The organism is Ruegeria sp. YTSC106 (assembly GCF_059609765.1).
Genome location: NZ_JBXWMI010000003.1, coordinates 1 through 57,272 on the forward strand (window position 1 = coordinate 1; position 57,272 = coordinate 57,272).

Consider the following 57,272-nt stretch of genomic DNA (forward strand, 5'->3'; position numbering starts at 1 on the left):
CCAAAGGTATTCCTCTCGGCCATCGCTCTCGCTGCTACAGTCCTATTCTGGCTGTAATTCAATGAGTCTGGAGCCTAAAGATGTCTCCGGAAGAATGGGCGGGAAGCGGTCGTTCGCTGCAGATGCGAGGTGTGTCGCGAACAAACTGAATGCAGACATGGAAGAACACTATCTGCAAGGGTCCCGACGTAACGGCCCCGCTAGACAGCGCTCGAAGTGGGAAGGTTGGGCACACAAAATACCCACAGATAGTTGTGGCAAGGCACACGCATGCGGTGTGTGGTATTGCACCACTCTCTCCACATCTGGTACGTTTATCCAGATGTTCCCCATCACTCGGTAATTTAAGTAAACTTCCAGCGTTGCGCACCGCAAGTTGGCACAACCCCAGAGGCGCATTTCTAGATTGTTGATTAGACCAAGACTTACCGACTATCATGGCATACATGCGGCTCAGGTCGATCTTGACTTCGCCATTCCATTTCTTGACGAAGACATTCCACTCTATCTTGACCCATTCATGCTTTGGCGATCTCCGTCGCAGCAAGATCAGGCAATGCACACCGGTCTCGTAAACGCATTCAATCATTTGGGCCTTCTTGCTTCGCAAGGCAGAGAAGACGAAGCCATTGCAACGCTTATCATTGCGTCTGAATGCGATGAGGTTGGCCTTGGCACATCGCTTACCAGAAAAGGCAAAAGGATTGGATCGGAAAAGGCCAAGGAAATTATCGCTCTGTTTAAGGCGATACCTCAATACCAGCAAAACGGCTTCCGTCATTTTGAAGAAATTCAGTTCTTTGTTGAGGGTATTTCGAAAGACAGAATCTCAGACATAAGCTGCAACTTCTTGAAGTCTTTCCTCATAGATTTCACTATTGATCAATGTGACAAACTTGGCGTCCCTACGCAGCCATGTACCGTTGAGAATGTTTACGACTATCGCGCGAATAGGTTTGTTCGAGAAGACGGTGTTGCGTTGCCTGTGAACCCGGAGAATGGCGCACCGATCATTCTTGTTCCCAAAAGATGGATGCGATTTGCGCCGTGGATCAACTACGACGACTACTATGAGAAGCACTGCCCTCAAGATGAGATTTCGCATAAGGCGGAAGACCTTACGCGGGTTAAAGTCCTGAGCTATAATCGCCACAACTACGGGGTGATAGAGAAATACATTCAAGCGAAGGAGCGGAGTTTCGAGGATTGTGAGAATGACCCGCTGTTTTCGCAGATTCCAGTAACCTCAGCTAAACGCGTTTTTGCCCAAATCAAAAAATTGCCAACGGGAAAGACAGACGGGGCGGACACCAAATATGAGAATCTAGTTGGGAGATTGCTGCCATCGCTGTTGTACCCAAAACTCGATTTTGCCCAAGAACAAGCACGCACCGATGATGGCGTTTCCATACGCGACCTTATTTTTTACAACACGCGCTCCACCCCGCTTCTGCGAGAACTGATGGACGACTACGCGTCGCGCCAAATTACGTTCGAGATGAAGAACGTCGCGGAAATTGGGCGCATCCATTTCGACCAGATAAACCGCTACCTAACCGATGATCTTGGTAAGTTCGGGGTTTTCGTGACCCGCAATCCGCTAAAGAGAGCTGAAACAGCACGTGCAGTAAATCTCTGGGCGGGACAACGGAAGGCAGTCATCACTTTGACGGACACTGACTTGGAACAAATGGTCGAAGTGTTTGATAGCAAGCAGCGAGACGCAATTGATATTTTGAACAAGAAATACGTCGAGTTCCGACGTGAATGCCCATAGGAGACGGATGTGGAAACGAATGAAGATGTTGAACAACTTGAGAAGCTGATTGGTCAGTTACAAGGAATGTACGCCGAGATTGGCGCCCTGGCAAAGAAAAGCCCAAGCGACTCGGTTAACGGATTCAAACTCAAGCTGATAAACAAGGTTCTTGAGGCTGGTAATTCCGTGCTGGGGGCCGGGTATAAGCCTTTTGATGAGTTTGATGTTTTCGATAGCGACGACGCGCCGACAACCAGCGATGTTACCATGGTTATCGCTCAATACATTGAGGAAGCTGAGAGGTTTCGATCAGACAATGTTAGGCAAGATAATCTTGGCCGATGGTATTATACCGTCGGCGGAGACATCGGAACTATTCAATCTAGCCCTCCAACGAGAATTGGCCGCAAGAGATGAGTTTTGAAGACGAGTATGATCTTGAATTTGTGACGACCGATGCTCTGGTCGAAGAGTATGAGGCGAGCAACGATGTTTTTACCGCTTTGCTAAACGAAGTTAAGGAGTTGTCGAAGAAGAAGCCCGACGCGACTATGAATGCGGGTAAGGTCAAAATCGTGAACCGCGTTCTTCAAAACTTGTTGATAGTATTGGAGGGGCAACCTCAAACCAAATATCTTGAACTTCTTGACGATGAAGCTTTGCCACAGGTGAGTGACGCGGTCTTAATCATGGTCCAGTTTAAAACTGCGCTGAAAGCATTTAAGGAACGGTACACCCGGTATATTCTGCGCCAAAGCAGGTGGGTAACAGAAGAACTAGTTGCTGTATTAAAGGAAGAATATGATTTTGAAGATCCTCAGGACGGGTGATGGAGCGGTGGTTTGGTCAGTAAATGCTAGTACTTCCCGAACAGTTTGCTGACCCGGAGGTTTTGCGGCACGAGATACTGCGAGGCGAACGCCGCGTTATTCAGCGCGAACCAGTGTCACCATGACAAGAAGCGTTGCGCGATGAACTGGTTTCGCACACGCGGCGAACGGCAGGTTCGAAGAGCCGCGCCACAGCATTGCAGGTCAGGGTTGGATGTCTTCTTTGGGCCGTCCGTTAAGACGGCCCAAATTGCTAGATTTCAATGGCCTCTGCAATCGCAAGGGCATCTTCCAGTTCAACGCCGAGATACCGGACCGTGCTGTCCATTTTAGTGTGCCCAAGTAGCAGCTGGACCGCCCGCAAGTTGCCGGTCTTCTTGTAGATCTGTGTGACTTTTATCCTCCGCATCGAATGCGTTCCGTATGCGCTGGCCTCCAGACCGATCGACGTGACCCAATCCCGCACGATCCGGGCGTACTGGCGTGTCGAGATGTGCAGACGTTCATGGAACCGCCCCGGCCATAGGTATTCCGAGCCGACCATGAGCTCATCTTCCATCCACTTTTCCACCGAGGCGCGTGTGCCCTCGGATATCTCAAAACGCACAGGTTTCTGTGTCTTGCTTTGCAGCACCGATGCCCGTTCCTTAATCTGACCAGACGCCATGACGTCGACGACTTTCATCTTCACAAGGTCGCAGCCGCGGAGCTTGCTGTCGATGGCCATATTGAACAGCGCTAGGTCTCGATGGTTCTCGGCCAGTTCAAGTCGAACACGGATTGCCCAGACGTGTTTTGGTTTCAATGGCCGTTTCTGCCCGACGATGCGGCCCTTGTTCCAAGCAGGGCGAAGCGCGCGAATGGCTGGTAAGTTTGGTGTTTCCATGACTGATCCTCCGATCCGCCATGCCCTCCCACAACGACAACCCGACGTTGACTACGGCAACATATCACATAATGCTGCTTTGCCTCCGAGGTCGGCTGTGAGCCCAACCTGTGAATTGGTTTTTTGTGCTGCGTGCGTTTGCAGCGGAAAAACTGCCGCGCATGCATAGGTCAGAGTGCTGCTGCACGACGAGAAGAGCCGCCATTCGTTCGGAGCGCAGCGGGTTTTCCCTATTCTATACTCGGGCGGCGGGATTTTTTCGTAATTTGGCACGCCAACGCGAACGGTTGGTGCCAAGTAATTCGCGGGATTTGTCAGTCGAAGGGTTTGTTGCGGGTCCAGTCGAAGGTCCCAGTGTCCCGTTCCTGCACTGCCTGTTTCCAGCCGACTTGCTCCACGCGGGCTTTGAAGTTCATGCCCTCGGGTGAATGGCGAGTGATGCCGTCGAACACGGTGGAAAGGCGCTGTGTTTGGTTGATCTTTTCCTCTACTGTGGAGTTGATCACCATCTTCTGCATGGACAGCTGGTTGATTGGCACGGATGCTATACGGGCGGCCAGCGCCTCGACCTCGGCATCGAGCTGATCGTCAGGCACGGATTTTAGCACCAACCCCATCTCGGCAGCCTCAACCCCGCTGATCTTGTCACCCGTGAACATCATGCGCTTGGCCTTTTCCGGTCCAAGCCGGTGCACCCACATTGCAGTTGTCGGACAGCCCCAAACGCGGGTGGGCATGTAGCCAATTTGCGCGGTGTCCCCCATAATCGTGAGATCGGCACAGAGCGCGATGTCCGAGCCGCCCGCGACAGCAAAGCCATGCACCTTGCAGATCACCGGCTTCATCGCCCGGAACAGCGACATGAAGGCCTGTGTGTTCGCCCACATGAACTGGAAATCCTGCATCGGGTCCCAGGGCATGTCCTGCACTACCTTGTTGGGGCCGTTATCCTCGGCGTAGTGGGCCAGGTCGTAACCTGCGCAAAAGGCCTTCCCTGCGCCAGACAGTACCATCACGTGGATGTCTCGGTCATGGTCGGCCTCTGCCACCGCCGCCGCCAATTCGCGCGGAAGATCATCGTCGATGGCATTCATCACTTCAGGTCGGTTCAGAGTGATCCGCCCGATCCGGCCATCTTTTTCATAGAGAACTTTTGCCATGCCTACTCCCAATCGCTGACGGCTTTAACCTCCAGGAACTCCTCAAGACCCCAGACACCGCCTTCACGACCATTGCCCGACTGCTTCATGCCGCCGAAAGGCGACCCGGACCCGCCGAACTTACCGTTCATCTCGACCATACCAGACCGCAGCTGACGCGCGACCCGGCGTGCGCGGGACTTGTCCGTAGTCTGGACGTAGTTCGTCAGGCCATAGGGCGTATCATTCGCCAAGGCGATGGCCTCTTCCTCAGTGTCGAAGGGTGTGATGCAAAGAACAGGCCCAAAGATTTCTTCTTTCCAGATCGCCATATCAGGCGTGACATCGGCAAAGATCGTGGGGCGCACGAAATGACCCCGGTTCAGCCCGTCGGGGCGACCAAGGCCACCCGCGATCAACCTGGCGTGTTCATCCATGCCACGCTTGATCAGGTATTGGATCTTGTTGAATTGAGTTTCAGACACGACCGGGCCGATCTGGCGGCCGTCAATATCCGCCGGTCCGACCTCTGTTTTTTCGGCCACTGTGCGGGCGGTTTCAACGGCCTGGTCGTATATCGAGCGCTCCACGAGCATCCGGGTCGGCGCGTTGCAGGACTGGCCCGAATTGTTGAAGCAGTGCCGCAGGCCGCGTGTGACGGCCTTTTCATCTGCATCGGCGAAGATGATGTTGGCCCCCTTGCCCCCCAATTCGAGGCTGACGCGTTTCACGGTGTCTGCCGCGGCCTTGCTGATCGCGACCCCAGCTCGGGTTGACCCGGTGAAGCTGACCATGTCCACGTCCGGGTGCGCGGTGAGATGCGCGCCAACACCGGCACCATCACCGTTCACAAGATTGAACACGCCGGGCGGGAAGCCCGCTGCATCGATCATCTCGGCCAGCAGAATGGCGCTGAGCGGCGACAGTTCCGACGGTTTCAAGACCACCGTGCAGCCCGCCGCCAGCGCCGGGGCGACCTTGAGCATCACCTGGTTCATCGGCCAGTTCCATGGGGTGATCAGGGCGCAGACACCAACCGGCTCGTATAGGATCATGTCGCCAGGCGCGTGATCCCCCAAGGGGCGCTCAAAGGCAAAAGCCCTGGCCGCCCGAATGGTGTTCTTGAGATGCCCAGCTCCGGCACCGACCTGTGCTGTCTTTGCAAGTGCGATGGGTGCACCCATTTCGATGCTGATGGTCTGCGCCATGTCTTCGGCCCGCGACTTGTAGACCTCCATCAACCGTTCCAGTGCGGCGATCCGTTCCGAGGGGTCTGTTGCCGCCCAGGCCGGGAAGGCTGCCTTGGTCGCGGCGACGGCCGCGTCGGCATCAGCGACGCCGCCCAAAGTGATCGTGGCGATCTTCTCCTCAGTCGACGGGTTCTCAACCGCCATTTCGCGCCCGTCGATCGAAGCTATCCATTGGCCGTTGATATAGTGTCTGGTTGCGTCTTGCATGGCGGTTCCTGTCAGTCAGAGTTCAGCATATTCCCCGGCGACGAAACGATCGCGGAGAACGAATTTCTGGATTTTGCCCGAGCCGGTCAGGGGAAAGCCTTCGACCTGCACCCAGACATTCGGGGTTTTCTGCGGCGACATATTTGCGCGGCAATGGGCATGCAGCGCGGCTTTGTCGAGTGGTCCTGTGCCGCGGATGAACGCGCCGATGACCTCGCCCCATTTCGGGTCGGGCAGGCCGACCACGGCGACCTCGGCCACGCTCGCGTGCTCCAGCAGGCAGTTCTCGATTTCGGCTGGGAAATGGTTCTCGCCACCCCGGATGATCATTTCCTTGACCCGGCCCGTGACGGAAACGTAGCCGCGGGCATCCATCCGGCCCAGATCGCCCGTATGCAGCCAGCGATCTGCGTCGACAGTCTCGGACGTGGCCTTGGGGTTGTCGTTGTATTCCAGCATGACACATGGGCCGCGCGCGCAAATCTCTCCGACCGCGCCAATGGCAACGGCGAGGTTGTCATCAACGCTGCGGATCGAAACTTCGGTCTGAGCCACCGGCTGGCCAGCCGTGTTGCAGATGTCGTCAATACTGTCTGACGAGTGGTGTTGGGTGATCACCGGACAATACTCGGTCTGGCCATAGAGCGTCGAAAATCCGGCCCCCATCAGGTTCTGCACCCGGCGCACCAATTCGGGCGCCACCATCGAGCCGCCGCAGCTGACAAGCTTCAGGGCCGACAGGTCGCGCGGGCGTTTTTCCTGCGCGTCAAGCAGCGCGACCACCATGGTCGGCACGCCAAGGATGATGTCAGCGCCGCTCGCTTCCAACTGATCCAGCACGATGTTCGGGTCAAAAAGGCTGACCAGCACCATTCGGCACCCCGCCTGAAGGCACCCAAGAGTGACCATCCCGCAGCCCGAGGTGTGAAACATCGGCATGATGTTAACCCAGGTGGTCGCCTTGGTTGCGCCGCAGCGAGAAGCGTAGAACCGTGCATTGTTGACCAATCCGCGATGGCTGAGAACAGCGCCCTTGGGAAAACCTGTTGTGCCGGACGTATATTGGATCATCGCAGCGTCGCCCGGGGCAACTTCGGGCAAGGCAGGCGGGCGGGTGCCCTGTGCAAAGAACGCGTCACTTTCCATATCTGTGACTTCGCGGATGGCAGCGATGTCGGTCACGACCTCAGCTCCAATCCGGCCCATTGGGTTGCCGCGGAATTCCTCGACAAGGAACAGGGCAACCGCGCCGGATTGTTCCAGCACATAGGCCAGTTCGCGCGCCTGAAAGGCTGGGTTCGCGGTGACCAGAACCAGCCCTGACAGCGCACAGGCATATTCCATCAACACCCATTCTGGGCTGTTGGGTGACCAGATCACCACCCGTTCACCGGGCGCAAAACGACTGGACAGCGCCAGCGCAAGTCGCTCGGCCTCGGCCAGCAGTTCGGCATAGGTCCAGCGCTGCCCTTCTGATCCGTCCTGCCTGACTTCGACCAAGGCCTCGGCATCCGGGCGCGCCGCAGCAACCTCGCGCAGCAATGCACCGATGGTGATCTCGCGCGTCTCCATGTCGGACTGGGCAGGAGCACGGGAGGTGGTGAGGGTCAAATCATACATCGCTGAAATCACCGCCACGGCCCTTGCCGCTGGCAAACCGGGTGGCGCCTTGGACACCTTTGGTGACCTCGGCCTTGCTGCCCTTCCATTCCTGTCGAAGAGCGTCACGTTCAGTTAACCCGTGCTGGGCCCGCACAGACCGGCGATCTGCGCGCATGCAGCTTTGGGGGAAACGGGCGATGTCATGGGCCAGCGCTTCGGCCTTGGTTCGCGCGTCGCCTTCAGGCACGACGTATTCGCACAGCCCAATTCGCAGCGCCTCTTCCGCATCGACGCGGCGACCGGTCAGGATCAGGTCCATCGCGCGGCCTTCACCCACCAGACGCGGCAGGCGCACCGTGCCACCGTCGATCAATGGAATACCCCAACGGCGGCAGTAGACCCCCATGAAGGCGGTTTCTTCCATCACCCGGATATCGCACCAAAGCGCCAGTTCCATGCCACCCGCCACGGCAGGCCCGGCCACAGCGGCGATCACCGGTTTGCTGAGCTCCAACCGGCTGGGTCCCATGGCAGCCATCGGCGGCTCACCCTCATCGGGAAAGTCGAACGGATCAAGCGCCTCGGCCCCGGCAAGGGAGGCTGCATGCTTCAAATCCCACCCGGCGCAAAAGGCACCGCCTTCGCCCCAGAACACGGCAACGCTGGCGGTGACGTCCGCGTCAAACGACTGGAACGCCTCAAAAAGTGCAGTGGCACTTTCCGGATCCATGGCATTGCGAGCCTCAGGGCGGGAGTGGATGATGGTCCAGACCGGACCATCCTTTTCGACGCGAACGCTCATTGCAGAACCTCTCCGTAGTTACCTGCGAGGAACTTCTCACGAATGGCGAATTTCTGCACCTTGCCAGAGCCTGTCAGCGGGAAGTCCGGCACACGCACCCAGACCGATGGCGTTTTCTGCGCGGACAGATGCGCCCGGCAGTGGGTGCGCAAATCAGCCACGTCGAGGGGTTGGTCGGACAGGATGAATGCCGCGATCACTTCCCCCCATTTCTCGTCCGGCAGGCCGACTACGGCCACCTGAGCGACTTGCGGATGGGTCACAAGCACCGCTTCGATCTCGGCCGGGAAATGGTTTTCACCGCCGCGTATGATCATGTCCTTCACACGGCCAGTCACCCTCACGAACCCCTGGGCATCCATCGTGCCCAGATCGCCGGTATGCAGCCAGCCTTCGCCATCGATGGCGGCGGCGGTAGCCTCCGGGTTGTCGTTATAGCCGATCATCACCGCGTAGGATCGCGCGCAAATCTCGCCCACTTCGCCTATTGGGAGCACACGATTATCTTCAGGCGAACGGATCGAGACCTCGGTCTGTGGCAGCGGCTGGCCAGCCGTTTCCACGATCTGTTCCAGTGTTGCCTCGACAGGGTTCAGGCAGATCATGGGACTGTGCTCTGTTTGCCCGAAAGCGCTGAGCAAGTGACAGCCCAAACGGTCCCGCACCCGTCGGACCAGATCGGGTGGCACCGGCGCGCCGCCCGTCGTAATGACCTCAAGCGAGGCCATATCGCGTGGAGTTCTATCAAGCGATTCCAGCAGATTGAACAGCATGGTGGGAACGGCGAAACAGGTTGTTACGCCCTGTTCCTCTATCAATCGCGCAAAGACATCCGCGTCGAACCGCTTGATCAACAGCATCTTGGCCGCGGCCTGAAGGCACCCAAGCGCGCCCGTGGCACAGCCCGCCGTGTGAAACAGCGGCATAAAATTGGCCCAGACCGAGTGCGGCCCAACCTGCTTGCGCGCGCAGAAAAGCCGCGCGTTGTTCACAAGGTTTTTGTGGCTGAGCACCGCGCCCTTGGGAAATCCGGTTGTTCCCGAGGTGTACTGGATCTGCGCGGCATCATCCGGCTGGACGTCCGGCAGCACGGCGGGCCGTTCTCCATAGGCGTAGAGCGCGTCCTCGTCTTCCAGATTGACGACCTCGCGCAGGCGCGTGTTGCCTTTCGTCGCCTCGCGCGCAATCTCAGCCATCGGATTGCCTCGGAACCCGTCCACCATGAACAGTCCGATGGCACCGGATTGCTCCAGCACATATTTGAGCTCGGAGGCCTGAAAGGACGGATTGGCTGTAACCAGAACCAGCCCCGCCAGACCGCAGGCATACTCCATGAAGATCCACTGGGGGATATTGGGTGCCCAGACGACGACCCTGTCACCCGCTTCGAACCGGGTGGCGAGGGCCCTGGCAAGGCTCTCGGCCTGCGCCAGCATCTCCGCATAGGTCCATGACTGGCCACAGTCACCACTGTCCGCGACATCCACCATCGCCACGGCATCCAGGTGGCTGGCTGACACCTCTCGCAGCAACCCACCAACCGTGACGTCGCGGATATCCGCATCATTCTGCGCCGGGAAGTGCGAGGTGGTGAGCGTTAGGTCATACATGGTTATTCCGCCGCTATTGGGCTTGTGGGGATGTCGACAAGCTTGCCGCGCGGAATGAGCCGGTCCGCGTCATACATCGGCAGGGTGCAAAGCTCGCCTCTTTGAGTGGAACCATCGGCGCAGAGCACATCGACCTGCGTGCCGGGCCCCTGCGCAGGGTCATCCATGCGCACGATGCAAACACCACAGCCCTGATACGGCGAATAGCCCGAGGAACAGACACGGCCGACATCTTTGCCATCAATGGTCATGACGCGTCCAAGCTGCGCCACGCCGCCGGACACGCGCATGCCCCAGGTGCGGCAGGATTCATCGGCGGCCTCCAGTGCTTTGCGGCCAACAAAGTCACGGTCGTCAAATTCGACAAAACCGCCAAGCCCTGCGTCGAACGGCGTCGTCTCGGCTCCGAAATCCGACCCAGCGTTGAGCAACCCGGCCTCAATCCGCCGCGCGCGGAACACTGGCGTTCCGGTCAGCAGGATGCCGAATGCCGCACCGACCTCCATGATACTGTCGCCGATGGCTGGGATGTTGGTGTCGGGCAACATATAGACCTCCCAGCCAAGCTCATTGGTGAAGCCTGACCGGCTGATCCAGCAGGTCTGGCCCGCGATGGAGACCTCAGCGCAATCGAAATAGCGGAAAGGATCGGGCATAGGTCCGTCCAGTACCGCAGCCAGCAATTCCAGCGAACGCGGCCCCTGGATCTGGCTGACCCAGACGTTGGGGTCGTGGATTTTCACGTCCAGCCCCTCGGCGTGGGCCTTGTACCAGCTGAACAGGTCGCCGTCGGCCTGCGCCATCCAGAACCTATCCTGCGACAACCGTAGCAGCACCCCATCGGTGATCATGCCGCCATCGTGGTAGCACGCAAATTGATAGGAGCAGCGACCCGGCTTCACCTTGCTGACGCTCCGTGTGAACACTTTGTTCAACAGGGTTTCCGCATCCGGCCCGCTGATCTCGATCGGCAACTCGCCGGTGTGGCGGAAGATGACATTGGTGCGCACTGCCCAATACATCTCGTCATCTGTGGCCGTGTCGAGTTTCTCCGGCGTCAGGCGCGAGTTGTAGAGCGTGTATTCGGGATCGAAGGGCAGTTCCATGTAGCTCAGCGGATGCGCGGGCATGGTGCGGGCAAGCTCGCGCGGGCGCGCGCCCTTGTTCAGCAAAGCCTTGGCAACGAAACGATAGTGAGAGAGGTCGGCTGTCATGTAATTCACCGTTCAGAGTTGTTAGACGCCTGCGGGTGATCTTCGACAAGGACAGATGGATGCCACGCATTAAGTTTTGGATATTCTGTGATGCGGCCTTGGCGCAAATCTAATGATTTGCACAAGTCGTTCGAAAAAATTAGACAATATTCATGCGCTTTCGTTCTTATGATGCCCTCAAGACCTTTGATGCCGTTGCCCGCAATCTGTCGATGACCAAGGCGGCGGACGAGGTGCATCAGTCGAAAGGGTCGATCAGTTACCAAGTGGGCAAGCTTGAAGCCGAGCTCGGCTTTCGCCTGTTCGAGCGTGCGCACGCCAAACTGGAACTGACGGAGGAAGGGCGCAGGTTGTGGCATGTGTCCCAAACGGCCCTAAGCCAGATCGACCGTGAAATCGAAGACCTGCGTGGCACCGCATCAGGCGCCGTGACCGTTGGCGCGCTGACCTATTTCTCGTCGCGGTGGTTATCGCCAAGGCTCACACGGTTCTTCGAGGCCAATCCCGGTATCAGCCTGCGGATCGAACCGATCAACTCCGTGGAAATGTTGAGATCTGTCAAAGTCGACATTGCTATCCTCTGGGGAATTGGCGGCTGGGAGGGTCACAAAAGCGAACTTCTTCTGTCCCTGCCTGCCGTTCCAACCGCAAACCGCGCAGTCGCAGAGCAGGTAAAGCGGCTTGGACTGGCCGAGGCGGTCAGGCAGCTTCCGCTCTTGGGGGACAGCTCCGGCGATACGGGTTGGCGGGCCTGGCACAATGCCGCGGGGCTACCTTACGCGCCCAGCCGGTCCAGCTTGACCATCCCGGACTCAAACAGCCGCGTTCAGGCGGTGGTAGATGGCCAGGGGATCGCCCTTTGGGATGATCTGGTCGCGCCTGAACTTGGCGATGGAACGCTTGTCAGATTGTCCGATGTCAGAGTTGAAAACGCGGGTTACTTTGTCGTTTTCACAGATCGGCAGGTGTCTCAGGGTGCGGAGGCATTCTTGGACTGGTTGCGGGCTGAGAACGATCGCAGCGATGGGCCGGTTTAGGATCCCCCGGGTTCGCAGCGCTTGAACGGCGGGTTTGGCGAATCCTGCCGCGACGCCGAATTTTCCCCTCGCATGAGCGACAGCTTTCTGCGTCAGCAATAGCCGCGTTTGCACAAGTCCGGTCTGTCCCGCAGACTGTGAGTTCGCTTGTGCTGAGGCTTTGGAGTCGCAGCGAATGACTGGTTCGACGGGCCGCACTGCAGCATCCAGACCGGTACGTGAACGGCAGGAATGGGCCGTCGTTAACCATCCTGGTCGAGCAAACTTGCCAGATGCTGGGCCGCTTCCGTCGTCCGCGGTGATCCACCGCAATCGCTTAATCAGGTCATCGTTCTCAAAAGATCGCAACAAAACCGAAAAACTTACAACGTATCGAGAGAGACTTTGACACGGTCCATAACAATTGAGGACGTGAACTTGCTTACGTTTGACTCGTCAAAGAAGAACTCTTGTGTGAAGGCCTCATAGGCTTTGACGTCCTCGACGATCACGACCAGGATAAAATCAGCCTCGCCGGTTGTGTAGTAGCATTGCTGCACGCCCGGAGCGACCTTCATTCTTCGCTTGAAAGAATCCAGGTGCAATCGGCTTTCCCTTTCAAGCATGACCTGCACGATAACCGTCAATTCACGGCCCACCTTAGCCGGCGACAAGACAGCGATTTCGTTCTCGATCACACCGGTTTCCCGGAGTCTTTTTAGGCGTTTCTGCACTGCAGGAGGCGACAGGCCAATCTCATGTCCAATAGTGTCGGCAGTCAACCGTGCATTCGATTGCACAAGGCGAAGTATATCGAAATCTTTGTCGTCCATAGCTTGGTGTATGATGAAGATTCAGGCTGTGACAACATATTTAGTCACGATTCTAGCAAATTTGACGAAAAACATCACATTTGACCGATACACTGATGTGCATATTGAGGGCTTAACAAAAAATCGATGGCGCTCGGATAGCGAGGACGGACCCTCAAGGCCGCGCAATGTGGCGTGGGTAAGTCCATCATCGGCATGGAGGTGAATATGCCAACGAAGTTTACAACAACGTTGATTGGAGCAAGCATCGCGCTTGTAAGCACAACAGTCGCTGCTTTTGCGGGTCCACTTCAGGACCGCATCGATGCGGGTGAAACGATCCGCATTGGCTTTGCGAATATCCCACTTTGGGGTTATCCGGATGAAGCTGGAAAAGCAGATGGCTTTACCAATGACATCGCAATCGAAACGCTGGCGAAGATGGGTTTAACAAACGTCGAGCCGGTTGTGACCGACTGGGGTGGGTTGATCCCCGGTCTGAAGGCCGAGCGTTTCGACCTGATCACCGGCGGCATGTATATCCTCAATTCACGATGCGAGAACGTATCCTTTTCTGAACCAGTTGCGAAATCGGGCGACGGGGTTCTGGTTGCTACCGGAAACCCAAAGAACATTCACAACTACGCTGACATTCTGGACGGCGGTCACATCATGGTGACCGGTGCAGGTTACAACACTGTTGAAGCAGCCAAGAAAGTCGGCATAGATGATGCCCACCTGATGCAGGTACCAGGCCCCACCGAAATGGTCGCGGCATTGAAAGCTGGTCGCGCAGATGCGGCGATTCTGACCTACTTCGAAGCATCCCACCTTGCCGATGATCACGAAGAGATCGAGCTTGGTGATGCCTCAAAGATGCCAGATTGGAGCATGAATTTTGCTGCGATCGGGTTCCGTCATGAAGATCAGGATTTCCTTGCCAAGTTCAATGAAGCACTGGCTGGTTACATCGGGACTGACGAGATGATGGCGAAGGTGGCCGATCATGAATACACCGAGAACCATCTGCCAGGCGACACTACCGCCGAATGGACCTGCGCAAACCGCTGAAGTCTCGGAACCAATCCATTGATTGCTGTGGCAGGCTGATCGGCCTGCCACACTCTTTGTACACCAGACAACTCGGGTGGCTTCATGGGCTTTTTTGAATTTGTCAGCGTTTATTGGCCGCGTTTGTTGACAGGAACCGGTATCACAGTTGCGCAATTTTTCCTGTCCGCCATTTTTGCAGTTCTCCTCTCTTTGGCGTTTGGCTTGATGAAGATGTCGAGCAACCGCGCTGTAAAGGGCTTTGCAGTCACCTACATTGAAATCTTCCGGGGTACTTCGCTTTTGGTCCAGCTGTACTGGATCTTCTTTGTCTTGCCTCTTTTTGGTGTGACCCTTGAGAAGTTCACCGCTGGATATGTAGCGATTGCCATGAACACCGGTGCATACGGCGCCGAATTGGTGAGGGGCGGCATCTTAGCAGTGCCAAAGGGCCAGTGGGAGGCGGCAACCGCGATAAACATGAGCCCGGCCAAACGCATGTGGAGGATCATTCTACCGCAGGCCTTGGTGAACATGTTGCCACCCTGGGGGAATTTGATGATCGAGGTTCTGAAAGGCACAGCTCTTGTGTCTCTGATCTCGGTCGCTGACCTGATGTTCCAGGCCAAGCAGATCAACGCAAGCACTTACCTCTCCGCTCAGATATTCGGCACTGCATTGATCATCTATTACATCCTCGCCCGGTTCCTGCTGACCCCTTTCATGCGCTGGTTGGAAGCGTTCATGTCGCGCAAAATGGGGAGGGCATGACCCATGTTTGAGTGGCTTTTTACTGATGATTGGTTTCCGAAATTCGACTGGCGATGGGATTTTGCCTGGGAAATCCTGCCCCGGCTTCTTGAGGCTACGCTGAACACTCTGATTGCAGCGGCGGCCGGTTATCTGATCGCTCTGGTCGTTGGTCTGTTCCTGGCGCTCGCGCAGCGTACCGGATACCGCACGGTGACGTTTGTGGTACGCGAATTTGTCGAATTCGTGCGGTCGACACCTCTGCTGCTTCAGATCTTCTTCATTTTTTACGTCGGACCACAGTTTGGCGTCACGCTCAGCCCTTGGGTGTCTGGAATGATCGCCATCGGGCTGCACTATTCGTGCTATCTTTCCGAAGTCTATCGCGGAGGCATTGAAAGCGTACCGAAAGGGCAATGGGAAGCTGCGACTGCACTGAATATGTCGACCCTGCAAACCTATAAACGCGTTGTGATCCCGCAAGCGATCCCTCCGGCCATTGCAGGTCTCGGCAACTATCTTGTCGGCATCTTCAAAGATACGCCGATGCTATCAGTGATCGGGGTAGCAGAACTGATCCACACCGCAAATGCCATCGGTTCCGAGACCTGGCGCTATCTGGAGGCGTATACAATGGTGGGCATCATCTTTTTGGTGCTTTCGCTGCCCGCCGCTGGTCTAATCCGCGCGCTCGAAGGTTTCGTGCGCCGCAAATTGGGAATGTAATATGGAAGAATTGTCAGCTTATCCGCTGGAAATCACTGGGGCAGATGCACCGATGGTCAGTTTCAGAAAAGTGCGAAAAGCCTATGGATCGCTGGTGGTGCTGGACAATCTGGATCTGGATGTGGCTGCCGGTGAGATGGTGACGATCATCGGACCTTCGGGATCAGGAAAAACCACCGTTCTACGCATGCTGATGACGCTTGAGCAGATCAACGGCGGCGTGATCTATGTGGACGGCCAACCGCTTACCCATATGTCCAAAGGCGGAACTCTTGTACCCGCAAACCAACGGCACCTGCGCAAACGGCGCGCCGATATCGGCATGTGCTTTCAGCACTTCAATTTGTTCCCGCATATGACGGCACTTGAAAATTGCATGGAAGGTCCTGTGCAGGTTCTAGGTCTGCCCAAGGCCGAAGCGCGCGCTCGGTCCGAAGAGCTGCTGGAACTGGTCGGCATGATCGACAAGAAAGACCAGCATCCCTCCCGCTTGTCAGGTGGTCAGCAACAGCGGGTCGCCATTGCCCGCGCGCTGGCGATGCGCCCCAAGGTGATGCTGTTTGACGAGGTCACTTCCGCGCTGGATCCAGAAGTGATCGGTGAGGTTACAAATGTCATCCGCAAGCTGGTGTCGGAACACAATCTGACCATGCTCATGGTGACCCATCAAATGGGCTTCGCCCGCGATATCTCGGATCGGGTATGTTTTTTCTATGACGGCAAGATTGAGGAACAGGGTAAGCCTGCAGACCTGTTCGGCAATCCTAAGAGGGAGCGAACCCAGCAATTCCTGAGCGCCGTCAAAGAAGCAGTATAAGGAGCGGTCTGAATGTTCAAACCCGGAGATAAAGTCAAATCGAAAGATTGGAATCCGGTTTTAGACGCCGGAAGGCACCACAGGGCCAGGCTTGGATTCATCCTGATGTCCACCGATCTGGCCGCAGAGGCCGATTTTTTCGACATGGTCCCCGAAGGGGTGGCAGTACACATCACGCGTCTCAAGACCGAAGACTATACCACCAATGAAACCCTTGCCCGCCACATTGATCACATGGCCGAGGCCGCCGCACGCATTCAACCCGACCTGAAACCCGATGTTGTCAGCTATTCCTGTACCAGCGGCTCGATTGTCATCGGTGAGAACCGGGTGATGGCCGAAATCAGCAAGGGCGCCCCCTGGGCACGGCCCATGTGCCTGGTGAAGGGTGTGCTTGACGCATTGAACGAATTGGGGGCCAAGAAATTGGTAGTCGGCACGCCTTATCTTGATGAGGTGAACACCGCAGAGGCCGAGTATCTTCTGAACAAAGGATTTGAGGTTCTGGATATTCAGGGGCTCAATCTGGCGACAGGTACCGAGATGGGACAGGTCGCGCCTGATTTTTGGAAGAGGTTTGCAATTGCCATCGACAGGCCCGACGCGGATGTGATTTTCCTGAGCTGCGGTGGCATTCGTTCGCTGGAAGTGGTGGCCGAGATTGAAGAGGCAGTCGGAAAACCGGTCATCACCTCAAATCAGGCACAATTCTGGAGTTGCCTCAGACGCGCCGGAATTACGGACGAGTTGGATGGGTTTGGTCAGATATTCTCGCGTAAAGGTATTTCGTTGTTGCCTGGCTGACAGTGCGGTGTGAGCCACGAACATTGTCCGTTTTCCGAAACGCACGCCACTCTGGCATCAGTACTCCTCAGCCTTGTGACCAAAAAACACCTTTGTCACTTCTTCATGAACATCCCAAGTCACGCGGGTACCGTCACGAACGAACAATGTATCGCCAGGGCTCAACTCGCGAGATTTGCCGTCATCGTGGCGTGTGATACGACAGTGTCCGGACAGGATGGTCATCAACTCGTCACCCTGTTCGGTACATTCCACCGCACCCGCCGTGCAGCGCCAGATACCAAACCGCGTCGTGTGACCTACCCCACCTAGATCAATCCGACCATAAGTTTTGGGTGCACCCTTCGTGATTCGATAGTCACTTTCAGGATTGTCGAAAGACCAGAATTCCAGCTCACCGACATCGTCCCCAGGTTGATATTTGAACATCGTGTATCCTTTAGATAACAGGCAGGTCAGGCGATGCACGCGTCGTTAGCAGACGTCCGCCGGTGGGTGTTACAACGATGTTCTCTTCGTGGACCATCATCAATCCATCACCATAGGACAACGACGGTTCCAGAGTCAGAACCATGTTTTCCTTCAGCTCGGTTGTATCAAATGCGGCATGTGACGGTTGCTCGGTCAATTGCATGCCAAGACCGTGTCCAAGCCGCCCGATATCGCCACCGCTATCGTCCATCTCGGCAATCACATCCGACATGGCCCGGAACAAGTCGCAGCAGGTAGAACCGGGTCGCGCCGCAGCTATTCCAGCCTCGGTTGCGCGCCACAACACATCATAGGCGCGGCGCGCGTCATCATCAGCCTGACCAATCGCCCAGTTGCGGTCAAAATCGCAGAAGTATCCGTCCCAGGTGCAACCGGTGTCGATCATCAGAATATCGCCTGCCTGCAACGGGCGCTGTGATGGTGGCGAGATCACATCGGAATATCCCCCAGGGGCCGCCCCGCCGACAACATAAGGCGCGTCGTCCGCCCCTTGCGCCAACGCTTCGCGGCGGAATTGGCGAAATACATGGTCGAGCGGCATACCCTCGGACATGATCTCGGGTACGCGGGCGAAACTGGCTGAACCGATGCCGCAGATATGGGCAAGCTTCTTTATTTCGGCCTCGGATTTAACCATGCGCAATCCCTGTACCAGCCGAGTGGCGTTGCCGATTTGTAATCCAGGCAGCCCCGCAATCAGGCGCTCCCAGTCTCCCAGTGGCATGCGCAAACCCGTCTCATGACCCTTCATCACGCCTATCTTTTCGCGACGTGACGCATAAGGATACAGCAGTCCCGTCAAAAGACTGATCCCGTCATCGTCGGGCGCAGGTGCGCTCCAGGTGCGGATGTCGTCAAGCCAGGAACGGCGCATCAACTCGGCACCGATCTCAGGAACGATGGCGATGGGCTTGCCTTCAACCGGGACAAACAGAAACCAGGGCCGTGTCGGGCTTTGCCAAAACAATGTGTGAAAGCCACTGAAATAGCGCACGTCCGGTTCGCTCATTAGCAGCAGCCCTGCCAGACCTTGTTCCGCCATCAAGATTTGCGCGCTTGTGGTACGCGCCTCAAACTCGGCATTGGGAAATCCGCGTTTCAACGTATCAGCCATTTTTCACCCTTTCATTCCCCGATGTTACCGCCTTAGACCTCTTGATTGACGAATGCCCGGGCGGAAAACTCAGCCAATTCGCCGCGCCACATCTGAAGACCGATACAAAACGGCACATCTTCGGTGTCACGGATCACTTGTTCCAGCTCAATTCCCGCATGGTTCTGGGGCAGGCCAAGCAGCTCTGATTCTTTAGCATTCATTCCGCGCATGCGGATCGTGATGTCACCGATCTGGGCACTTGTTGCGTAGTATTGTTCAAGCAATCTTGTCGTCGATTGCCGCAGATCATGGCCTAAAAGATCGGGGCAGCGGCTAGCAATGACATGTTCGGTTTCCACGAAGATCGCGTGCCCGCCCGTCCGAAACAATCGTGTGTAGCCGAACAATACCTCATCCGGCGAGATATCCAGCAACCGTGCCAATCGCGCTTCGGCCGGACATGACCAACTGGCGATCACTTCGATTTCAAGATCCGTGCCATCTGCTAGCGCATCAGCGGCAAAACTGATCTTGCGACTGATATCGTAAGTCAGCCGCGGCGGAGAAACGAAACGCCCACGCCTTTGTTCGCTATAAGCCAGCCCCTCCATTTCCAACGCCTCAAGCGCCCGTCGGGCCGTCATTCGGCTGACGCCGTGTTGTTCTGCGATCATGCGCTCGGACGGCAGGGCCGTGTGTTCCGGCAGGGTTCCGTCAACAATATGCTGGCGAAGTGCATCGACAATTTGCCTGAAACGTGGAGCAACAGGTGCGTCAGAGAGGTGTGGCTGGGTCAAGTGCAGTGCTTCTTTTGTAAGATTTTTCTTTGTGTAACACTGCCTCTGGTATATACCAAGAATAAATCTGGTATATACCAGAGTCTTGGTTGGGAGGATTTCGAAAATGACACTGACGAAGGATCAGAAAGACCAGTTCTGGCGCGATGGAGTTTTGGTGGTCGAAGATGCCGTAACCGCAGATCAGCTAGCCGACCTGCGCCACGTATTTAAGCAATGGGTGGACGAAAGCCGCGCGCATCAGGACGATTATGGCGAAACGCTGGACGGACGCCCGCGATTTGATCTGCAGCCTGGCCATACTGCTGAAGTACCGGGTCTGCGTCGGGTGCAGTCGCCCGAAGAAATCTCAGAGGTTTTTGCCGATACAATGCGCAACGCCAGAACCGTCGAACTTTGTGCCGATCTGATCGGGCCGGGAATTCGGTTCCATCATGGCAAGGTCAACTCCAAGCTTCCGGGAACAGCAACTGAGGTCAAATGGCATCAGGATTTCCCGTTCGAACCGATGACCAACCACGACATGATTACGTGTCTTCTGTTCATCGATGACGTAACCTTGGAAAACGGCCCGCTGGAGGTTATCCCGGGATCACATAAGGGGCCCATCCATTCCCATTGGCATAATGGCACCTTTACCGGTGCCGTTGCCTCGGAAGTGATGGAGGGACGCGACGACGAGATCGTCAAATGTACCGGTAGGGCAGGCTCGGTCTGCCTGATGCACGCCTGCCTATTACACGGCTCGGCACCCAATCTGTCAGATCAGCCACGTACGCTGTACATTGCTACCTACTACGCCGAAGACGCAATCGAACTCAGCCCGAACCACCTGCCCAGCACTTTGACGCATGAACTGGTCCGCGGTCAGGCCTCTGGGCGGGTGCGTTGCTCGTCTTATGAGATGGAGCTTCCTGAAGTCCCGGATGGCACATCGTTCTTCGCGCAGCAGGAAGCAACCGAGGTCGGGTAACAAACATGACAGAAGGACATGCCGCTACATACGGAACACAAGATAGAACTCGGATTGAACGCTTGTCATTTACCACCGACTCCGGTGCCGGGGATCGTGCGCGCCTGGGCCTTCTGGTCCTTGAATCTGATCAGACCATGGAGTGGGAATTTCGTAACCTGACCGACCTGCCGGGCGTTTCCGTCTATCACGCACGACTTGCGAACGAAGTGACGGTTACGCCCGACACGTTAGCACAAATGGAGCGGGAGTTGCCCGTAGCTGCCGGATTGCTGCCAAACTATCTGGGACTGAAGGCCATCGGTTATGGCTGCACCTCGGGAGCGACAATCATCGGGGAAGACCGCGTAGCTGAAATCATCGCCAAGGAACATCCAGACATTCCGTCGACCAACCCGCTGACAGCGGCCAAGGCGGCGATAGCCGCGCTCGGCGTCAAACGATTAGGCCTTCTGACACCCTATTCACCAGACGTGACTGATGCGATGCAATCCCGGTTCGACGCAGAAGGCATTTCTGTACAAGTCGTGGGCTCGTTTTACGAGGAAAGCGATCTGATCGTCGGCAGGATCGATTCAGAATCGATCCTGCAGGGTGCGATCTCGGTAGGCTCTTCAGACAATGTGGACGGGGTTTTCATTTCGTGCACAAGTTTGCGTGCCGCCACTATTATCCCAGCCGCTGAACGTGCCCTGAACAAGCCGGTCACAGCGAGTAATCATGCCCTGGCCTGGCATCTTCTGCGCCTAGCCGGCATTCCCGATACTCTGAGAGGTGCAGGCTGCCTCTTCGAAGAACAACTTTCAAGCGCTGCCTGAGCCACAATCGGAAGTCGAGAAAACCATGCAAAAACAAATCCCTGACCATGCGCAGGTTGTCATCATTGGCGGCGGTATTCACGGCTGCTCAGTCGCCTATCATCTGGCTCGCGAAGGTTGGAAGGATGTCATTCTGCTGGAACGTAAACAGTTGACGTCGGGCACCACGTGGCATGCCGCCGGGTTGGTCGGGCAGTTGCAAGGCAGCCATTCGACTACGGCTTTTGCGAAATACGGCATAGAACTGTTGCAAGATATCGAGGCTGAGACCGGTCAGAACCCTGGCTTCCGCCAGTCGGGTTCGATTTCCATCGCGGTGAATGATGAACGGATGGCGGAGTTAAAGCGCAAGGCAGACTTCGCCGCGCTCTTTGGGGTTGAGGCGCACTATGTCTCTACTCCTGAAATTGCCGAGCGCTGGCCCTTGATGAATGACGAGGGCGTGTTAGGCGGTATTTATATGCCATCCGATGGCTCGGCCAATCCAATCGATCTGACACAGGCACTGGCCAAGGGCGCACGGAAGCATGGGGCCACGATCCGAGAAAACGTGCTCGTCGAAGAAGTTCTGACAAAAGGTGGAAAAGTCACCGGGGTTCGGACTGACCAAGGCGAAATCCGGGCGGATGTGGTGGTCAACTGCGGTGGCATGTGGGCGCGTGAACTGGGGCAGCGAAGTGGCGTCGGAGTACCTCTTCACGCCTGCGAACATTACTATCTGGTGACCGAGCCAATTCCGGACCTTCCTAGCGATTTGCCTGTTCTCCGGTCCTATTGTGATGGCACCTATTGGAAAGAAGACGCGGGCAAATTGTTGTTTGGCTTTGCTCACTTCCAAGCCAAGCCCTGGGCGGTCGATGGCATCCCGAACAGCTTCGAATTCGACAGCCTGCCTTTTGTCGAAGTCGACGTGATGGAAGTGCTGGAACTGGCGATGAACCGTGTGCCGTTAGATTGTGGTATTCGTACTTTCTTCAATGGGCCTGAAAGTTATTCCTATGATGGTCGGTTCACTTTGGGCGAAGCGCCCGATCTGAAAGGATATTTTATCCTGGCCGGGGTGAACTCGACGGGGATCCAATCGGGCTCGGGGGCCGGCAAGGCGCTGGCAGACTGGATCATGAAGGGTCACCCGCCGATGGATCTGTCCGAAATGGATCCTGCGCGGTGCGAAGAATTTCAAGCGCGTGATCCCTACTTGCGCGAACGCTGCCCCGAAACGCTTGTACTAACCTACGCAATGCACTGGCCGAACCGTCAGCGGGAAACCCTTCGCAACCTGAGAAAAACGCCCTTCCACCACGCTATGAAGGCCCATGGCGCCTGTTTCGGCGAGGTTCAGGGATGGGAGCGCCCGCTGTTTTTTGCGACCGATGGGTCGACACCAAAAATCGAATACAGCTTTGGACGCCAGAACTGGTTTGACTTTGCACAGGATGAACAAAAGGCAGTTCGGAACGCGGTTGGTATGATCGACTATTCCATGTTGGGCAAGCTGATGGTCGAAGGGCGTGATGCCGAAACTTTTCTGCAACGGATGTGCACCAACGATATGGCACTGCCCGTCGGTCGCGTGGCTTATACGTTGATGCTGAACGATCGCGGCGGCATCGAAAGCGATGTGACCGTGGCGCGCCATCGCGAAGACCGTTTCATGGTGATGAGTTCGATCTCTCACACTCGGCGTGATCGCGATTATCTGCGCGATCATGTCCAGCCCGGAGAAGACGTGCGTCTGCGCGATGCCACCACATCCTATGGCGTGCTGGCAATTTGCGGGCCAATGGCGCGTGAACTACTGGCCGCTGTCAGTGACATCGACACTTCCAACGCAGCCTTCCCCTTCAACAGTCTTCAACGTTTCTACATCGGTCACGCTGAGGTCTTTGCCCAACGCCTGTCCTATACGGGTGAACTGGGGTGGGAGATTTTCGTCACTCCGGACTTGGCCGAGCATGTTTTTGACGTTCTAGCTGAGACGGGGCGCCCCCTTGGCCTAAAACTGGTTGGGGGCGAAGCATTGAATGCTTTGAGACTCGAAAAGGGGTTTGTCCATTGGGGTCACGAAATGGCCTATACCGAGGCGCCGCATCAATTGGGGCTCGACTTTGCGTGCAAGCCGAAAAAGCCGGTGCCGTTCATCGGCCGCGATGCGTATCTTGCACGCAAAGCCGAAGGTCAGGGACCATTCCTGTGTGCGATCAAACTCAGCGACCCCGGTCCACTATTGCACCATAACGAGCCAGTGCTACGCGATGGTGAGATTGCCGGATATGTGACCGGCGGCGCATATAGTGCCACGGCGGGAACCTCTGTAGGTATGTGTCTGGTCTCACCGTCCGAAGGCGAAACCACACGGGCAAGTGTTCCGGCCGGGCGCTGGACCGTAATGATCGAAGGCCATGAGGTTGCAGCCGAGGTCAGCCTGACACCATTCTTTGATCCAAAGAACACTCGCATGCTTAGTTGATCAGATTCGCCCGAGTACAGGAGTTTTTGTGATCATTTTCGTAACGATAGTCCCGGTCTTTGCGAAAGACCCTCTCCCGTCGCCGCTATCCTTTTATGGAAGAATTGACGGAGGGACCAAAAATGACGCCTGGGCTGGAAACCGCAATTGTTGATCAGGACGCCTATGACCGCAACGTTGAACGATTGCACGCGGCCGGCGTCATCCTACCGCGCATCTCGGAACTGGCAGATCCCGTTGCCGCGCTGTCGAGTAGGCTGGACAGCATCGGTAATGCCGACCCGGACGTTGCCGATCCGCGTAACCTGTTTCGCGTCCATTGGCACAACGCCCGAGACCGCAAAGGTCTTGCCGACGTTCCAGAGCACATCGTTTTGGGCGAAAACTTCACTGGTGTGAAAGCCAAAATCGTCGTCTCCCTGGGCGACCGGTTTCCGATGATCGACTGCCACAAGGTTCTTGCCGCCTATGGTTGTCTGATCCCTCGTCTCATGTCCGGTGTGTTTGATGCAACACGTCATCGCGCGGTGTGGCCGTCCACCGGCAATTATTGCCGCGGTGGTGTCGCGATCTCTAATCTGCTGGGCTGTCGCTCAGTCGCTGTCCTACCTGAAGGCATGAGCCGCGAGCGCTTCGACTGGCTGAACCGTTGGCTTTCTGATCCGAACGATATTTTTCGGACGCCGGGGACTGAAAGCAACGTCAAGGAAATCTATGATGCCTGCCATCAGCTAGCCAAAAGTCCGGAAAACCTGATCCTCAACCAGTTCGCAGAATACGGCAATTACATCATCCACCGCGCTGTTACAGGTCCCGCGATGGAACGGATCTTTAATCACCTGAATGCTTCCGGCAGTCTAAAGCCGCGCGCCTTTGTTTCGGCCACTGGTTCCGCCGGCACGATTGCTGCGGGTGACCATTTGAAAGCATCTTTGGGTGCACAAATCGGCGCGATCGAAGCCCTAGAATGCCCAACGCTGTTGTACAACGGCTACGGTGAACACAATATTCAGGGCATTGGCGACAAGCATGTGCCGCTGATTCACAACGTGATGAATGCGGATTTTGTAATTGGGGTGTCCGATCAAACCTCAGACGGCATGAACCTTGTGGCCAACACCACTGTTGGGCGCGACTATCTTGCAACCCATCGTGGGCTGACACAGGAAGATATCACCAGCCTGTCGCATTTCGGACTTTCGGCACTGGCCAATATCACCGGGGCTATCAAATACGCCAAGTACATGGAACTGGGCGCAGAAGACGTCGTGATGACGGTCGCTACAGACGGCGCGGCCATGTACGAAACCGAGTTACAGATTGCCGAAAAGAAACTTGGCTCAACCGGGCTCGACAAGGTGAAGGCCGCCGAGATTTTCGGCCGATCAGTGCTGGGTACAACAACGGACAACATGATCGAATTGACACGTCCTGATCGTGAACGAATCTTCAACCTGGGCTATTATACCTGGGTCGAGCAGCAGGGGACCTCTCTGGAAGACTTTGACCGTCGCAGAGACCAGTCATTCTGGGATGGACTGCTGGAGCTGGTGCCTGTTTGGGATGGCATGATCGAACGCTTCAATGCAGCATGAGCCATGGTTGACCGCACGCATTTACCCCTGACCGCGACCCATTGGGGTGTCTACCGTGCCGAAGTGTGCGACGGGGAGCTAAAGGCGCTGTACCCGTTCGAGCATGACCCCGATCCTTCTCCCATCGGGCAAGGATATCTGGATGCAGTTGACGGGCCCTTGCGAATCAAGACACCGATGGTGCGCAAGGCATGGCTTGAAAGCCAACGTGGCGATGTCCAGAATCGCAACGGCAACGATGAGTTTGTCAGCATCACCTGGGATGAGGCCGAAAAGCTGGCGGCTGCCGAGTTGGACAGGGTTCGTCAGACCCACGGCAACCAATCAATCTACGGGGGTTCCTACGGCTGGGCCTCCGCCGGGCGGTTTCACCATGCACAAAGTCAACTCCACCGATTCCTTAATTGCATAGGCGGGTACACAAAGTCGGTTAACTCTTATTCTCTGGCCGCTGGTGAGGTGATACTAACGCATACCCTTGGCGATGCTGCGCCTTTCATTCATGCGCCGCAGCCTTGGCAAGCTATTGCGGGAAATGCCGAATTGATTGTTGCTTTTGGCGGCATCCCTGTACGCAACAGCCAGATCAGCGCCGGCGGCACCGGCTACCACCGCACAAATGAGGGGCTGAGGCAGGCCAGAGATGCCGGTGTATCCTTCGTCAACCTGTCGCCGATTCAAAGCGACATGTCGGAGGAACTGAACCCGGAGTGGTTGCCGACTCGCCCCGGCAGCGATGTGGCAATCATGTTGGGACTGGCCCACGAAATTCAACGCAACAGCTGGCAAGATAAGGAATTTCTGCAGCGCTATACCCACGGCTACGACCAGTTCGCCGCTTACCTGACCGGCGAGATGGATGGTATTGTCAAAACAGCCGACTGGGCAGCCAGTGTTTCTGGTGTCCCCAAGTACCGGATACAGGCGCTTGCCAAACAAATGGCGAAGTCACGCACGATGATTTCCGTCAGTTGGGCTTTGACACGCCAAGAGAATGGTGAACAATCGTTCTGGATGGCGACGACTCTGGCCGCTATGCTTGGCCAAATCGGATTGCCGGGACGAGGTATTGCCTACGGCTACGGCGCAGCAAATTCAGTAGGGATCGAGCGTCATCGCGTGCGCTACGCATCGCTTCCGCAGTTGAAGAACCCGGTGGACACATTCATTCCCGTCGCCCGGATTTCCGACATGTTGCTAAACCCGGGCACCGAATACCGTTTCAATGGTGAAGTGCATCAATACCCCGATATTCGCCTGGTGTATTGGGCAGGGGGTAATCCGTTTCATCACCATCAAGATCTAACACGATTGTCGGCAGCCTGGCAGAAACCAGAGACTATAATCGTCCAGGATTACTGCTGGAACGCCCTTGCCAAACGTGCCGATATCGTACTTCCCTGTACTACCCCGCTGGAACGTGACGATATCATGATCACACCACGGGATCGTTTTATCGTCGCGATGAAGGTCGTGATTCCCCCTGTTGGGCAGGCCCGCAATGACCACGACATCCTGCGTGGCATCGGCCGGGAGCTGGGCGTTGAAAGCGCATTCACAGAAAACCGAGATGCGACCAGTTGGTTGGAATGGATCTATGAGGAAAGTCGCGCCCAAGCTGCGCGTGGCGGCGTGAACTTACCGGATTATGAAAGCTTTAATTTAGCTGGTTGGCACGAGACCGAAATGCCCACAGATCCGTCGGATGCCTTCACGGATTTCCGAAACGATCCGGAGTCCAACCCCTTGCGGACACCCAGCGGCAAGATCGAGATCACATCAAAGACGATCGAATCCTTTGCGGATTCAAAGATCCGACCACATCCAGCCTGGTACGAACCGGTCGAATGGCTTGGGCAAGCAACGGACGACTTCCCGTTCCACCTGATATCCAACCAACCGGCCGACAAGCTGCATTCTCAGCTTGACCATGGTCGTGTCAGCCGTTCCGCCAAGGTTAACGGGCGAACCCCCCTTAGAATTCGTCCAGACGATGCCGCCAAAGTCGGCGTATCTTCGGGCGATTGTGCACGAGTCTACAACGCCCGCGGCGCTTGCCTGGTTACTGTAGTAGTGGAACCCGGCCTGCAGCCAGGTGTTGTTCAAATGAGTACCGGTGCATGGCTGGACGCGATCCAACAAGACAACGGTACACTTATGTGCCGCCATGGCAATCCGAACGCTGTCACACAAGATCGCGGCACTTCTGAACTGGCACAAGGGCCTGCAGCACATTCCTGCCTGGTTGCAGTCGAGCCTGCTGACACTGATGGAACGAAAGCTGCTTTCTCAGCGCCTGAGATCCGAACCCGCCAATGAACGGTACTAAATGTGTGAGCGGGAACAACAGAAAGTATCGGAATCTACGTCCCTGGCGTTCCTGAGGTTCGAGCCAAAGCAGTTAATTCTAAATAGTTGCGCTTGTTGGTGCAGCGGATGCAACGGGGAAATGGGTCCTGACTTTGCCGCACGCTTTGTTCCCCTTAACTACCCGGAAATGCTCGCCTTCTATCGAGATGTGTTGAAGCTTGAAATCACCTTTGAGCAAGGTGAGTTCGCCAATTTCGTCTCGACACCAACAAACCTTGGTTTGGTCAGCCGATCCGGCATGTTGAAAATTCTCGGAGACAGAGATTTTGACAGCACTCGAACAGGTTCTGGTGTCGGGCCAGGATTCTACTTCGATACTGACGTATAATTGGATGAAGCATATACAGCGATCGTGGATAGGGGCGCTCGGGTTGTATCAGAACCAACCAAGATGCCGTAGGGTGAGTATATCGGATTCTTTGCAGACCCGAATGGCAACGTTCATGAATTTGTCTCACGGGAAAAACAGTAACTTCACTAACGGCTTAAGCTGAATCCAATATCTAGCATGCGGTCGCTGTAGACCGTGTGCCACGATAACAAATCCACGTGACTTCCTGTATCGCGAAGGAGACGGATTCACTCTGCATTGAGAATTCTGAGGTAACTCGATCCCCCAGACTGATCATCGTTCGACCAAAATCGCCGCAAGGTGTCTAGATGACAGCAGTGACCGGCAACAGCAAGGATTGATCAACGGTAGCTATGCCCCGCACTCAAGACCTCGGCCATGGCCGAAATCGAGCAGGTGCAGCGAACGGCGGCTTTGTGGGCTGCGACTGCAGCACCAAGGCATTAGGTTGGATGTCGGCTCTGGGCCGTCCTCATCGAGGCGGTCCGGGCCTAGTTGCAAGATGCTGCGGATGCTCCGATGGCGGCTGCGAGCCTAAAGGGTCATGGGCAACGCCACAAAAGTCCGCGGAAATGTGCATTTTTGCGGTATTCCCAGAAATGTGTTGTGATGCTCTTTCCCAAAGTTGAATATGACCTCCTATTCAGAGGTGTTATACTTGGAACGCAAACTCGCCGCCAGGCGAAGGGCAGAAAAGTCCGCAACCCGGACGCCGGTCCTGATAAAACTAACGTCCGGTTCCAGCAAAAGCGGTTAGTGGGAGGTCACGCGCGCTTAAGCACCTCGCGAAGAATGAGTTTGAATGTCCGGTTCGGGCTGGCGACCGGTCTCTGATGCACGTGAAACGAACGGTTGCTGAGAGTCCAGCGAGAATCCATCAATATGCTTATTGATCCTTGTCAAGATTTGAGCGGGCAAGAAGTGGTACAGTCAATGGTAAATATGGGGGGATTCATGGAAGAGTTGATTGAAATCGGTAGGTCCTTCGTTCAGGCCATGCGTGAGCGCAGGGGCCTTGGAAGTGTTGATGAAATGTATGCCGAAAACGCACAGTCGATAGAGGCTGTCGTGCCTCCAGTTCGACAATTCCGCGTTTCAAAGGGGCGAGAAGCCATCAAGGGAAAAAGAGAGGATTGGTTGGCGTCGCATGAAATCCAAGAACTAGAAGTGGATGGCCCCTACGTCCACCCACCCAACCGCTTTGGAGTCCGCTTCAGAGCTGAAGTGATTCAGAAGGCTACGGGTGAGCGTATGACCCTGCGCGAGATCGCAGTGTATTCGGTGGCGGAAGGCAAGATTGTGCTGGAAGAGTTCTTCATGCTGCCGAACTAAGAAGAGCGAGCAACAACATTGTCTCTTCGTTGGTTAAACCCGTGCGCGCGACTCTTGGGCGAATTGAAATCCCGGAAGGAGGTCGGGAATGCAACACAGAACAGTGGCCTATTATGTAGGAGTTGATACTGACGACGCGTCGATTTTGGAATGCGCTGAAACTGCCCGTAACCAGAACAGTCACTTGAATTGCGTGTTGATCGCGGACTTGCCCAACCTGCCTTACCTAAAGTATGGATCAGACAGGTTCGTTGAGACGGGTCTTCCTTCAAACTGGTTGGATGTTCTTTACGGAAAAAATGCCGCCTTGAAGTCCCGCGCCACAGAAGTTGAAGCGCTTTTGGTCGGGCAGGGCGTATCTGCAAATGTAAATGCCTTTATGGGATCTGGAACAGAGTTACAGCATCTTGTGGCAGGCGAAGCCAATAGTTCAGATATCGCCTTTCTAGACGCTGAATTGCGAAAGGACCCCGATCTATTCCATAAGATCGCGTACGGAGTATTGTTTCATTCACCGGTCGCCCTGATGGTCAATGGAGATCCGTTTGCCCAACGCGACTGCATTTTTTTAGCATGGAATGATAGCCTGCCTGCGTCTAGGGCTGCGCATTTAGCTTTACCCATTCTTCTGGCGGCCAACGAAGTTGTGATTGGGTGTTTTGATTTGCCGACGCCTGATGACGTAGAAGGTCAAGTGCCCGGAACTGACCTAGCTGGATGGCTCAGCCATCACGGTTGCACCGTGACCGTCTCGCAGTTCCCGCGCGGCGGGAATTCAATAGAACATTGCATTCAGGAACGCGCACGAGAATTGGGGGCCGACCTCGTTATTATGGGCGCTTACGGGCATTCCCATTTGCGTCAGTCGGTATTTGGGGGAACGACGCAAGCAATGTTGGAGCAGACAAGGTTGCCAGTGCTTTTCGGACACTGATGAAGTGAACGGGCGACTGTGACTTTCTGGGAGCCATAGCTATTAGAGTTCATCGGGTAATACGGGAGCAGCCAGTTGTTTTTGGGGGCTCACTTGAGATTGATGCCGGTTTTCCCGACCGTTTCCGCTTAGGAAATCTATCACAATTGACGTCAGCTCGTCCTAGTCTGTAAGTTCCCGTGCACCATCTCGTGGGTCGAAATTTTGACCGAGCAAGACGACGTGTTTTAGAATCTCCCTCTCAAAGTATCCGTAGTTTTCGGGCCTCACCTCGCCTGCGATCAACGCTGTCGCATTTGGTTCAAAACCTGTTCGCATAAGCATTTCATTGAGATAGTCGCACGCTTCTTCTCGACCTGACGCGAAAGCAGCTTTTAGGCCGATGGAATCGATGTCCAAGAAATGGATTCTGCGATTGTCCTGACGGCTGAATTGCCTGGGCTCGAAGAGGATGATGTGGAAATTGAAATCAAGGATCGCAGGCTAATCCTGCGCGGTCAGAAGAGTATTGCGCATGATGATACGGGCGATCTGCGTGTCAGCGAAAGAAGCTATGGGAGCTCTTCCAGAGCCATGCCGCTGCCAGACGCAGTGGAAATCGATAAGATTTCAGCAACATTCGACAAAGGCGTTCTGCATATCGAAATGCCGAAGACTGAGCCACACGATCCAAGCCGAAAGATCAAGGTATCGTCGAAAAAGACGGTCTGTTGGCGCGATACGGTGCTTGAAAATGCTAAAGCAGAGGGTCGATCATGGATCGGCCTTCTTCGAGCTGCGGACTGATAGTTTTCTTTGGTTAAATCCGAGGGCAATTCTTAAGTTATTGTATATATTAGTTTTTTAACACTCGCGACAACCATGGGTTTGGTGAAGCAGCGTGGTAGAATGCTCTCACGTGTTTGGATAGGGGACCACAATGCGAAAACCAGAAGAGAGCGGCATGACACCCTCAGGGAATGGTGGTGAAGGTGAGGTACGGGCCTTTCTGGAGAGCCTGACAGGTCCATCGCGCGGAAACGTGAACTGGCTTTTCGATAAAACCCTAACTGTTTCAGTTGACGGTGGAAGGGTGCTAAGCCTTCGACCTAGGGATGACCTGCCTCCCCATGATAACGATATTGCCACCCTACATTGGGCTGACGAAGGTTACACGATAACCGCGTCAGCAGGGCGCAATGTATGGGTAAACGGGCAAAATGCCTCATCGGCGTCTCTGAGGCATGGCGACATGATCGAGTTCGGCGCAAAGGGCCCAATGTCTCGATACAGATTGTGCGACCACTCATTTCCCGCACATCACACAGTCGAAGATATCCTCAGTGACGCATATGCTTACACCCGAACGAGCCGTCGACCTTTCGCTAAAAAGATGTCTGGTGCCCTGCGCGATAGCGGGCGGCGTCTTGCGTCTCAAACCACGGTACTGTTCAGGATCACAGTTCTTGCCACGCTTTTTGTGATCGCGGGGTTTGGGTACCTGCTTTATCAAAACGACCAGCGCTTGGCGGATAGTATCGAACAGGAGTCCCGCAAGATCGAAGCGGTCGCGTTTCTGCTCGCCCAGACGAGAGAAGATGCACTTACGCCTGATGACTTGGCTTCGTTGCGTGACGCTTTTGAGAACCAGGTTTTGTCGACCGAGCAGCGTCTTGGAACCTTGGAGCAACGGGCAGGGGCACCCACGCGGGTGATCGCTGCCTCCACTCGATCCGTCGCTTTCCTTCAGGGGGCTTATGGGTTGCGCCACGTGGAAAGCGGGAAGATTTTGCGGCACGTGCTGGGGCCGAAGGAAGAAAACCTGAAAACCCCGTTTGGCCAGCCTTGGATCGAACCGGACGGGACCGGCGAACCTGCGGAATTTCAGTTCACCGGAACCGGGTTTCTGATTGAAGGGGGCTCATTGATGGTCACCAACCGTCATGTTGCGTTGCCTTGGACCTCAGGGGATCGAGAGAAGGCGTTGAACGACGCTGGTCTCGAGCCTGAAATGTTGAGGCTGCTGGCCTATTTGCCTGATCAGACCGAACCAATAGAGGCGCGTTTGGTCAGGTTCAGTGACGTGGCAGACTTGGCGATTTTGGCAGTTGAGCCAAGCCGCGTTCAGGGCCTCGGAATTCCGTTGGCGGATGCCGCATCGCGCGTCGGCGAAGAGCTTTACCTGTTGGGATATCCAACGGGTTTGAAAGCTTTGATCGCGCAGGCTGGGCCAGGCTTTTTAGAGGAATTGGAAGCAGAAGGAACGTTGAACTTCTGGTCGATAGCGTCCCGGCTTTCTACACAAAGCAAGATACACCCGTTGGCAAGCAGAGGGATCGTTGCGCGGATAAGTGGGAGCGCCATCGTTTATGATGCCGAGACCACGACCGGTGGGAGCGGGGGCCCTGCATTGAATCGGCGGGGTGAAGTCGTTGCCATCAATGCTGCGATCCTGCCCGAGTTCGGAGGCTCAAACATCGGCGTCCCGGTCTCACATCTCAGAGCTCTGCTTGGAGAGGTAGAAAGCCAGTGATCATTCGCTCGTTCGGAAGCGTGAGTTTTGAACAAAGAACACTGTGGCCAGTGGAACGATCACTGAGATTAGGGCCACGGAGATCAGCAAGTACCCAAGCTGACTGTAGTCTGCAGTCGACGTGACCTCACCGGTCTCAGGGTTGGTGACAGCGCGCGTGATTACGTACGTCTGGTTGAGGTACTTGGTGCTGAGGCTGCTGGCCGACAATGCCATGTTTGTGAACGATGCCACTACCGCAAAAAAGGTCGCTTTCAACTGAACGGGTGCATTGCGGGCGATCCAAGCCAACATGGGGACCATGGCAATCTGCCCAAGCGGCGATTCAACGGCTGTATCAAGAATGGCAATGAACCTTGCGTCGACAACTCCGCCGGTACGCGCGGCTGTCCATTCATGCACGCCGTAGTAGAGGGCAAGGTTGGGCAGGGCTAGAACGCCCGCAGCGATTGTCAGCAATACGACCACATGCGCAATCGAACGATTGGCCATAAACGGTCGGAGAACAATCAACCCCAGCAACGCCAGTAGCGAAGTCAACAAAGCCAGGATTGCCAGGAACTGTTCATCGAACCCCAATTCATCGATTTCAAACCAAGTCAGGCCTGGTCCCGGCAGAGGAACGGCACGGAATACAAAAATGATTGTCGCTGTCCCGATCAAGGCTTTGGCTTGGGCTGGTTCCAGCTCTTTCAGTAGACGCGACATTAGGTACAGGATCACAGTCAGGGAAACCGCAAAAACAATCTCTTGCGCAAATTCGAAATCTGCGGTCCCCAGCACGATGCTAAGCACAACGAATGCGAGACCGCCGAGCAATATGGACCATTTGACTTCCGTGACTTCACCCGGTGTGTGGGGCGGGTGACCTCGCTTGGCAAGTTGACGCTGGATCAAGCTGTGAAGAACGACTCCGCTGACCGACAACAAGGGTATGGCCAGTGCTATCAGGTACACTTGGCCATAAAGCGCAAGGCGTTCGGGTTTTTGCAGTTCTTCGGTTCCAGAGAATATCCAGATGTTTACAGCCGCAACCGCCGCAAACCCGGAAATGATCGAGACTCTGCCCAAGGTTTGCATTGTTGTGTGCTGTGCACGGGCTTCTTCAGGCGTAAAGGGTAGGCCGTGCTGGTCAACCTTTGGGACCGCCTCAACGGTCATGGCGTCAGCAACTACGTCCTGAATGGCATAGCCCGAAGGCGCCAACAGCAACGCGACGACATACCACTCTTCCAGTGGCATAGTGGATGCCATTTGCGCAGGCGCGGTCACAAGCCCATACATTAAGAGCAGAGACAACGTAATCAGGGATGCGCCGAACACGATCAGCAGGGACTTCCAGCGCCAGAACAGGTCCACGACATGGCCAAGCGGCATTTTGAGTATCCAAGGGATACCGGCCCAAAATGCGAGCCCTGCAACGAAAGAGGCGGATAAATCCAGATAGTCTTTTAGGAAAAAAGCGCCAACGACTGAGGTCAGCCCGGACACGCCGGCCGCAAAATAGACCATCAATGGCGGCAGATAGGACCATTGCAGCTGCTGAACCAGATCCACAAACGTTCTATGCCACCAGGCCGAAAGTTTTGATCCTATGGAAGTTTGGTCAGTCGTCATATGCCATGGCAGCTCGTTGAGGCGTTTGGGTTGTTTCGTCTAGTTAGAGAAATCCAGATCCGAAAAGCAATGCACTGGTGATCACCCCAAGGATCGGTACCACAATAGGAACGCGGAAATGCTTGGCGGCCTCGTCCGGCTGCATCTTCAGCTGGATCAGCGAAATGTTAACGAGCACAAAGACGCCCAGAACGATCTGGGATGTGCGCTCTGCCAGAGTCCCAATCGGCACAGTTTGGGTCAGCAGAACGATGATTGCCACGACCAACAAAGTAGCAACAACGGGTGTCTGCGTTGCTTTAGGCACTATCGCCAGAACCTTCGGCAAATGGTCACGGTCTGCTAGTCCGTAGATCACCCGCGAGGCCATGATCATCTGGATAAGTACTCCATTGACTGTCGCCAAAATCGCGACTGCGGAAAAGCCCTGTTTAATCACCTCGGGGGCGTTTGAAAACACAAGCGCGAGGGGTGCTGCGGACGTCGAAAGAACATCGATCGGAACAACAAGTAGAACCGTCATTGAGGTTCCAAGATACAACACGGTTGCCAGAACGAGTGTTAGCATAATCGCTTTTGGGATGGTGCGCACGGGGTCTTTAACCTCTTCCGCGACATTGGCCATGTCCTCGAAGCCAACAAATGCAAAGAAGGCGAGGAGTGATGCCGCGAAAATGCCTCTCCACGCGTCGAGTTCAAGCGGGGGAAGCATTGAACTGATCCCGTATCCCTGCGGATCTTGAATCGACATACCCCAGCCAATCACAAAGAGAAGGCCTGCGATCTCGATGATTGTAATGACAGCCGCAACGAAGACCGACTCAGTGATCCCCCAAAGCGCGATTAGACCCATAATCAAAACGACGCTGATGGTCAAAACAGGGATCGCAAATCCGGTTAAAGCGTGCAGGTATGACGCTGCGCCAATTGCAACAGCAGAGGCCGAGATAATCCCCGAAGCTGCGACCGCGAGCCCGACGAAAACCGCCATCCATCTCTTCTGAAATCCCGCCTCAACATAGGCGGCTTCACCTGCGCTGACAGGAAATTGTGTTGCGAGTTCTGCATACGAAAGCGCGGTGAGTGATACGACAAGCGCGGCTACAACGAACGAAAACGCCGCAAACGGTCCGGCAATGTCTGCTGTTGCGCCGACTAAAACGTAAATGCCCGCTCCGACCGTTACCCCAAGGCCATAAAGCGTGAGCAACGGGGTAGTAAGGGCTCGTCTGAGTTTCTGTTCGTTTGGATCAACAGAGTTCATAAGCGATTTCCACCAACTGCCCATTCAGAACGTCGTCGGTGGCGTCCTTCTCGGTTTTGTCCGCGATTGGCGGAGCGGCTCAATCCGATGGTCAAAGCTCCACCGAACGCCTTGTGTCTCAACGTCTGGGCGCATTGTGCGCCAATAAACTAACTGGGGGCTCGCCACCACTTCTGCCGAGCCCCCGGTGGGTGGAACTTCCACTCCTTAAGAATTCCGTTCACCTTTGTGTTTGCTTGGGGACAGACCGGTGAACGTAGAACACGCTAAAACATTCGTATTTCACTATGTGATTCCTGTTGGTGCTTTGATCTATGTCAATCAACTCGCGGTCGCCGGTCTGCGAGGCTGAATCCCTACCAACTGTCGTTTGCCTTCGGACTCAAAGGCAAAGCAAACATGTGAGGCGGTTTGAGATTTAGGGTAGAATGCTTTTCTGAATACTCTGGAACCTGTTACCAACCTTGGGCTCGACTGGATGCTCTCAGATGGTAGCATCGCGTGTCGCATCACCTCTGGCGAATTCGTTGGCATTTGAACGCACTGGAAGGACTGCCGCCAGGGCGCAAGGGGGGTGAGGTCAATGACGAAGTGGCGTAGTTGGAGGCCTCCTGGATTGGACTTGGCGCGCGCTCAAGCGCCATTCGACCGAAAAACCAATCTTCGTGCTGAAGCGTGCAACATGAGCAAGGTCAAAGAAGTTTCTTAAGGATGCGGTTTAAATAGATCTGCATCCGGGGCAGTAAATTGGAGGAGCATATGCAGATTGTTAGCGGGATTTTACTGGCACTGTTCGTCACGGGACCCGTTCTGGCGCAGGACGTCAGCGTCGATGAGGGACGTGATTTGTATCGGACGTATTGCTGGCAATGTCACGGTTTCGAAGCGACCGGAGACGGGCCAATGGCGGAAATGCTGGCTATTCGAACGTCCGACCTCACCAAGTTGGCGGGCCAAAACGACGGTGTGTATCCAATAGATCGCATAGCTGAACAGATTGATGGTCGTTCACAATTGCTCGCCCATGGTGGCGAAATGCCAATCTTTGGCGCGGTGTTTGAGACAGACCAACAAATCGCGGTGGCTTTGCCCAATGGGCAACGGATAATGGTAGGCCTGCCGTTGGCGAATTTGCTCGCCTTTTTGGAATCGATCCAGACTGACTAGTCACAGGCCGATTTACTAATCCGTATCAGCCGTGCGTCTGATTGACATGAGAGTCAGTGGCGGCCCCAACACTTCGAAGGCCACAGTGCTGGCTAGAGTAAAGGCCATGATGGACGCGGCCCAATTCGGAAATTGCTCTCCGGCAACGAGTGCCATTCCTACCGCGACACCAGCTTGTGGCAACAAAGCGGGACCGTACCAGTGGGTCTGACGGCGAGGCAGGCCGCCCAGTCTCGCTCCGCAATAACCCCCGACAAGGCGGGCAACGGCGCGCAAGATCAGGAAAAGAGCACCAGCCCAGCCCATCAAGCCGAAGGCTTCGATATCCAATGTGGCGCCAGCCAACAGGAAGAACAGGATCATGAATGGCCACTGAATGTGCTCGATCTCATGAAAAGCACGGTTGTGATGGCGGGCAAGATTCCCGATAACTGCGCCCGCAACCATGCCTGCTACCAAGAATGAAACCTCCAGCCAAAGCGCGAGGCCCGCTGTAAGAAAGACTATGCCCACTGCTTCTGCCTGCATTGGCTCTCCCGGGTTTAAGCGGCCGGTCAGGTAAGCGGATGGCGTGCCTAGAGCGAAACCCAACAGTATCGCCCCTCCGAAGTCCCACATCGCTGTGGTCGTGACGGTGGCCCAACCGTCCGAATGACCGGCCAGAACCAAGGCGATGCTGAAAACGATCAGACCCCAAGCGTCATCTATTGCGACTACGCCTTTTAATGTCTCAGTGAAGCTGCTGGACACCCCGGATTGTTTGATCACGTCTGTCATAGCGGCCGGAGCTGTAGCCGTGGCAATTGCCGCCAGCACCAACGCCAACCCGAACGGTACGCCAATCGCGGCCAGTCCAGCAGACACAATAACAAGGGTTGCAACCACGATTGAAATCGAAATCGTCAGAATGGCTCGACCATGCCGAACCAGGTTCTCGCGGGTCAAAGATCCTCCAAGAAGGAACGCGACCATCGTCAAGGCCACAATGGATATCTCGTCGAACCACATTGCAAAGTCGATGGGGATTAACCCCATTCCAGCGTTCCCTGCGATCAGACCGAGGAAGAGTAAGGTTGTAACACGAGGAAGATGCGTGGCCCGGCCAAGTTGGTCGGCCGCCAATCCGGCAAGGAAGAGGACACCAAGGGTAATCAGAAAGCCGGCAATGTGCATAGAAAACCAAGCGTTAAGTTCTTGTCTAAACTACTCTAACCCCAACCCTGCCTGCTAGGAACCGATGACGGAAAGAATGCGAGTGTCCCGTCGCAGCTTAGGCCAAAGATACCTAAAAAGGGATATTGATCTGTATTAAGGCGAAAGCGCGCCGCACTTGGCACAATAACTCATTCAGAAAATGAGGAAGAGCTTTCGATGCCGACAACGAAATCTAACACAAATAGCCCGACCTCACTTTTGGATGCTTTCAAGCAAATGCAGCCGCCCATGTCCGGCAATCCGGCCTTCGGTGCCCAGATCGAACAATTTTGGGATGCACAAGAAAAACTGCTCGAAGAAACAGAGGCCTTTGCGCAGCATTGGTTCGAAGGGCGTCATGAGGCAGTCCGGACGGCTCTAAAAGCTGCACGCAATGTGTCTTCCGCGAACCCGTCCGATCCATTGAAAGCCCTTCAGAGCATGGCGGAATGGCAGCGCCATTCGGCTGAGCGGTTGGTTGCTGACGCGCAGGAGTGGTTCGAAACCGTGTCCCGTTGTGCATCTTATGTCGCTGAAACCGAAGCTGAAGCTGTTAAGAAAACAGTTGATGATGTTGTAGCCGCTACAAAGAGCGCGGGGAAATCTTCAAAGTCTGAGCCTGTGTAGGTTTCCTGCTGCCGAGTAACCAAATTGAAGTCATCGGAGCAGTAGATAGGAGGTCAAATGTACAAGAATATCCTGATCCCGGTTGCTCTGGACCAAGAACACGACACACAAGCGTCGTTTGAGACGGCGCGCCAATTGGCTGATACGGACGCTGTTTTCACCGTTGTACACGTCCAAGAGCCCATTCCGGCATATGTATGGTCTCAGATTCCAAGCGAAGTGCTTGCACATACGCGGCATGAGATATTGGAAAACCTGCATCAGACTGCCTCTGAAATTCCAGGCGCGAAGGTACAGCTCATCTCCGGGCATGCGGGTAGGGCTATTGTCGACTTCGCAAATCAGATCGACGTTGATTGCATAGTCTTGGCTTCGCACAAGCCGGGATTCGAGGATATTTTTCTAGGTTCCACTGCGAACAGAGTTGTGCATCATGCCAGTTGTTCGGTTCACGTAATTCGGTGATCCAAAGATAGCGATGGTCTTGTCAGAAGAGCTTTGCTTGAGCGGGGCAGGGCGGTTGCGTAGCGTTTAGGGATGACCAAACCCGCCTCTTTCAAATACTTCAAAACCAGTCCCGAGGTCATCCGCCTTGCGGTGATGCTGTACATCCGTTTCCCGCTCTCGCTTCGGAATGTCGAAGATCTGTTGCACGAGCGAGGCATCGACGTGAGCCACGAAACTGTACGATATTGGTGAAACAGGTTTGGCCCGATGTTTCTGCTGAGATAAGGCGGAAGCGTGTTCAGCAGCTGCGCTCGTTCTCCAAATGGCAGTGGCACGTTGACGAGGTTTTCGTGAAGGTAAATGGTAAGCGGCATTATCTTTGGCGGGCTGTTGATCACGAAGGTGAGGTGCTGGAAGCCGTAGTCACCAAACGCCGAAACAATCAGACCGCGTTGAAATTCCTCAGGAAATTGATGAAACGACATGGTAAATCGGAAAACGTCGTCACGGATCGCTTCGCCTCATACAGAGCCGCGCTCAGAGAGCTGGGCGCGATCGAAATACAACAGACAGGAAGGTGGCTCAACAACCACTTCAACCAGGAAAGATCGCTGACCAGCCGAGAAACCTTCAAGTTGAAACGCAGCGCCGCTCTTGCCGAGTGGCGCGAACTTGGCGCTGGATAAAGGACAGCGTCACTGGCCTAATAGAGACTGGTTCGAATTCGTCTGACAGCACCGTCACTCATACCCATCTCACGTTTCTTCCGTTTCCTGATCCGGATTCATGACGTAATTCCAGCCGGTTACGCGGCCTATTCTCGTGCAGAGATTATTCTGATCGCGCTCAGTGAATACTGTTAAAGCCCTGGTCCATTGTGAGTGTCTGATCAATTGGGCCGCTCATTTCTGCAAGCGTTTCCCATTTTGGCCCACAGAAAGGGTGCCGCCATCCAGCACCTCAACGTAAACACCCATATCCATATGGCCCAGGTGCTTTCGAAGTATGAACGGGATTTTCAAGTCTCGTTGGGCCGTCTCAGGATTCACTTCGGTAGCGGCGCATCTCTTCGTCCGCGAAAGTATTCGCAGCCTGACATTGCCGAAAACAAAGGTGGAACCGACAGCGTCCAGCTCAGAAAACGGAGGTAATCCATCAATTTCAATATTCGCCCGAAATCTGGCCGGGTGGATGTCTGTGCCCAGCTTTCTGCTTAACGCATCAACAGAGCTTAAATTGAGAACCGATATCGCATTCATCATCTTCGGTGAAACGACTGAAACATCAGTGAAACGATGTGGGTGCGAAGACACGAATCTTGGCGGTTCAGGATCCTGTAGGCCCAGCGTATCGTAAAGGAGTCTGGCGGCGTCTGTTTCTCCCTGGGGTTCACTCATGTTGAAGTAGTGGGTGCTGCCGTCCACATCAATTTCCAACTGCCGAGTTGCGGCGTCGAAACGTGACTTGAGGCCGGCTAGTCCGGCTTCTTTCAGCAACACAACAAAGCGGTCTTTGGGAAGTGGCTTGGGGGCAGTTGGATCAAAGCCGGAATTGTAGCGAGCAAAGCCGAAAAGGCGGTCACCAGGAATACCCTCGCCAGCGCTCAGAAGTACTGTGTTCAGTGGCTCCGGACTCAGACCCTTGATGGGGTAACGACTTATTCTGACAATGGTGAGTCCGTTCATGCGTTGGTTTCCGGTCCGTCGTGAACAGTCGAATGTGGCTTGTCTTGCATCTTTTGGGCCCTCGATTTTCAGGTGCCCGGGCGGAAGCGGCAAGCCGGAAATTATGCAATGCGGGGCCTGTGAGATCTGGCGACCCAAAGCTTCCGGCAGGTCAGTTTCCAAGAATTGCTTTTAGATTACCGGTTTTTTCCGTGGATTGTCGGAAAGTGTGCAAAGGGAGATGATTATTTATAAAGTGATTAAAAACAGATAAATAATAGAATTAATTAAAGTGATTTAGGGCGGTTTGAGGTACGAACCTCAAAATTATCTAGACTTGAGGTGCGTACCTCAAATAGCCTTTGAAGTATGCCGCGATTCGCACATCCTCGATTGACGGCGTTAAAAAGGGAGGAATGGATGACTTACTCAAAACTGGCGTCTGCCAGCGCAATAGTCCTTGCCGCTACTACTCTTTCTACCAAGGCAAATGCTGAAGACCTGACACTGTGTTGGGCGGCGTGGGACCCGGCCAACGCGCTGGTTGAGCTTTCCAAGGAATTCGAGGCCGAGTCTGGCCATGCAATGAATTTCGAGTTCGTACCCTGGCCGAACTTTGCGGACCGGATGCTGAATGAGCTGAACTCCGGCGGGAAGCTTTGCGACCTGCTGATCGGCGACAGCCAATGGATCGGCGGCGGAGCTGAGAACGGTCACTATGTAATGCTGAATGACTTCTTCGATGCCGAAGGTATCAGTATGGATGATTTCGCGCCGGCAACTGTGTACGCTTATTCGACGTGGCCAAAGGGCACGCCAAATTACTATGCGCTGCCTGCCATGGGTGATGCGAACGGTTGGTTCTATCGCAAGGACTGGTTCGAAGACCCCAATATCCAAGCCGCTTACAAAGAGGCAACCGGTCAAGATTTGCGCGAACCGGAATCCCAGAACGAGCTGTTGCAGATTGCGCAGTTTTTCCAGGGGCGCGAGATCGACGGAAAAACCGTGTACGGCGCTGCGATCTTTACCGAGCGCGGCTCGGAAGGGATAACGATGGGCGTGACGAGTGCTCTTTACCCGTGGGGATTCAAGTATGAAAACACGCCAGGCTCCTATGACATGGAAGGTGCGGTAAACTCTTCTGAAGCTGTCGAAGCTCTGGAATTCTACAAAGAGTTCTACAAGACGGCGACACCTCCGGGTTATACCAACTCTTACATGGGTGAAAGCCTGGACGCCTTTAAGTCAGGTCAGGTCGCCATGGCCATGAACTGGTTTGCGTTCTTCCCGGGTCTTTATGCCGATCCGAACACCGGTGGCGACAAGATCGACTTCTTTGTGAACCCGCCGCAAAATCAGGCAGGTTCGACGCTGGGCGGGCAGGGGATCTCTGTTGTCAGTTACTCTGACAAACAGGATGCCGCGCTTGAATACATCAAGTGGTTCGCGCAACCTGAAGTTCAGGCCAAGTGGTGGGAGCTGGGCGGCTATTCAGCGCATAATTCAGTGTTGGAAGACCCCGGTTTCGTGGACAGCCAGCCCTTCGCCGGTGACTTCCTGGAAGCCATGGCAGGCGTGCAGGACTTCTGGCAGGAGCCTGCCTATGCGGAACTGCTGTTGGCAATGCAGAAACGCATCCATGACTACGTGGTCGCCGACCAGGGCACCGCGCAGGAAGCGCTTGATCTTTTGATCGAGGATTGGACCGAAGTCTTCGAAGACGAAGGCAAGCTTTAATCCGGAAACAGGGCAGGAGCGGGTTTCGGCCCGTTCCACCATGACCCGTGCGTCCGAAACCGACAAGAACTGGCAAAGAAATGTCTGACAGGACCATAGATCGCGTTGCGCAGGCAACGCCCACGCGAGTTGCGCGCAAAATCAGGGGGCTATCCGATCGAGCGATCGCCTGGATATTCATTTCACCAACGATCTTCCTGCTGCTTGCAATCAACATCTTTCCGTTGATCTGGACGATCCAGCTTAGCTTTACGAACTACAAGGCGAACCGGATCGGGCGCGAGGTCAAGGATGTCGGGTTTAGGAACTACGAGCGTATCCTGACGGATTCCGATACCTGGCTGAATATGCAGGCAACTGCGCATTTTCTGTTCTGGACGATCTTTTTCCAGGTTCTGATCGGGTTCACCTTGGCATGGTTGATCAACAAGAAGTTCAAGGGAAACGACCTGTGGACCACGATCATCGTGTTGCCGATGATGCTGTCCCCGGCTGTCGTCGGCAACTTTTGGAAATTCCTGTATCAGCCGCAAATCGGCCTGTTCAACTACATCGTGTCCTGGTTCACCGGCAAGGAACCGTCGAGCTTTGAGATGCTGGGTTCGGTGACGTTGGCACCCTGGGCCATCGTGATCGTCGACACATGGATGTGGACGCCGTTTGTGATGCTGATTTGCCTGGCCGGGCTGCGCAGCATTCCCGACTATATTTACGAGGCTGCCGAGATCGACCGGGCCAGCAAGCTGCGGCAGTTCTTTACGATTACGATCCCGATGGTGCTGCCGTTCCTGATGCTGGCGGTGCTGTTTCGGGGAATCGAGAACTTCAAAATGTTTGACCTGGTGGTTCAACTGACCGGCGGTGGGCCGGGGTCTGTTACGGAACTCACTTCGATCAATCTCAAACGGGAAGCGTTTGAGAAGTGGCGAACAGGTTATGCCTCGGCCTATGCGATCATCCTTTTCGTCACCGTGTTTGGCCTTGCGTCGATCTACGTCAAGGCCCTGAACAAGGTGAAACAGAGATGAGCAGTTTTTCCGTCACTGAACCTTCCAACCGGTCCAAGTGGATCGCCGGTTTTCTCGTCATCACTTATGCACTGATTACCATGATCCCGCTGGTGTGGATTTTGCTGACCGGTTTCAAGTCGCCCGCAGATGCCATCAGCTACCCGCCCAAGGTTGTATTCGACCCGACGCTGGAAGGATACGTCAACCTGTTCACAACGCGGACGCGGCAAACTCAGGACTTTCTGGAGGCAAACCCGCCGCAGAACTGGGCGGACGATATCGTGCGCCAGTATGACATGGTGATCGTCGGGCCTTCCAAATTTGGTGAACGCTTCATGAACTCGGTGATAATCGGGTTTGGGTCCACGTTTCTGAGCATCTTTCTTGGCACCTTGGCCGCCTATGCGTTCAGTCGGTTCAAGGTGCCGCTCAAGGATGATCTTCTGTTCTTCATTCTCAGTACGCGGATGATGCCGCCAGTTGCTGTGGCTATTCCGATCTTCCTGATGTTCCGGAATCTTGGACTTAGTGACACGCATCTGGGGATGATCCTGCTTTATACAGGTGTGAACATCTCACTGGCGGTGTGGTTGCTGAAGGGATTCATAGATGAAATCCCCAGGGAGTACGAAGAAGCAGCGCTGATCGACGGCTACACACGCTTTCAAGCGTTCTACAAAGTGGTGCTGCCGCAGGCCGCGACGGGTATCGCGTCGACAGCGATCTTCTGCCTGATTTTCGCATGGAATGAATATGCGTTCGCCGTTTTGCTTACATCGGCCAATGCGCAGACAGCGCCCCCCTTCATCCCGACCATCATCGGTATTGGCGGCCTAGATTGGCCCGCGGTCGCGGCTGGTGCCACGATCTTCCTGATACCCGTCATGATTTTCACCATCCTGATGCGCAAACACCTGCTGCGCGGGATTACATTCGGAGCTGTACGCAAATGAGCGAGTTTCTGACAGGACTGATGCGACTTCGCCGAGGTCCGTGGGAGATGGTCGCGACCATCCTGATTGCAGTTGGTGTCTTCATGCTCATGCAGCCCTTTGTCCTGTGGGCGTTCACCTATTCCTTCATCGTCACGCTGATCGGAACCGTCATGTTCATCATCGTCAGCCATTTTCCGGAGTAGAAATGGCCCAGATTATTGTCAAAAACGTAAAGAAGATGTTTGGCGAGTTCACGGCTGTCCGTGAAAGCTCTTTCACGATTGAGGACGGTGAGTTCTTCATGCTGCTTGGACCGTCGGGGTGTGGAAAGACGACAACGCTCAGGATGATTGCGGGCCTAGAACTTCCTACATCCGGCGAAATCTACCTCGATGGCGAGGAAATCAGCCAAAAGCCGCCCTCACAGCGTGACATTGCATTCGTTTTCCAGATGTTCGCGCTGTATCCGCACATGAACGTTCGCAAGAACATCAGCTATCCACTGATATCACAAGGCATGTCACGTGCCGCTGTTACTGCCAAAGTCGAAGAAGTCGCCGGAATTCTGGGGATAACTGACATTCTCGATAACCCGGTGGGTGGGCTTTCAGGTGGCGACAGGCAGCGCGTGGCACTTGGGCGTGCGATCGTACGAGAGCCCAAGGCGTTCATGATGGACGAACCTCTTGGTGCTTTGGACGCCGAGTTTCGTGAACATATGGCTGAAGAATTGCGCGCGCTGCACGATCGCATGGGAGCGACAACGGTTTACGTTACGCACGATCAGCTTGAAGCCATGCAGATGGGTGACAAGATCGTCGTCATGAACAACGCGGTGATTGAACAATTCGGAACGCCGCAAGAAATCTACGACAAACCTGCGACCATGTTTGTGGCGGATTTCATAGGATCCCCGTCGATGAACTTCCTGCCGTTTCAGGGAAAAGTGGCACCCGGTTCGGAAATGGTCAGGCTGAACGGTCATGACGAGGCGGTCCCGAAACTGATGGAGGGTGCGGAAGGGGAGCTGGTCTTTGGAGTCCGCCCGGAACATGTTTTGTTGTCCGACGACAGCGATTACCGGGCCAAGGTTCTGGCGGCAGAATACTTGGGAACAACCCAGATCGTGACATTGCAAAGCCCGAACGGCGAATTGAAGGCCCGCATTGGCGCAGGTGAAACAGTCGCGCCGGGTGAAACCGTGGGATTAGAGTTCCGTTCGACAACTGTGACCCTTTTTGAGCGGTCCACGGGCCGGGCGCTGAGATCTGCCTTGAACGATGAGGTGCTGACCGATGGCTGAAGTCGTTTTGGAGAACATCTCGAAGGCATTCGGAACTGTTCAGGCTGTCGACGATATCTCGATGACCATCCCCGATGGCGCTTTCGTCGTGCTCCTGGGTCCGACAGGTGCGGGGAAAACAACGACGCTTCGGCTGATTTCCGGCCTTGAGAAGATGGATACGGGATCAGTACGCATTGCCGGGCGAGACGTTGGACTGGAAACGCCTGCCCAACGCGATGTGGCGATGGTTTTCCAGCAATATTCGCTGTACCCGCATATGACGGTGCGCGAGAATCTGTCGTTCCCACTTCGGTCGCCGATCCTCAAGACGCCTGAGGATGAGATCACGCAGAAAGTGAACGAAGTCGCGGAAATACTGCAAATCCCGCACAAGCTGGACAACAAAGCCACTGAATTGTCCGGCGGAGAGATGCAGCGTGTTTCGATTGGACGAGCATTGGTGCGCGATCCCCAGATTTTCCTGATGGACGAGCCCCTCAGTTCCCTGGATGCAAAGTTGCGGGCGGATTTACGCGTCGAACTCAAAAGAATTCAGGCGGACCTTGGGTCCACGCTTTTGTATGTGACCCATGATCAGATTGAGGCCATGACGATGGCCACACATATAGGAGTGCTGGAAGAGGGCAAATTGGTTCAGTACGGCACGCCCAGGGACATCTACGAAAACCCGTGCAGTGTTTATGTTGCCAGTCGTTTGGGTTTGCCACGGATAAATATCCTGCCGTCAGAGTTGTTCGGTGGGGATCACAAAGGCCCGCAGATCGGTCTTCGCCCGGAAAACATCGTAAAAGGCGAAGGCAGTGAGGCGCGTGTGATACGTGCGGAACACTTGGGCGACCAGACCCGGTTGCATCTGGACTTGAATGGCCATCCGGTCGTGACGTTGATCGATGTCCATCAGGATTACCCTGCAGGTAAGACTATCAAAATCCGTCCTCAAAACCCGTTGTATTTTGACGCGTCCGGAACGCGTGTGAATTAAGGAGCAAAAGCATGGCCCAGTTCCTCAACAAAAAAGAAACCCTCGTAACCGAGGCTATAGATGGTCTTCTTGCATCATCCGGCGGGGCACTGACCAGGTTGGATGGCTACCCGCATATCAAGGTTGTCTACAGATCGGATTGGGACAAATCGAAAGTAGCCCTTGTTTCGGGCGGAGGGTCTGGCCACGAACCTGCCCATGCAGGGTTTGTGGGCGCAGGTATGTTGACCGCGGCCGTATGCGGAGAGGTTTTCGCGTCCCCCTCGGTCGAAGCTGTTCTGGCGGGCATTCTGGCAGTGACCGGTGAGGCGGGGTGTCTGCTGATCGTCAAGAATTATACTGGCGACCGGCTGAATTTTGGACTGGCGGCCGAGCGCGCCCGCGCATTGGGACGCAAAGTGGAAATGGTGGTGGTCGATGATGACATCGCCCTGCCTGATCTGCCGCAACCGCGCGGCGTGGCGGGAACCCTTTTCGTGCACAAAATTGCTGGCGCATTGGCAGAACGCGGGGCTGATCTGGATACTGTAACCAGGGCCGCAAAAAGCGTTGTCGAGAAAGTGGTCAGTATCGGCATGAGTCTGGACACATGTACCGTTCCAGGCTCTCCGAAAGAAGACAGGATTGCGCCCGGCAAAGCAGAGCTTGGGTTGGGTATTCATGGCGAGCCGGGTGTTGAGCAGGTGGAGTTCGCAAATGCCATGACCGCAATGTCCACCGTCGTGGAAAAACTGCAACAGCGAGTGGGGGCGGGTGACCGCGTGGCGCTGGTGAACAACTTGGGGTCTACGACGCCTCTTGAGATGTCTGTTCTGACGCACGCCTTGTCCGAAACCGGTATCGCGGGAAATATTGTCGGTCCGGCACCGATGATGACTTCGCTGGATATGCACGGATTTTCTGTGTCGATCCTACCGGTTGATCCGGGTGATTTGTCAGCGCTGGAAGAGCCGGTCGAACTGGTGGCTTGGCCTGGGGTCAAAGCAATAAAGCCCGTCCAAGTCGCGCCTTTGCCTGATGGATTGACCCCGATTGATCCGATTCCTTCGAACAATCCGGCGACCAAGGAAACGATCACGCGTTTGGCAGAACTGCTGATCCGCGCCGAGAAAGACCTGAACGAGTTGGACGCCAAGTCCGGTGATGGAGATACGGGCAGTACATTGGCGACAGCGGCCAGATCTCTGCAAGGCAGCCTGGATCGGATGCCGCTTGCGGACCTGACGCAGTTGTTTCCCGCGCTGGGCAATGAACTGAGCCAGACCATGGGGGGCTCGTCCGGTGTGATCCTTGCAATCTTCTTCAATGCGGCAGGCGACGCCTGTGCCAGTGGCGCGTCAATAGCAAAGTCTTTGGTTGAAGGTCTGAACAGGGTCAGCCAGGTGGGTGGTGCCAAAGTTGGTGACCGGACAATGATTGATGCTCTGGCACCTGCGCTTGCGGCGCTGCCTTCCGGGCTGGTTCAAGCCGCAAAGGCCGCACGCGAAGGTGCTGATAAAACCGCAAATATTCACCGTGCCAAGGCAGGCCGCGCAGCCTATGTTCCCGAAGAAAACCTGATCGGACATAACGACCCGGGTGCAGAAGCTGTTGCGTTGTTGTTCGAGGGCTTGGCACGGGAGATTGAGGGCTAAAAGAAACGTGGAAGACCAAAAACAAAAATTAGAATTGGTGAAAAAACCAACCGTTAATGACATCGCGCGCGTCGCAGGTGTCAGCTTGGCGACTGTTGACCGGGTCTTGAACAGGCGCCCCGGCGTGCGGGCCGTGACCGTTCAGAAGGTTCAAAAGGCAATCGATGAGCTGGGCTATGTGCGCGATACCGCTGCTGCCAACCTCGCGCGAAACCGTGTCTACAATTTCCTTTTTATTCTGCCGGATGCCGGTAATGAATTTGTCGAGGCGATATGCGATCAGATCGCTGAACAATCGCGCGATCAGTTCATCGAGCGAACACGGGTCACGATAAAAAAGGTCGCTCCGTTCGAGCCTCAGGACATCGTCAATATTCTGGATGGCGTCGACAGCCTGGACGTCGACGGTGTGGCCGTTTTCGGGCCGGAAACGCCTTCGGTCCGCGACGCTGTGAAGAGGGTCAGGGACAAAGGCGTTCCGGTGGTTGCGTTGGTGTCGGACTTGCCAAGTTCAGACAGAGATCATTTTGTCGGAATCGATAACGTTTCAGCAGGGCGAACGGCAGCTCAGCTGATGGGGCGCTTTGTGCATCGTCCGGGTAAGGTTCTGGTCCTGACAGGCTCACGTTTGGCACGTGATCATCTGGAGCGGCGTCAGGGATTCGATCTTGTTGTCGCGGACGAGTTTCCTCATATCGAAGTCGTGGCGTCCGTCGAAGGCCGGGATGACCCAGAGCTGATCTACAAGATGATGCCGGGGATTTTTGAAACCTACCCGGATCTGGTCGGCATATACTCTTCCGCTGCGGGCAACGCGGGCCTGGTTCAATTTCTGTCAGAGAGCAGGATCAGCAAGGATCTGGTCATTATCGCGCACGAACTCACGCCACTCAGTCGAGACGCGCTGAACCGTGGCACATTTGACGCGCTGATCTCGCAAGACTCCGGGCACCTTGTCCGGTCCGCTGTTCGCCTTTTGCGTGCGACCTCGGACAAAGTTCCTTTCAACAAATCTCAGGAACGAATCCGTATCGACATCTATCTGAAGGAAAATTTGCCGCCATAGAGGCACAGTTTTTTGGGGAGGAAGCTAAATGAAGACGATCAAAGGGCCAGCTTTGTTTCTTGCACAATTTGCCGGAGACGAAGCGCCGTTCAATTCATGGGACGCCATTACCAAATGGGCGGCGGATTGCGGATACAAGGGTGTGCAGGTGCCCAGTTGGGACGGGCGGTTGTTCGACCTTGAAACGGCCGCGACAAGCACAGGCTATTGCGATGAATTCAAAGGCAAGGCCCAAGAGAACGGCGTTGAAGTCACTGAATTGTCAACGCATCTGCAAGGCCAGCTTGTCGCCGTTCACCCGGCCTATGATACAGCCTTTGATGGTTTCGCAGCCGAAAGCGTCAGAGGAGATCCCAAAGCCCGACAGGAATGGGCGGTTGATCAGGTCAAGAAGGCGCTTTCAGCTTCACGAAATTTGGGTATCTCTGCTCATGCAACATTCTCTGGCGCGCTGGCCTGGCCTTACGTGTATCCGTGGCCCCAACGTCCCGCCGGGCTGATCGAAACGGCATTTGATGAGCTTGCCCGCCGGTGGGTGCCGATCTTGGACCACGCAGAAGACTGTGGCGTTGATGTCTGCTATGAAATCCACCCCGGCGAGGATCTTCATGACGGGGTGACATACGAAATGTTCCTTGAACGCACAGGCAATCATGCGCGGGCTTGCATGCTGTACGACCCGTCACATTACGTTCTGCAATGCCTCGATTATCTGGACAATATCGACATCTACAAAGACCGCATTCGGATGTTCCACGTAAAGGATGCCGAGTTCAATCCGACCGGCAGGCAGGGCGTCTATTCCGGCTATCAAGGCTGGGTCGACCGAGCCGGGCGGTTCAGGTCACTTGGCGACGGGCAGGTGGATTTCAGCGCTGTCTTTTCGAAAATGGCGGCAAATGATTTTGACGGCTGGGCCGTGGTCGAATGGGAATGCTGCCTGAAACACCCCGAGGATGGCGCGCGTGAAGGTGCTCAGTTCGTTTCCGATCACATTATTCGCGTGACCGAGAAGGCCTTTGACGACTTTGCCGACGGCGGCACCGACGAAGCGGCCAATCGAAAAATGCTGGGGATAGGCTGATGGTAACAGGACGCAGTGAGGAAAGAGCGGGGCGCATTCGCCTTGGTATGGTCGGCGGCGGAAACGATGCTTTCATCGGCGGTGTCCACCGCATAGCCGCGCGGCTGGATGACAAGTTCGATCTGGTTGCAGGCGCGTTGTCCTCGACGCCGGAAAAATCCCGGGAAAGCGGCGAGGCGCTGGGCCTTGAACGGGTTTATGATGACTTCAAGCAGATGGCGATGCGGGAAGCGCGTTTGAAATCCGGGATCGAAGCGGTTTCAATCGTGACGCCTAATCACGTTCACTATGCCGCCGCACGTGAGTTCCTGAAACGCGGTATCCACGTGATTTGCGATAAGCCGCTTACATCAACCCTGAGCGATGCAAAGAAGCTGGTCAAAGCAGCCGAAAATTCAAACGCGCTGTTCATCCTTACCCATAACTACACGGGCTATCCCATGGTTCGGCAAGCTCGTGAGATGGTTGCCAACGGGGATATCGGCAAGATCCGCGTGGTTCAGGTCGAATATCCGCAAGACTGGCTGACTGAGCCACAGGATTTCAAGCAAGCTGAGTGGAGGACTGATCCGGAACGCTCAGGTGCCGGAGGATCAACCGGTGATATTGGAACTCATGCGTATAACATTGCCTGCTTTGTAACCGGGCTTAAGGCAGAAAGCCTCGCGGCGGATTTGCAGGCTTTTGTGCCGGGTCGTCAGGTCGATGACAACGCGCATGTAATGCTGAGGTTCGAAGGTGGAGCCCGTGGCATGCTGTGGTCATCGCAGGTTGCGCCCGGCAATGAAAACGCGCTGCGATTGCGTGTGTACGGTGAAAAGGGAGGCATCGAGTGGGCTCAGGAAGACCCGAACTATCTTTGGTTTACTCCTTACGGAGAGCCCAAGCGCCTGATCACCCGAAATGGGGCCGGGGCAGGGGACGCGGCCAATCGGCTAAGCAGGGTGCCGCCGGGACACCCCGAGGGCTACCTGGAAGGGTTCGCGAATATCTATGGTGAAGCAGCGGAAGCCATTCTGGCGTTCAGAAACCAGAGTTCGCCTGACGCATCCGTCGTTTATCCGACGGTTCACGATGGGCTTGAAGGCGTCAAATTCGTGACCGCATGTGTGCAAAGCTCTTCAAGAAATTCGGCTTGGGTAAAGCTGGAGTGAGGCATTCGGCTATTAGGGTTGAGTTGCCGGTTCCGTATGAAAAACCCGAAGTGAGGCGGGCGAGCGGGCGGCACCTCAACAACTGGTGCCGGCGAACCGCACGAGCAAGATAAGGTCCGTGTCACAAGCACCGCGCCTTCAATATTTCCGCCGCTTCATCAAAGGTTTGTACACTACTCTCGGCCCGTGCAGTCAGATGAGCACCCTCCAGCAAGGCCAATGTGGCGCGTGCTTCTGCTTTCGGATCCCCAACGCCCACGATCGAAAGATCTGCTTTACCAAGTGCAAACACTTCCTCGATCCACCGGGTCATCATACGCCGGAACGCGCGAATCTTGTCGGTGGCTTCTTTAGACAAGCTTTCCCGGCTGATGATCAGCGAGACACACAAGCACAGAGTTTGTCCGTCGTTCATAGCCGCGCGATACAGCGCGATCAGCGCACGCATTCGCTTGCCGGCCGTGTCATGAGTTTCCTCAATTTCGGCGCAGCGCCCGGTAAGCTCGGTATGGTAACGGTCCATCAAAGCTGCTGACAGCGCGGCTTTGGTTGGGAAGTGATAGTGAATCGATGCCTTGCGGATGCCCACCTCTTCGGCGAGGTCGGCATAGCTGAACCCGTCGAAGCCTCTGCTGCGCACGGCAAACTCGGCAGAATTCAGCAGAGCGGTCTTTGTGTCTATTTCCATACCGCGTTCATCCTTTTTGCGCTCAACAATGCCGCGGTCGTCTCTGCTGCTTCCAATGCACCTTCAAGGTATCCCCCAAATTGTGCGGCTGTTTCAGTGCCACTGAAAATGATCCTGTCTTCCCAGATTCGCGTCATGGCCTTCGACAAGCCGTATTGCGGATGGGTATATAACGGCTGAAGGTCCAGATCGGTCGCTGTGAAGCAGTCGAACGCCCAATCTTTCAGGAAAAGCGTGCTGGGTCTGGTCGCCTTGTGCCCGAACAATCGCCCCAACTGCGCCAGAACCTGCTGCCGCAACACCCCTTCATCCCGGCGAGTTTGTGGGGGAATGCCGATGAAACCGAACAGCGCAAAGGGACCACCGCTGGCAGGTGACGCGTCGTGGATTTCCACCATGGGACCGCGTCGGCTCATGGCATCGCCAGACAGTCCGTCGTCACGCCAGAACGGAGTGTCATAGACCGCAAGCGCCTTGGCCTGACCTGCCATCCAAGTCGCGATTTCCCGCATGGCAGATAACGTGCCATCGGGCAAGGCGGGCTCAAAGATCAACTCAGCCGCGATACGTGGGGGTATGGCAAGCACAACATGCCTCGCCGAAATATGCCGACCCGATTGAGTGGTGACCCGAACCTCACCTTCAGATTGCACTAATGCGGTGATCTGCGTGGACAGTTGGATTACCCCATCCGGTAACCGTGCCGAAAGCGCGTCTGTCAAGGCAGCGAGCCCCCCCATCAGACGATAGGACCCTTCCATAGATGAAAAGCCGCGGCCGCGCTTAACACGGCCCTGTTCATCTTCGAAACTCAGCGTGCCGGAACTGAATTGGTCAAACCTGTGCAGGCCCAGTCGTTCGATCAGCGCGGCAATCCGTGGCTGGCCGGGCCAGAACCAGGCCGGACCCATGTCGAAACGGCCGTCGCCCCGAGCCTCAGTCAGAATGCGCCCGCCCAGACGGTTGCGCGCCTCAACGACCAGCACCTCCTGACCTTGATCCACAAGCTGTGTCGCAAGGCTGAGCCCTGAAAGGCCCCCGCCGATGATGAGCGTATCCGTGCGCATGGTTCAGAACCCCTCACTTGAAGGGCGCAGGTCCAGCTTTTGGATCCGGCTCGACCGGGGTTGTTGCGCCAGGGATGTTAGTTTACCCATCGGTTACGCCGCCGGCGGTCGCGCAAAAGGCAGGTGGCCTGTCTTCATCCAGATCCTGGCCCCGTCCGGCCCCGCAACTGCCGTCAGGCTTTTACCGTCAGGCAGGCGCAGCCAATCGTTTTTGACCAGTTCATCCCCGCCTTCGGTGATTGACCCGTCGATGATCAGCAGCTCGATCCCGCCAGATGCGTCCGATCTCAGGGTCGCACCCGCGTCAAGATGGCTGTAGGTCACGACCTCGCGCTCATCCATATGCAAAACTGCGGTGGCGACACCGTCTCTGGGCGCGCCCAGCTCATCCACCATGCTTTTGCGAAACTGGTTGCGATCGTCCATGTCGAACTGCCAGAGCTTGACGAAGATCGTGCAGCCCGGTTCCGAACCCGGAGTGTGTTGCGTGGTGGGCGGATTGCGGACATAAGTCCCCGCAGGATAATCGCCATGTTCATCCTGAAATACACCGTCAAGGACAATGAATTCCTCACCGCCAGTATGGGTGTGTGCAGAGAAATGACTGCCTGGCGCATAACGCACGATAGTGGTGGCCCGGGCGACCTCGCCTCCGATCCGATCCAGCATCCTGCGATCCACCCCCTTCATGGGAGAGGCCTGCCACGCAAGCTGGTCTGAGTGAACGACGACGCGGTCAGAGAAGTCCGAATTGATTTCCATTGGGTCAGTTCTCTTTGATGGTTACGACATGAAAACTATCTACTAGTAGGTAGATGAAAGCCAGCTTCAAAGTTTGGTTAGGCACCACTTTTCACAGAGAGTTGAACTGAGTCTGGTCAGAAGGACTTCGTTGAAGTGGGTGGGTGGGCAAAAAATGAGAGGAGGTTCCACGCCGCCTTTACGGAAAGAGCGCGCGCAACTCAAAGAGCCAGACGCAATCAGTGTTTGCCGAAAGGGGGCTTTGCGTACCAAAAGGGCAAGCTGCCCGACCGTGTTGAGACTGGTTGCGCTGTCTGCCCGAGCGATTTTAGCGCTCATTATACCTGTGGGCACTTCCGGTTTCGGAGATGTCGGACGCACCTCACTGAATCGCATTAAGTCGAAACTAACTTGCGATAATTCCGCATTCAAAAGGTAAAAAAACGTATCTCTTGAAGGGCAACGCATCCACATGCTTCACTTTTGGAGCCATGTAAGCCTGTGATTTTGCTGGCCCCAAAAACCCGAAAGGCACGGCCTTTCCAGACCTGAACCAGAGCGCATTACCGCCCGTATGGGCGAGAAAAACAAGCGCGGAAACTATTCAACACGGAGATATCAGATGAAAAAAACAGCAACGCTACTAGGAGGCGCGTCCTTTGCGATTGCCGGGCCGGTCATGGCCGCGGATATTGTAATCGGTGTGCCCAACTGGGCCTCGGTGAACGCGACGGCACATATTCTTGAAGTCGTGATCGAAGAAAACCTCGGCCTGGATGTGGAATTGCAAAACGGCACCAACCCGATTGTATTTGAAGCAATGGACAGCGGTTCAATGCAAGTCCACCCGGAAGTGTGGATGCCCAACCAGCAGAACCTGCATGATACCTATGTCAAGGAAAACGGCACCGTTGTCATGAACCAAAACCCGGTTCAGGCCGAGCAGGGTATGTGCGTGCCGACCTACATCGCGGAACAATATGACATCAAATCGATCGATGATCTGAGCGACCCCGACAAGGTTGCGATCTTTGATACTGATGGTAACGGAACACCTGAGGTATGGATCGGTGCGCCGGGTTGGGCTTCGACCGTTGTCGAGAAGATCCGGGCCAAGTCCTATGGCTATGACCAGATCTTCGATCTGACGGAATACGAGGAAACCATTGCCTATGCCAATTTGGCGAACGCGACAAAGGCGGGCGACCCGTGGATCGGGTTTTGTTACAGCCCCCACTATATCTTCGTGACACAGGACCTGACGGTTCTGGAAGAACCGCCCCACGATCCGGCCACTTGGACAATCGTTCAGCCCACGGATGATCCGGATTGGCTGTCCAAGTCCGAGGCGTCCTCGGCCTGGAACGGGGCAACGCTTCACTTGCACTACGCCAAGGAACTGGAAGAAACCTATCCCGAAGTGGCTGCCCTGTTCAGCAACTACCAGATGACAGGAGACGATCTGAGCGCGATGGGTAAGGCGCTGGCGGTCGATAACGTCGAAGCCGCTGAGTTCGCCAAGGAATGGGTGGCTGCGAATGAGGACACCGTCATCGGCTGGCTGACTAACTAAATCACCACTCATTGGGCCGTCGCGAAAAACCGTGGCGGCCTTTTTCTGTCGGGCAGGGCATCGCCCTGTGGGGGAAAAATGGACGAACCTGTCGTAAAACTAGAAAACGTTTGGAAGATCTTTGGCTCGCGTGCTGAAGAGGCAATGGAAGCGGTCAGAAACGAAGGCATAGGCAAGCCGGAAGTTCTGGAGCGGTTCAACTGTGTTGTCGGCGTTCAGGGCGCCACGTTCGAAGTGCCGAGGGGTGAGATTTTCTGTATCATGGGGCTGTCCGGCTCGGGCAAGTCCACATTGGTGCGACACGTGAACCGGTTGATCGAACCTACGGCAGGTCGGATCGAAATTCTGGGTCACGATGTATCGAAGCTGTCGGAATCCGAGTTGCGCCGCATTCGCGCCCAGCAAATTGGTATGGTCTTTCAGCACATGGCGCTGATGCCGCATCGTTCAGTGCGTGATAACGTGGCCTATCCTTTGGAGATCCGAAAGGTTTCCAAGTCCAAACGCTGGGCTGTCTCGGATCACGCATTGAGCCTGGTGAATCTGACAGGTTATGAGGATCGACTACCCAAGGAGCTTTCGGGCGGGATGCAGCAACGCGTGGGGATCGCGCGGGCGCTGGCTTCGGACCCGGAAATCCTTTTGATGGATGAACCTTTCTCTGCCCTTGATCCGCTGATCCGTCTGCAATTGCAGGACCAGTTCAAAGCACTTGTGGCACAGTTGAAGAAGACCACATTGTTCATCACCCACGATCTGGATGAAGCCATTCGAATTGGCCACCGGATTGCGATCATGAAGGACGGCGTTATCGTGCAGATCGGAACACCCGAAGACATCGTCATGAACCCGTCCGACGATTACGTGCGGGAATTCGTTCAGGGCATTTCAAAACTCAAATTGGTCAAAGCGCATTCCATCATGGAGCCGTTGGACAGTTATTCAGGGCCACTCGACGGTGCGCCCCGAGCGGACGAGGGCGCGGATCTGGATCAACTGATCGACCTGGCCGTGAATTCTGATTTGCCGGTCGTCATCACGGATACGGGCGTTGATGTGGGCGTCGTGACCAAGCCACGCTTGTTGCGTGGTATCCAGGGGGGCAAAAATGACTGATGCTGCAACAGAGATGAAAGTAACGGCCGCCTCTGATATCGAGGTCGATCGCGAGGCCCTGGATCTTTCCATCAAGGAGTTCGCTGGTCCGAACGGAGACTACTACGTCAACGTGTTCCACAAAATTCATGATGCGACCAGCGCAATTCCCAACACGTTCAATAAGTGGGCCGCCGTTCTG

Annotated in this window: 53 protein-coding genes and 1 pseudogene (1 of these 54 running past the window's edge); 36 read left to right on the top strand and 18 right to left on the bottom strand. The window is 55.3% G+C overall.

Annotation, left to right across the window (positions count from 1 at the left end):
- Positions 1-406: 406 nt before the first annotated feature.
- The 3 genes from AC2FEB_RS04365 to AC2FEB_RS04375 are packed head-to-tail and all read left to right on the top strand — an operon-like array spanning position 407 to position 2,589.
- On the top strand, positions 407-1,777 hold the full coding sequence (locus AC2FEB_RS04365; protein ID WP_496883857.1) for a DUF8370 family protein: 1,371 nt from the start codon (positions 407-409) through the stop codon (positions 1,775-1,777).
- Between the two features lie 9 nt (positions 1,778-1,786).
- Positions 1,787-2,176: a hypothetical protein gene (locus AC2FEB_RS04370; RefSeq protein WP_496883858.1), complete on the top strand. Its 390-nt coding sequence runs from the start codon at positions 1,787-1,789 to the stop codon at positions 2,174-2,176.
- Complete coding sequence (locus tag AC2FEB_RS04375) at positions 2,173-2,589, top strand: hypothetical protein (RefSeq protein ID WP_496883859.1); 417 nt, start codon at positions 2,173-2,175, stop codon at positions 2,587-2,589. Before AC2FEB_RS04370 ends, AC2FEB_RS04375 begins: the two co-directional genes overlap by 4 nt.
- A 253-nt stretch (positions 2,590-2,842) precedes the next feature.
- On the opposite strand, the gene AC2FEB_RS04380 is transcribed toward AC2FEB_RS04375, so the two are convergent.
- From AC2FEB_RS04380 to AC2FEB_RS04410, 7 genes are all read right to left on the bottom strand, one after another.
- The gene (locus AC2FEB_RS04380; protein WP_496883860.1) at positions 2,843-3,475 is read right to left on the bottom strand and encodes a tyrosine-type recombinase/integrase; all 633 of its coding nucleotides are present in this window, start codon (positions 3,473-3,475) and stop codon (positions 2,843-2,845) included.
- Positions 3,476-3,789: 314 nt separating this feature from the next.
- Positions 3,790-4,635, bottom strand: coding sequence for a crotonase/enoyl-CoA hydratase family protein (locus AC2FEB_RS04385; RefSeq protein ID WP_496883861.1), 846 nt, complete (start codon positions 4,633-4,635; stop codon positions 3,790-3,792).
- 2 nt (positions 4,636-4,637) lie between these two features.
- Positions 4,638-6,071: an aldehyde dehydrogenase family protein gene (locus AC2FEB_RS04390; RefSeq protein WP_496883862.1), complete on the bottom strand. Its 1,434-nt coding sequence runs from the start codon at positions 6,069-6,071 to the stop codon at positions 4,638-4,640.
- Positions 6,072-6,086: 15 nt separating this feature from the next.
- The gene (locus tag AC2FEB_RS04395) at positions 6,087-7,691 is read right to left on the bottom strand and encodes a class I adenylate-forming enzyme family protein (protein WP_496883863.1); all 1,605 of its coding nucleotides are present in this window, start codon (positions 7,689-7,691) and stop codon (positions 6,087-6,089) included.
- Positions 7,684-8,475, bottom strand: a complete 792-nt coding sequence (locus AC2FEB_RS04400) for a crotonase/enoyl-CoA hydratase family protein (protein WP_496883864.1) — start codon at positions 8,473-8,475, stop codon at positions 7,684-7,686. Before AC2FEB_RS04400 ends, AC2FEB_RS04395 begins: the two co-directional genes overlap by 8 nt.
- Complete coding sequence (locus tag AC2FEB_RS04405) at positions 8,472-10,085, bottom strand: class I adenylate-forming enzyme family protein (protein WP_496883865.1); 1,614 nt, start codon at positions 10,083-10,085, stop codon at positions 8,472-8,474. Before AC2FEB_RS04405 ends, AC2FEB_RS04400 begins: the two co-directional genes overlap by 4 nt.
- Positions 10,086-10,087: 2 nt before the next feature.
- Entirely contained in the window at positions 10,088-11,299 is a 1,212-nt protein-coding gene (locus AC2FEB_RS04410; RefSeq protein WP_496883866.1) for an aminomethyl transferase family protein, read from the bottom strand.
- A 152-nt stretch (positions 11,300-11,451) separates the two neighbouring features.
- On the opposite strand from AC2FEB_RS04410, the gene AC2FEB_RS04415 reads away from it, so the two are divergent.
- Complete coding sequence (locus tag AC2FEB_RS04415) at positions 11,452-12,336, top strand: LysR substrate-binding domain-containing protein (protein ID WP_496883867.1); 885 nt, start codon at positions 11,452-11,454, stop codon at positions 12,334-12,336.
- 362 nt (positions 12,337-12,698) lie between these two features.
- Here AC2FEB_RS04415 and AC2FEB_RS04420 read toward each other — a convergent pair whose 3' ends face one another.
- Positions 12,699-13,148 (bottom strand): Lrp/AsnC family transcriptional regulator, encoded by a 450-nt coding sequence (locus tag AC2FEB_RS04420; RefSeq protein WP_496675381.1) that lies wholly within the window; start codon positions 13,146-13,148, stop codon positions 12,699-12,701.
- A 207-nt stretch (positions 13,149-13,355) separates the two neighbouring features.
- Here AC2FEB_RS04420 and AC2FEB_RS04425 point away from each other — a divergent pair, with 207 nt between their 5' ends.
- From AC2FEB_RS04425 to AC2FEB_RS04445, 5 genes are all read left to right on the top strand, one after another.
- Entirely contained in the window at positions 13,356-14,198 is an 843-nt protein-coding gene (locus tag AC2FEB_RS04425; protein WP_496675383.1) for a transporter substrate-binding domain-containing protein, read from the top strand.
- Between the two features lie 84 nt (positions 14,199-14,282).
- Positions 14,283-14,948, top strand: a complete 666-nt coding sequence (gene ehuC, locus AC2FEB_RS04430) for an ectoine/hydroxyectoine ABC transporter permease subunit EhuC (protein ID WP_496675385.1) — start codon at positions 14,283-14,285, stop codon at positions 14,946-14,948.
- 3 nt (positions 14,949-14,951) lie between these two features.
- Positions 14,952-15,653, top strand: a complete 702-nt coding sequence (ehuD, locus tag AC2FEB_RS04435; protein WP_496675386.1) for an ectoine/hydroxyectoine ABC transporter permease subunit EhuD — start codon at positions 14,952-14,954, stop codon at positions 15,651-15,653.
- Position 15,654: 1 nt separating this feature from the next.
- Positions 15,655-16,470 carry an ectoine/hydroxyectoine ABC transporter ATP-binding protein EhuA gene (gene ehuA, locus AC2FEB_RS04440; RefSeq protein ID WP_496675388.1) on the top strand — a complete coding sequence of 272 codons (816 nt, stop codon included), beginning with the start codon at positions 15,655-15,657 and terminating at the stop codon, positions 16,468-16,470.
- Positions 16,471-16,482: 12 nt separating this feature from the next.
- Complete coding sequence (locus AC2FEB_RS04445; RefSeq protein ID WP_496675390.1) at positions 16,483-17,274, top strand: maleate cis-trans isomerase family protein; 792 nt, start codon at positions 16,483-16,485, stop codon at positions 17,272-17,274.
- Positions 17,275-17,331: 57 nt separating this feature from the next.
- On the opposite strand, the gene AC2FEB_RS04450 is transcribed toward AC2FEB_RS04445, so the two are convergent.
- From AC2FEB_RS04450 to AC2FEB_RS04460, 3 genes are read right to left on the bottom strand one after another with little or no spacing between them, the layout of a single operon-like run.
- Positions 17,332-17,703, bottom strand: a complete 372-nt coding sequence (locus tag AC2FEB_RS04450) for a cupin domain-containing protein (RefSeq protein WP_496675392.1) — start codon at positions 17,701-17,703, stop codon at positions 17,332-17,334.
- A 10-nt stretch (positions 17,704-17,713) separates the two neighbouring features.
- Positions 17,714-18,880: a M24 family metallopeptidase gene (locus AC2FEB_RS04455; protein WP_496675394.1), complete on the bottom strand. Its 1,167-nt coding sequence runs from the start codon at positions 18,878-18,880 to the stop codon at positions 17,714-17,716.
- A 32-nt stretch (positions 18,881-18,912) separates the two neighbouring features.
- The gene (locus AC2FEB_RS04460; RefSeq protein WP_496675396.1) at positions 18,913-19,659 is read right to left on the bottom strand and encodes a GntR family transcriptional regulator; all 747 of its coding nucleotides are present in this window, start codon (positions 19,657-19,659) and stop codon (positions 18,913-18,915) included.
- 106 nt (positions 19,660-19,765) lie between these two features.
- Here AC2FEB_RS04460 and AC2FEB_RS04465 point away from each other — a divergent pair, with 106 nt between their 5' ends.
- The 10 genes from AC2FEB_RS04465 (at position 19,766) to AC2FEB_RS04510 (ending at position 33,015) form a co-directional block, all read left to right on the top strand.
- Complete coding sequence (locus tag AC2FEB_RS04465; protein ID WP_496675398.1) at positions 19,766-20,632, top strand: phytanoyl-CoA dioxygenase family protein; 867 nt, start codon at positions 19,766-19,768, stop codon at positions 20,630-20,632.
- A 5-nt stretch (positions 20,633-20,637) separates the two neighbouring features.
- A complete protein-coding gene (locus AC2FEB_RS04470; RefSeq protein ID WP_496675399.1) occupies positions 20,638-21,450 on the top strand; it encodes a maleate cis-trans isomerase family protein in 813 nt (270 codons plus the stop codon).
- A gap of 25 nt (positions 21,451-21,475) precedes the next feature.
- On the top strand, positions 21,476-23,920 hold the full coding sequence (locus tag AC2FEB_RS04475) for a GcvT family protein (protein WP_496675400.1): 2,445 nt from the start codon (positions 21,476-21,478) through the stop codon (positions 23,918-23,920).
- A 122-nt stretch (positions 23,921-24,042) separates the two neighbouring features.
- Positions 24,043-25,515, top strand: a complete 1,473-nt coding sequence (locus AC2FEB_RS04480) for a pyridoxal-5'-phosphate-dependent protein subunit beta (RefSeq protein ID WP_496675401.1) — start codon at positions 24,043-24,045, stop codon at positions 25,513-25,515.
- 3 nt (positions 25,516-25,518) lie between these two features.
- Positions 25,519-27,834: a molybdopterin-dependent oxidoreductase gene (locus AC2FEB_RS04485; protein WP_496675402.1), complete on the top strand. Its 2,316-nt coding sequence runs from the start codon at positions 25,519-25,521 to the stop codon at positions 27,832-27,834.
- Positions 27,835-27,964: 130 nt separating this feature from the next.
- On the top strand, positions 27,965-28,213 hold the full coding sequence (locus AC2FEB_RS04490) for a VOC family protein (RefSeq protein WP_496675403.1): 249 nt from the start codon (positions 27,965-27,967) through the stop codon (positions 28,211-28,213).
- A gap of 978 nt (positions 28,214-29,191) precedes the next feature.
- Positions 29,192-29,569: a nuclear transport factor 2 family protein gene (locus AC2FEB_RS04495; protein ID WP_162896747.1), complete on the top strand. Its 378-nt coding sequence runs from the start codon at positions 29,192-29,194 to the stop codon at positions 29,567-29,569.
- An 88-nt stretch (positions 29,570-29,657) separates the two neighbouring features.
- Positions 29,658-30,503, top strand: coding sequence for a universal stress protein (locus AC2FEB_RS04500; RefSeq protein WP_496671617.1), 846 nt, complete (start codon positions 29,658-29,660; stop codon positions 30,501-30,503).
- Positions 30,504-30,905: 402 nt separating this feature from the next.
- Positions 30,906-31,289: an Hsp20/alpha crystallin family protein gene (locus tag AC2FEB_RS04505; protein WP_496671614.1), complete on the top strand. Its 384-nt coding sequence runs from the start codon at positions 30,906-30,908 to the stop codon at positions 31,287-31,289.
- Between the two features lie 133 nt (positions 31,290-31,422).
- The gene (locus AC2FEB_RS04510; protein ID WP_117868487.1) at positions 31,423-33,015 is read left to right on the top strand and encodes a trypsin-like peptidase domain-containing protein; all 1,593 of its coding nucleotides are present in this window, start codon (positions 31,423-31,425) and stop codon (positions 33,013-33,015) included.
- Here AC2FEB_RS04510 and AC2FEB_RS04515 read toward each other — a convergent pair whose 3' ends face one another.
- Together AC2FEB_RS04515 and AC2FEB_RS04520 are read right to left on the bottom strand one after the other, a co-directional pair.
- A complete protein-coding gene (locus AC2FEB_RS04515; protein WP_117868488.1) occupies positions 33,016-34,632 on the bottom strand; it encodes an MFS transporter in 1,617 nt (538 codons plus the stop codon).
- A gap of 43 nt (positions 34,633-34,675) precedes the next feature.
- Complete coding sequence (locus AC2FEB_RS04520) at positions 34,676-35,896, bottom strand: APC family permease (RefSeq protein ID WP_162896748.1); 1,221 nt, start codon at positions 35,894-35,896, stop codon at positions 34,676-34,678.
- Positions 35,897-36,655: 759 nt separating this feature from the next.
- On the opposite strand from AC2FEB_RS04520, the gene AC2FEB_RS04525 reads away from it, so the two are divergent.
- Positions 36,656-37,063 carry a c-type cytochrome gene (locus AC2FEB_RS04525; RefSeq protein WP_117868490.1) on the top strand — a complete coding sequence of 136 codons (408 nt, stop codon included), beginning with the start codon at positions 36,656-36,658 and terminating at the stop codon, positions 37,061-37,063.
- Between the two features lie 15 nt (positions 37,064-37,078).
- Here AC2FEB_RS04525 and AC2FEB_RS04530 read toward each other — a convergent pair whose 3' ends face one another.
- On the bottom strand, positions 37,079-38,236 hold the full coding sequence (locus AC2FEB_RS04530; RefSeq protein ID WP_117868491.1) for a cation:proton antiporter: 1,158 nt from the start codon (positions 38,234-38,236) through the stop codon (positions 37,079-37,081).
- Between the two features lie 198 nt (positions 38,237-38,434).
- On the opposite strand from AC2FEB_RS04530, the gene AC2FEB_RS04535 reads away from it, so the two are divergent.
- From AC2FEB_RS04535 to AC2FEB_RS04545, 3 genes and pseudogenes are all read left to right on the top strand, one after another.
- Entirely contained in the window at positions 38,435-38,884 is a 450-nt protein-coding gene (locus AC2FEB_RS04535; protein ID WP_496671608.1) for a phasin family protein, read from the top strand.
- Positions 38,885-38,941: 57 nt separating this feature from the next.
- Complete coding sequence (locus AC2FEB_RS04540) at positions 38,942-39,349, top strand: universal stress protein (protein ID WP_117868493.1); 408 nt, start codon at positions 38,942-38,944, stop codon at positions 39,347-39,349.
- A gap of 72 nt (positions 39,350-39,421) precedes the next feature.
- A pseudogene (locus tag AC2FEB_RS04545) lies at positions 39,422-40,017 on the top strand (IS6 family transposase).
- Positions 40,018-40,233: 216 nt separating this feature from the next.
- On the opposite strand, the gene AC2FEB_RS04550 reads toward AC2FEB_RS04545, so the two are convergent.
- Positions 40,234-41,016, bottom strand: coding sequence for an MOSC domain-containing protein (locus tag AC2FEB_RS04550; protein ID WP_254683778.1), 783 nt, complete (start codon positions 41,014-41,016; stop codon positions 40,234-40,236).
- Positions 41,017-41,415: 399 nt separating this feature from the next.
- Here AC2FEB_RS04550 and AC2FEB_RS04555 point away from each other — a divergent pair, with 399 nt between their 5' ends.
- The 10 genes from AC2FEB_RS04555 (at position 41,416) to AC2FEB_RS04600 (ending at position 51,906) form a co-directional block, all read left to right on the top strand.
- Entirely contained in the window at positions 41,416-42,735 is a 1,320-nt protein-coding gene (locus tag AC2FEB_RS04555) for an ABC transporter substrate-binding protein (RefSeq protein ID WP_117868494.1), read from the top strand.
- Between the two features lie 80 nt (positions 42,736-42,815).
- On the top strand, positions 42,816-43,763 hold the full coding sequence (locus tag AC2FEB_RS04560; protein ID WP_117868495.1) for a carbohydrate ABC transporter permease: 948 nt from the start codon (positions 42,816-42,818) through the stop codon (positions 43,761-43,763).
- Positions 43,760-44,698 carry a carbohydrate ABC transporter permease gene (locus tag AC2FEB_RS04565; protein ID WP_496671603.1) on the top strand — a complete coding sequence of 313 codons (939 nt, stop codon included), beginning with the start codon at positions 43,760-43,762 and terminating at the stop codon, positions 44,696-44,698. Before AC2FEB_RS04560 ends, AC2FEB_RS04565 begins: the two co-directional genes overlap by 4 nt.
- Positions 44,695-44,883, top strand: a complete 189-nt coding sequence (locus tag AC2FEB_RS04570; RefSeq protein WP_299636841.1) for a hypothetical protein — start codon at positions 44,695-44,697, stop codon at positions 44,881-44,883. Before AC2FEB_RS04565 ends, AC2FEB_RS04570 begins: the two co-directional genes overlap by 4 nt.
- 2 nt (positions 44,884-44,885) lie before the next feature.
- Positions 44,886-45,983, top strand: a complete 1,098-nt coding sequence (locus AC2FEB_RS04575; protein ID WP_117868498.1) for an ABC transporter ATP-binding protein — start codon at positions 44,886-44,888, stop codon at positions 45,981-45,983.
- Positions 45,976-46,968, top strand: coding sequence for an ABC transporter ATP-binding protein (locus AC2FEB_RS04580; protein WP_496671599.1), 993 nt, complete (start codon positions 45,976-45,978; stop codon positions 46,966-46,968). Before AC2FEB_RS04575 ends, AC2FEB_RS04580 begins: the two co-directional genes overlap by 8 nt.
- Positions 46,969-46,979: 11 nt before the next feature.
- The gene (locus AC2FEB_RS04585) at positions 46,980-48,602 is read left to right on the top strand and encodes a dihydroxyacetone kinase subunit DhaK (protein WP_496671596.1); all 1,623 of its coding nucleotides are present in this window, start codon (positions 46,980-46,982) and stop codon (positions 48,600-48,602) included.
- A gap of 37 nt (positions 48,603-48,639) precedes the next feature.
- A complete protein-coding gene (locus AC2FEB_RS04590) occupies positions 48,640-49,668 on the top strand; it encodes a LacI family DNA-binding transcriptional regulator (RefSeq protein WP_299636844.1) in 1,029 nt (342 codons plus the stop codon).
- Between the two features lie 28 nt (positions 49,669-49,696).
- Positions 49,697-50,752 carry a sugar phosphate isomerase/epimerase family protein gene (locus tag AC2FEB_RS04595; protein ID WP_117868502.1) on the top strand — a complete coding sequence of 352 codons (1,056 nt, stop codon included), beginning with the start codon at positions 49,697-49,699 and terminating at the stop codon, positions 50,750-50,752.
- On the top strand, positions 50,752-51,906 hold the full coding sequence (locus AC2FEB_RS04600) for a Gfo/Idh/MocA family protein (protein WP_496671589.1): 1,155 nt from the start codon (positions 50,752-50,754) through the stop codon (positions 51,904-51,906). The genes AC2FEB_RS04595 and AC2FEB_RS04600 overlap by 1 nt, the downstream gene beginning before the upstream one ends.
- A gap of 121 nt (positions 51,907-52,027) precedes the next feature.
- Here AC2FEB_RS04600 and AC2FEB_RS04605 read toward each other — a convergent pair whose 3' ends face one another.
- From AC2FEB_RS04605 to AC2FEB_RS04615, 3 genes are all read right to left on the bottom strand, one after another.
- Positions 52,028-52,594, bottom strand: a complete 567-nt coding sequence (locus tag AC2FEB_RS04605) for a TetR/AcrR family transcriptional regulator (protein ID WP_496671586.1) — start codon at positions 52,592-52,594, stop codon at positions 52,028-52,030.
- Positions 52,585-53,661: a flavin monoamine oxidase family protein gene (locus tag AC2FEB_RS04610; RefSeq protein WP_496671583.1), complete on the bottom strand. Its 1,077-nt coding sequence runs from the start codon at positions 53,659-53,661 to the stop codon at positions 52,585-52,587. Before AC2FEB_RS04610 ends, AC2FEB_RS04605 begins: the two co-directional genes overlap by 10 nt.
- 93 nt (positions 53,662-53,754) lie before the next feature.
- Positions 53,755-54,423: a cupin domain-containing protein gene (locus AC2FEB_RS04615; protein ID WP_117868506.1), complete on the bottom strand. Its 669-nt coding sequence runs from the start codon at positions 54,421-54,423 to the stop codon at positions 53,755-53,757.
- 601 nt (positions 54,424-55,024) lie between these two features.
- Between AC2FEB_RS04615 and AC2FEB_RS04620 the strand changes: the two genes are divergently transcribed.
- From AC2FEB_RS04620 to AC2FEB_RS04630, 3 genes are all read left to right on the top strand, one after another.
- Positions 55,025-55,975 (top strand): ABC transporter substrate-binding protein, encoded by a 951-nt coding sequence (locus AC2FEB_RS04620; RefSeq protein WP_299636850.1) that lies wholly within the window; start codon positions 55,025-55,027, stop codon positions 55,973-55,975.
- A gap of 78 nt (positions 55,976-56,053) precedes the next feature.
- Complete coding sequence (locus AC2FEB_RS04625; RefSeq protein WP_117868507.1) at positions 56,054-57,091, top strand: quaternary amine ABC transporter ATP-binding protein; 1,038 nt, start codon at positions 56,054-56,056, stop codon at positions 57,089-57,091.
- On the top strand, positions 57,084-57,272 hold the 5' end (the start) of the coding sequence (locus AC2FEB_RS04630) for an ABC transporter permease (RefSeq protein ID WP_117868508.1). 1,401 nt of this gene lie beyond the right edge of the window; only the first 189 of its 1,590 coding nucleotides appear in the window; the start codon lies at positions 57,084-57,086; its stop codon lies beyond the right edge, outside the window. Before AC2FEB_RS04625 ends, AC2FEB_RS04630 begins: the two co-directional genes overlap by 8 nt.

Excerpts from the sequence above, each read along its gene's own strand:
- AC2FEB_RS04375 (WP_496883859.1), top strand. The coding sequence starts at position 2,173 with ATGAGTTTTGAAGACGAGTATGATCTTGAATTTGTGACGACCGATGCT.
- ehuC (WP_496675385.1), top strand. The coding sequence starts at position 14,283 with ATGGGCTTTTTTGAATTTGTCAGCGTTTATTGGCCGCGTTTGTTGACA.
- AC2FEB_RS04615 (WP_117868506.1), bottom strand. The coding sequence starts at position 54,423 with ATGGAAATCAATTCGGACTTCTCTGACCGCGTCGTCGTTCACTCAGAC.
- AC2FEB_RS04505 (WP_496671614.1), top strand. The coding sequence starts at position 30,906 with ATGGATTCTGCGATTGTCCTGACGGCTGAATTGCCTGGGCTCGAAGAG.
- AC2FEB_RS04500 (WP_496671617.1), top strand. The coding sequence starts at position 29,658 with ATGCAACACAGAACAGTGGCCTATTATGTAGGAGTTGATACTGACGAC.
- AC2FEB_RS04445 (WP_496675390.1), top strand. The coding sequence starts at position 16,483 with ATGTTCAAACCCGGAGATAAAGTCAAATCGAAAGATTGGAATCCGGTT.
- AC2FEB_RS04550 (WP_254683778.1), bottom strand. The coding sequence starts at position 41,016 with ATGAACGGACTCACCATTGTCAGAATAAGTCGTTACCCCATCAAGGGT.
- AC2FEB_RS04400 (WP_496883864.1), bottom strand. The coding sequence starts at position 8,475 with ATGAGCGTTCGCGTCGAAAAGGATGGTCCGGTCTGGACCATCATCCAC.
- AC2FEB_RS04455 (WP_496675394.1), bottom strand. The coding sequence starts at position 18,880 with ATGGCTGATACGTTGAAACGCGGATTTCCCAATGCCGAGTTTGAGGCG.
- AC2FEB_RS04420 (WP_496675381.1), bottom strand. The coding sequence starts at position 13,148 with ATGGACGACAAAGATTTCGATATACTTCGCCTTGTGCAATCGAATGCA.
- AC2FEB_RS04450 (WP_496675392.1), bottom strand. The coding sequence starts at position 17,703 with ATGTTCAAATATCAACCTGGGGACGATGTCGGTGAGCTGGAATTCTGG.
- AC2FEB_RS04405 (WP_496883865.1), bottom strand. The coding sequence starts at position 10,085 with ATGTATGACCTAACGCTCACCACCTCGCACTTCCCGGCGCAGAATGAT.
- AC2FEB_RS04535 (WP_496671608.1), top strand. The coding sequence starts at position 38,435 with ATGCCGACAACGAAATCTAACACAAATAGCCCGACCTCACTTTTGGAT.
- AC2FEB_RS04470 (WP_496675399.1), top strand. The coding sequence starts at position 20,638 with ATGACAGAAGGACATGCCGCTACATACGGAACACAAGATAGAACTCGG.
- AC2FEB_RS04485 (WP_496675402.1), top strand. The coding sequence starts at position 25,519 with ATGGTTGACCGCACGCATTTACCCCTGACCGCGACCCATTGGGGTGTC.
- AC2FEB_RS04540 (WP_117868493.1), top strand. The coding sequence starts at position 38,942 with ATGTACAAGAATATCCTGATCCCGGTTGCTCTGGACCAAGAACACGAC.
- AC2FEB_RS04525 (WP_117868490.1), top strand. The coding sequence starts at position 36,656 with ATGCAGATTGTTAGCGGGATTTTACTGGCACTGTTCGTCACGGGACCC.
- AC2FEB_RS04555 (WP_117868494.1), top strand. The coding sequence starts at position 41,416 with ATGACTTACTCAAAACTGGCGTCTGCCAGCGCAATAGTCCTTGCCGCT.
- AC2FEB_RS04515 (WP_117868488.1), bottom strand. The coding sequence starts at position 34,632 with ATGACGACTGACCAAACTTCCATAGGATCAAAACTTTCGGCCTGGTGG.
- AC2FEB_RS04490 (WP_496675403.1), top strand. The coding sequence starts at position 27,965 with ATGGGTCCTGACTTTGCCGCACGCTTTGTTCCCCTTAACTACCCGGAA.
- AC2FEB_RS04625 (WP_117868507.1), top strand. The coding sequence starts at position 56,054 with ATGGACGAACCTGTCGTAAAACTAGAAAACGTTTGGAAGATCTTTGGC.
- AC2FEB_RS04605 (WP_496671586.1), bottom strand. The coding sequence starts at position 52,594 with ATGGAAATAGACACAAAGACCGCTCTGCTGAATTCTGCCGAGTTTGCC.
- AC2FEB_RS04610 (WP_496671583.1), bottom strand. The coding sequence starts at position 53,661 with ATGCGCACGGATACGCTCATCATCGGCGGGGGCCTTTCAGGGCTCAGC.
- ehuA (WP_496675388.1), top strand. The coding sequence starts at position 15,655 with ATGGAAGAATTGTCAGCTTATCCGCTGGAAATCACTGGGGCAGATGCA.
- AC2FEB_RS04560 (WP_117868495.1), top strand. The coding sequence starts at position 42,816 with ATGTCTGACAGGACCATAGATCGCGTTGCGCAGGCAACGCCCACGCGA.
- AC2FEB_RS04580 (WP_496671599.1), top strand. The coding sequence starts at position 45,976 with ATGGCTGAAGTCGTTTTGGAGAACATCTCGAAGGCATTCGGAACTGTT.
- AC2FEB_RS04585 (WP_496671596.1), top strand. The coding sequence starts at position 46,980 with ATGGCCCAGTTCCTCAACAAAAAAGAAACCCTCGTAACCGAGGCTATA.
- AC2FEB_RS04425 (WP_496675383.1), top strand. The coding sequence starts at position 13,356 with ATGCCAACGAAGTTTACAACAACGTTGATTGGAGCAAGCATCGCGCTT.
- AC2FEB_RS04495 (WP_162896747.1), top strand. The coding sequence starts at position 29,192 with ATGGAAGAGTTGATTGAAATCGGTAGGTCCTTCGTTCAGGCCATGCGT.
- AC2FEB_RS04480 (WP_496675401.1), top strand. The coding sequence starts at position 24,043 with ATGACGCCTGGGCTGGAAACCGCAATTGTTGATCAGGACGCCTATGAC.
- AC2FEB_RS04520 (WP_162896748.1), bottom strand. The coding sequence starts at position 35,896 with ATGAACTCTGTTGATCCAAACGAACAGAAACTCAGACGAGCCCTTACT.
- AC2FEB_RS04565 (WP_496671603.1), top strand. The coding sequence starts at position 43,760 with ATGAGCAGTTTTTCCGTCACTGAACCTTCCAACCGGTCCAAGTGGATC.
- AC2FEB_RS04570 (WP_299636841.1), top strand. The coding sequence starts at position 44,695 with ATGAGCGAGTTTCTGACAGGACTGATGCGACTTCGCCGAGGTCCGTGG.
- AC2FEB_RS04595 (WP_117868502.1), top strand. The coding sequence starts at position 49,697 with ATGAAGACGATCAAAGGGCCAGCTTTGTTTCTTGCACAATTTGCCGGA.
- AC2FEB_RS04395 (WP_496883863.1), bottom strand. The coding sequence starts at position 7,691 with ATGTATGATTTGACCCTCACCACCTCCCGTGCTCCTGCCCAGTCCGAC.
- AC2FEB_RS04600 (WP_496671589.1), top strand. The coding sequence starts at position 50,752 with ATGGTAACAGGACGCAGTGAGGAAAGAGCGGGGCGCATTCGCCTTGGT.
- AC2FEB_RS04385 (WP_496883861.1), bottom strand. The coding sequence starts at position 4,635 with ATGGCAAAAGTTCTCTATGAAAAAGATGGCCGGATCGGGCGGATCACT.
- ehuD (WP_496675386.1), top strand. The coding sequence starts at position 14,952 with ATGTTTGAGTGGCTTTTTACTGATGATTGGTTTCCGAAATTCGACTGG.
- AC2FEB_RS04510 (WP_117868487.1), top strand. The coding sequence starts at position 31,423 with ATGCGAAAACCAGAAGAGAGCGGCATGACACCCTCAGGGAATGGTGGT.
- AC2FEB_RS04465 (WP_496675398.1), top strand. The coding sequence starts at position 19,766 with ATGACACTGACGAAGGATCAGAAAGACCAGTTCTGGCGCGATGGAGTT.
- AC2FEB_RS04475 (WP_496675400.1), top strand. The coding sequence starts at position 21,476 with ATGCAAAAACAAATCCCTGACCATGCGCAGGTTGTCATCATTGGCGGC.
- AC2FEB_RS04620 (WP_299636850.1), top strand. The coding sequence starts at position 55,025 with ATGAAAAAAACAGCAACGCTACTAGGAGGCGCGTCCTTTGCGATTGCC.
- AC2FEB_RS04575 (WP_117868498.1), top strand. The coding sequence starts at position 44,886 with ATGGCCCAGATTATTGTCAAAAACGTAAAGAAGATGTTTGGCGAGTTC.
- AC2FEB_RS04410 (WP_496883866.1), bottom strand. The coding sequence starts at position 11,299 with ATGACAGCCGACCTCTCTCACTATCGTTTCGTTGCCAAGGCTTTGCTG.
- AC2FEB_RS04530 (WP_117868491.1), bottom strand. The coding sequence starts at position 38,236 with ATGCACATTGCCGGCTTTCTGATTACCCTTGGTGTCCTCTTCCTTGCC.
- AC2FEB_RS04390 (WP_496883862.1), bottom strand. The coding sequence starts at position 6,071 with ATGCAAGACGCAACCAGACACTATATCAACGGCCAATGGATAGCTTCG.
- AC2FEB_RS04415 (WP_496883867.1), top strand. The coding sequence starts at position 11,452 with ATGCGCTTTCGTTCTTATGATGCCCTCAAGACCTTTGATGCCGTTGCC.
- AC2FEB_RS04380 (WP_496883860.1), bottom strand. The coding sequence starts at position 3,475 with ATGGAAACACCAAACTTACCAGCCATTCGCGCGCTTCGCCCTGCTTGG.